51 protein-coding genes and 1 pseudogene (1 of these 52 only partly in view) are annotated in these 57,671 nt (G+C 41.6%); 21 read left to right on the forward strand and 31 right to left on the reverse strand.

Translation table 11 applies throughout. The features are described from left to right. Nucleotides 1-86 carry the 3' portion of a pleiotropic regulatory protein RsmS gene (rsmS, locus tag J8Z24_RS11835; RefSeq protein WP_128730799.1) on the forward strand. 76 nt of this gene lie to the left of the window's left edge, so only the last 86 of its 162 coding nucleotides appear in the window; the start codon falls outside the window, past its left edge; its stop codon occupies nucleotides 84-86. Nucleotides 87-186: 100 nt separating this feature from the next. Further along, the gene (locus tag J8Z24_RS11840; RefSeq protein WP_147389979.1) at nucleotides 187-981 is read left to right on the forward strand and encodes an NPP1 family protein; all 795 of its coding nucleotides are present in this window, start codon (nucleotides 187-189) and stop codon (nucleotides 979-981) included. 66 nt (nucleotides 982-1,047) lie between these two features. Here J8Z24_RS11840 and J8Z24_RS11845 read toward each other — a convergent pair whose 3' ends face one another. Further along, on the reverse strand, nucleotides 1,048-1,512 hold the full coding sequence (locus tag J8Z24_RS11845; RefSeq protein WP_128730797.1) for a hypothetical protein: 465 nt from the start codon (nucleotides 1,510-1,512) through the stop codon (nucleotides 1,048-1,050). A 291-nt stretch (nucleotides 1,513-1,803) separates the two neighbouring features. On the opposite strand from J8Z24_RS11845, the gene J8Z24_RS11850 reads away from it, so the two are divergent. The 4 genes from J8Z24_RS11850 (at nucleotide 1,804) to J8Z24_RS11865 (ending at nucleotide 7,711) form a co-directional block, all read left to right on the forward strand. Continuing rightward, nucleotides 1,804-4,899 (forward strand): efflux RND transporter permease subunit, encoded by a 3,096-nt coding sequence (locus J8Z24_RS11850; RefSeq protein ID WP_252094731.1) that lies wholly within the window; start codon nucleotides 1,804-1,806, stop codon nucleotides 4,897-4,899. A 28-nt stretch (nucleotides 4,900-4,927) separates the two neighbouring features. Beyond that, nucleotides 4,928-6,001, forward strand: a complete 1,074-nt coding sequence (locus J8Z24_RS11855) for an efflux RND transporter periplasmic adaptor subunit (RefSeq protein WP_252094732.1) — start codon at nucleotides 4,928-4,930, stop codon at nucleotides 5,999-6,001. A 127-nt stretch (nucleotides 6,002-6,128) separates the two neighbouring features. Continuing rightward, entirely contained in the window at nucleotides 6,129-6,884 is a 756-nt protein-coding gene (locus J8Z24_RS11860; RefSeq protein ID WP_252094733.1) for a Nif3-like dinuclear metal center hexameric protein, read from the forward strand. 20 nt (nucleotides 6,885-6,904) lie between these two features. Further along, the gene (locus tag J8Z24_RS11865; protein ID WP_176032865.1) at nucleotides 6,905-7,711 is read left to right on the forward strand and encodes a methyltransferase domain-containing protein; all 807 of its coding nucleotides are present in this window, start codon (nucleotides 6,905-6,907) and stop codon (nucleotides 7,709-7,711) included. Nucleotides 7,712-7,874: 163 nt separating this feature from the next. Here the strand turns inward: J8Z24_RS11865 and map are convergent, their stop codons facing one another. The 3 genes from map to J8Z24_RS11880 all read right to left on the reverse strand — a co-directional run bounded on the left by map (nucleotide 7,875) and on the right by J8Z24_RS11880 (nucleotide 9,377). After that, complete coding sequence (gene map, locus J8Z24_RS11870) at nucleotides 7,875-8,645, reverse strand: type I methionyl aminopeptidase (protein WP_176032864.1); 771 nt, start codon at nucleotides 8,643-8,645, stop codon at nucleotides 7,875-7,877. Between the two features lies 1 nt (nucleotide 8,646). After that, nucleotides 8,647-8,847: a ParD-like family protein gene (locus tag J8Z24_RS11875; RefSeq protein WP_128732699.1), complete on the reverse strand. Its 201-nt coding sequence runs from the start codon at nucleotides 8,845-8,847 to the stop codon at nucleotides 8,647-8,649. Between the two features lie 155 nt (nucleotides 8,848-9,002). Further along, on the reverse strand, nucleotides 9,003-9,377 hold the full coding sequence (locus J8Z24_RS11880) for a rhodanese-like domain-containing protein (protein WP_128732700.1): 375 nt from the start codon (nucleotides 9,375-9,377) through the stop codon (nucleotides 9,003-9,005). A 617-nt stretch (nucleotides 9,378-9,994) separates the two neighbouring features. Here J8Z24_RS11880 and J8Z24_RS11885 point away from each other — a divergent pair. Then, a complete protein-coding gene (locus J8Z24_RS11885; protein WP_176032863.1) occupies nucleotides 9,995-11,623 on the forward strand; it encodes a methyl-accepting chemotaxis protein in 1,629 nt (542 codons plus the stop codon). A 38-nt stretch (nucleotides 11,624-11,661) separates the two neighbouring features. Here the strand turns inward: J8Z24_RS11885 and J8Z24_RS11890 are convergent, their stop codons facing one another. Further along, nucleotides 11,662-13,104 (reverse strand): serine hydrolase, encoded by a 1,443-nt coding sequence (locus J8Z24_RS11890; RefSeq protein ID WP_176032862.1) that lies wholly within the window; start codon nucleotides 13,102-13,104, stop codon nucleotides 11,662-11,664. A gap of 138 nt (nucleotides 13,105-13,242) precedes the next feature. Here J8Z24_RS11890 and J8Z24_RS11895 point away from each other — a divergent pair, with 138 nt between their 5' ends. Next, entirely contained in the window at nucleotides 13,243-14,760 is a 1,518-nt protein-coding gene (locus J8Z24_RS11895) for a winged helix-turn-helix domain-containing protein (protein WP_252094734.1), read from the forward strand. Nucleotides 14,761-15,137: 377 nt separating this feature from the next. On the opposite strand, the gene J8Z24_RS11900 is transcribed toward J8Z24_RS11895, so the two are convergent. The 13 genes from J8Z24_RS11900 to J8Z24_RS11960 form a co-directional block, all read right to left on the reverse strand. Then, nucleotides 15,138-15,620, reverse strand: a complete 483-nt coding sequence (locus tag J8Z24_RS11900; RefSeq protein ID WP_252094735.1) for a hypothetical protein — start codon at nucleotides 15,618-15,620, stop codon at nucleotides 15,138-15,140. A 163-nt stretch (nucleotides 15,621-15,783) separates the two neighbouring features. After that, nucleotides 15,784-16,281 (reverse strand): hypothetical protein, encoded by a 498-nt coding sequence (locus J8Z24_RS11905; protein ID WP_252094736.1) that lies wholly within the window; start codon nucleotides 16,279-16,281, stop codon nucleotides 15,784-15,786. Between the two features lie 543 nt (nucleotides 16,282-16,824). Then, the gene (locus tag J8Z24_RS11910) at nucleotides 16,825-17,211 is read right to left on the reverse strand and encodes an energy transducer TonB family protein (protein ID WP_252094737.1); all 387 of its coding nucleotides are present in this window, start codon (nucleotides 17,209-17,211) and stop codon (nucleotides 16,825-16,827) included. A gap of 130 nt (nucleotides 17,212-17,341) precedes the next feature. Continuing rightward, a complete protein-coding gene (locus J8Z24_RS11915; RefSeq protein ID WP_252094738.1) occupies nucleotides 17,342-18,016 on the reverse strand; it encodes a hypothetical protein in 675 nt (224 codons plus the stop codon). Between the two features lie 127 nt (nucleotides 18,017-18,143). After that, nucleotides 18,144-18,809 carry a hypothetical protein gene (locus J8Z24_RS11920; RefSeq protein ID WP_252094739.1) on the reverse strand — a complete coding sequence of 222 codons (666 nt, stop codon included), beginning with the start codon at nucleotides 18,807-18,809 and terminating at the stop codon, nucleotides 18,144-18,146. 121 nt (nucleotides 18,810-18,930) lie between these two features. After that, on the reverse strand, nucleotides 18,931-19,254 hold the full coding sequence (locus J8Z24_RS11925; RefSeq protein ID WP_252094740.1) for a low molecular weight protein tyrosine phosphatase family protein: 324 nt from the start codon (nucleotides 19,252-19,254) through the stop codon (nucleotides 18,931-18,933). A 109-nt stretch (nucleotides 19,255-19,363) separates the two neighbouring features. After that, the gene (locus J8Z24_RS11930; protein WP_252094741.1) at nucleotides 19,364-20,062 is read right to left on the reverse strand and encodes a hypothetical protein; all 699 of its coding nucleotides are present in this window, start codon (nucleotides 20,060-20,062) and stop codon (nucleotides 19,364-19,366) included. Nucleotides 20,063-20,184: 122 nt separating this feature from the next. Then, on the reverse strand, nucleotides 20,185-20,457 hold the full coding sequence (locus tag J8Z24_RS11935) for a hypothetical protein (protein ID WP_252094742.1): 273 nt from the start codon (nucleotides 20,455-20,457) through the stop codon (nucleotides 20,185-20,187). Between the two features lie 111 nt (nucleotides 20,458-20,568). Continuing rightward, entirely contained in the window at nucleotides 20,569-20,859 is a 291-nt protein-coding gene (locus J8Z24_RS11940) for a hypothetical protein (protein ID WP_252094743.1), read from the reverse strand. Nucleotides 20,860-20,958: 99 nt separating this feature from the next. Beyond that, nucleotides 20,959-21,828, reverse strand: coding sequence for a hypothetical protein (locus J8Z24_RS11945; protein WP_252094744.1), 870 nt, complete (start codon nucleotides 21,826-21,828; stop codon nucleotides 20,959-20,961). A gap of 122 nt (nucleotides 21,829-21,950) precedes the next feature. After that, on the reverse strand, nucleotides 21,951-22,337 hold the full coding sequence (locus tag J8Z24_RS11950) for a hypothetical protein (RefSeq protein WP_252094745.1): 387 nt from the start codon (nucleotides 22,335-22,337) through the stop codon (nucleotides 21,951-21,953). 34 nt (nucleotides 22,338-22,371) lie between these two features. After that, on the reverse strand, nucleotides 22,372-22,983 hold the full coding sequence (locus tag J8Z24_RS11955; protein WP_252094746.1) for a hypothetical protein: 612 nt from the start codon (nucleotides 22,981-22,983) through the stop codon (nucleotides 22,372-22,374). Nucleotides 22,984-23,095: 112 nt separating this feature from the next. Continuing rightward, a complete protein-coding gene (locus tag J8Z24_RS11960; RefSeq protein ID WP_252094747.1) occupies nucleotides 23,096-23,944 on the reverse strand; it encodes a hypothetical protein in 849 nt (282 codons plus the stop codon). A 243-nt stretch (nucleotides 23,945-24,187) separates the two neighbouring features. On the opposite strand from J8Z24_RS11960, the pseudogene J8Z24_RS21850 reads away from it, so the two are divergent. After that, nucleotides 24,188-25,159, forward strand: a pseudogene (locus J8Z24_RS21850) (integron integrase). A gap of 455 nt (nucleotides 25,160-25,614) precedes the next feature. Here J8Z24_RS21850 and J8Z24_RS11975 read toward each other — a convergent pair. Further along, nucleotides 25,615-26,163 carry a hypothetical protein gene (locus J8Z24_RS11975; protein WP_147391344.1) on the reverse strand — a complete coding sequence of 183 codons (549 nt, stop codon included), beginning with the start codon at nucleotides 26,161-26,163 and terminating at the stop codon, nucleotides 25,615-25,617. Between the two features lie 388 nt (nucleotides 26,164-26,551). On the opposite strand from J8Z24_RS11975, the gene J8Z24_RS11980 reads away from it, so the two are divergent. The 5 genes from J8Z24_RS11980 (at nucleotide 26,552) to J8Z24_RS12000 (ending at nucleotide 31,226) form a co-directional block, all read left to right on the forward strand. Continuing rightward, entirely contained in the window at nucleotides 26,552-27,301 is a 750-nt protein-coding gene (locus J8Z24_RS11980) for an SDR family oxidoreductase (protein ID WP_252094749.1), read from the forward strand. A 168-nt stretch (nucleotides 27,302-27,469) separates the two neighbouring features. After that, nucleotides 27,470-27,817, forward strand: a complete 348-nt coding sequence (locus tag J8Z24_RS11985; RefSeq protein WP_125253982.1) for a phasin family protein — start codon at nucleotides 27,470-27,472, stop codon at nucleotides 27,815-27,817. Nucleotides 27,818-27,877: 60 nt separating this feature from the next. After that, entirely contained in the window at nucleotides 27,878-29,644 is a 1,767-nt protein-coding gene (phaC, locus tag J8Z24_RS11990) for a class I poly(R)-hydroxyalkanoic acid synthase (protein ID WP_176032858.1), read from the forward strand. A gap of 289 nt (nucleotides 29,645-29,933) precedes the next feature. After that, nucleotides 29,934-30,620: a glycine-rich domain-containing protein gene (locus J8Z24_RS11995; protein WP_176032857.1), complete on the forward strand. Its 687-nt coding sequence runs from the start codon at nucleotides 29,934-29,936 to the stop codon at nucleotides 30,618-30,620. 117 nt (nucleotides 30,621-30,737) lie between these two features. Beyond that, nucleotides 30,738-31,226 carry a hypothetical protein gene (locus J8Z24_RS12000; protein ID WP_176032856.1) on the forward strand — a complete coding sequence of 163 codons (489 nt, stop codon included), beginning with the start codon at nucleotides 30,738-30,740 and terminating at the stop codon, nucleotides 31,224-31,226. A 7-nt stretch (nucleotides 31,227-31,233) separates the two neighbouring features. Here J8Z24_RS12000 and J8Z24_RS12005 read toward each other — a convergent pair whose 3' ends face one another. Further along, entirely contained in the window at nucleotides 31,234-31,707 is a 474-nt protein-coding gene (locus J8Z24_RS12005) for a DUF4920 domain-containing protein (RefSeq protein WP_176032855.1), read from the reverse strand. A 139-nt stretch (nucleotides 31,708-31,846) separates the two neighbouring features. Here J8Z24_RS12005 and J8Z24_RS12010 point away from each other — a divergent pair, with 139 nt between their 5' ends. After that, entirely contained in the window at nucleotides 31,847-34,075 is a 2,229-nt protein-coding gene (locus J8Z24_RS12010) for a TonB-dependent receptor domain-containing protein (protein WP_176032854.1), read from the forward strand. Nucleotides 34,076-34,300: 225 nt separating this feature from the next. On the opposite strand, the gene J8Z24_RS12015 is transcribed toward J8Z24_RS12010, so the two are convergent. The 4 genes from J8Z24_RS12015 to J8Z24_RS12030 all read right to left on the reverse strand — a co-directional run bounded on the left by J8Z24_RS12015 (nucleotide 34,301) and on the right by J8Z24_RS12030 (nucleotide 40,466). Next, on the reverse strand, nucleotides 34,301-36,028 hold the full coding sequence (locus tag J8Z24_RS12015; RefSeq protein ID WP_176032853.1) for a hypothetical protein: 1,728 nt from the start codon (nucleotides 36,026-36,028) through the stop codon (nucleotides 34,301-34,303). Nucleotides 36,029-36,320: 292 nt separating this feature from the next. After that, nucleotides 36,321-38,285, reverse strand: a complete 1,965-nt coding sequence (locus tag J8Z24_RS12020; protein WP_252094750.1) for a pre-peptidase C-terminal domain-containing protein — start codon at nucleotides 38,283-38,285, stop codon at nucleotides 36,321-36,323. A 10-nt stretch (nucleotides 38,286-38,295) separates the two neighbouring features. Beyond that, nucleotides 38,296-38,967 (reverse strand): Lcl C-terminal domain-containing protein, encoded by a 672-nt coding sequence (locus J8Z24_RS12025; RefSeq protein ID WP_125253990.1) that lies wholly within the window; start codon nucleotides 38,965-38,967, stop codon nucleotides 38,296-38,298. Continuing rightward, nucleotides 38,964-40,466 (reverse strand): ethylbenzene dehydrogenase-related protein, encoded by a 1,503-nt coding sequence (locus J8Z24_RS12030; RefSeq protein ID WP_128731602.1) that lies wholly within the window; start codon nucleotides 40,464-40,466, stop codon nucleotides 38,964-38,966. The genes J8Z24_RS12025 and J8Z24_RS12030 overlap by 4 nt, the downstream gene beginning before the upstream one ends. A gap of 425 nt (nucleotides 40,467-40,891) precedes the next feature. On the opposite strand from J8Z24_RS12030, the gene J8Z24_RS12035 reads away from it, so the two are divergent. Next, nucleotides 40,892-42,730: a di-heme-cytochrome C peroxidase gene (locus J8Z24_RS12035; RefSeq protein ID WP_252094751.1), complete on the forward strand. Its 1,839-nt coding sequence runs from the start codon at nucleotides 40,892-40,894 to the stop codon at nucleotides 42,728-42,730. Between the two features lie 140 nt (nucleotides 42,731-42,870). On the opposite strand, the gene J8Z24_RS12040 is transcribed toward J8Z24_RS12035, so the two are convergent. Next, nucleotides 42,871-43,980 (reverse strand): GNAT family N-acetyltransferase/peptidase C39 family protein, encoded by a 1,110-nt coding sequence (locus J8Z24_RS12040; protein ID WP_252094752.1) that lies wholly within the window; start codon nucleotides 43,978-43,980, stop codon nucleotides 42,871-42,873. Beyond that, nucleotides 43,980-44,978, reverse strand: a complete 999-nt coding sequence (locus tag J8Z24_RS12045; RefSeq protein WP_176032849.1) for a RimK-like ATPgrasp N-terminal domain-containing protein — start codon at nucleotides 44,976-44,978, stop codon at nucleotides 43,980-43,982. The genes J8Z24_RS12040 and J8Z24_RS12045 overlap by 1 nt, the downstream gene beginning before the upstream one ends. 629 nt (nucleotides 44,979-45,607) lie before the next feature. Here J8Z24_RS12045 and J8Z24_RS12050 point away from each other — a divergent pair. Beyond that, nucleotides 45,608-46,750 carry a serine hydrolase domain-containing protein gene (locus J8Z24_RS12050; RefSeq protein ID WP_176032848.1) on the forward strand — a complete coding sequence of 381 codons (1,143 nt, stop codon included), beginning with the start codon at nucleotides 45,608-45,610 and terminating at the stop codon, nucleotides 46,748-46,750. A gap of 129 nt (nucleotides 46,751-46,879) precedes the next feature. On the opposite strand, the gene J8Z24_RS12055 is transcribed toward J8Z24_RS12050, so the two are convergent. Further along, complete coding sequence (locus tag J8Z24_RS12055) at nucleotides 46,880-47,848, reverse strand: AraC family transcriptional regulator (protein ID WP_176032847.1); 969 nt, start codon at nucleotides 47,846-47,848, stop codon at nucleotides 46,880-46,882. A gap of 119 nt (nucleotides 47,849-47,967) precedes the next feature. Here J8Z24_RS12055 and J8Z24_RS12060 point away from each other — a divergent pair, with 119 nt between their 5' ends. Further along, complete coding sequence (locus J8Z24_RS12060; RefSeq protein ID WP_252094753.1) at nucleotides 47,968-48,816, forward strand: sterol desaturase family protein; 849 nt, start codon at nucleotides 47,968-47,970, stop codon at nucleotides 48,814-48,816. A gap of 4 nt (nucleotides 48,817-48,820) precedes the next feature. On the opposite strand, the gene J8Z24_RS12065 is transcribed toward J8Z24_RS12060, so the two are convergent. After that, complete coding sequence (locus J8Z24_RS12065; protein WP_252094754.1) at nucleotides 48,821-49,732, reverse strand: LysR family transcriptional regulator; 912 nt, start codon at nucleotides 49,730-49,732, stop codon at nucleotides 48,821-48,823. Nucleotides 49,733-49,828: 96 nt separating this feature from the next. Here J8Z24_RS12065 and nfsB point away from each other — a divergent pair, with 96 nt between their 5' ends. The 3 genes from nfsB to J8Z24_RS12080 all read left to right on the forward strand — a co-directional run bounded on the left by nfsB (nucleotide 49,829) and on the right by J8Z24_RS12080 (nucleotide 53,695). Beyond that, nucleotides 49,829-50,488: an oxygen-insensitive NAD(P)H nitroreductase gene (nfsB, locus tag J8Z24_RS12070; RefSeq protein WP_176032844.1), complete on the forward strand. Its 660-nt coding sequence runs from the start codon at nucleotides 49,829-49,831 to the stop codon at nucleotides 50,486-50,488. 516 nt (nucleotides 50,489-51,004) lie between these two features. Beyond that, nucleotides 51,005-52,114 (forward strand): M35 family metalloendopeptidase, encoded by a 1,110-nt coding sequence (locus tag J8Z24_RS12075; protein WP_147390452.1) that lies wholly within the window; start codon nucleotides 51,005-51,007, stop codon nucleotides 52,112-52,114. Between the two features lie 519 nt (nucleotides 52,115-52,633). Continuing rightward, a complete protein-coding gene (locus J8Z24_RS12080) occupies nucleotides 52,634-53,695 on the forward strand; it encodes an endonuclease/exonuclease/phosphatase family protein (protein ID WP_252094755.1) in 1,062 nt (353 codons plus the stop codon). A 78-nt stretch (nucleotides 53,696-53,773) separates the two neighbouring features. Here J8Z24_RS12080 and J8Z24_RS12085 read toward each other — a convergent pair whose 3' ends face one another. The 3 genes from J8Z24_RS12085 to J8Z24_RS12095 form a co-directional block, all read right to left on the reverse strand. Beyond that, nucleotides 53,774-55,645, reverse strand: a complete 1,872-nt coding sequence (locus tag J8Z24_RS12085; protein WP_252094756.1) for a DUF885 domain-containing protein — start codon at nucleotides 55,643-55,645, stop codon at nucleotides 53,774-53,776. Between the two features lie 461 nt (nucleotides 55,646-56,106). Next, a complete protein-coding gene (locus J8Z24_RS12090) occupies nucleotides 56,107-56,796 on the reverse strand; it encodes a transposase (protein WP_252094757.1) in 690 nt (229 codons plus the stop codon). A gap of 599 nt (nucleotides 56,797-57,395) precedes the next feature. After that, nucleotides 57,396-57,569 (reverse strand): hypothetical protein, encoded by a 174-nt coding sequence (locus J8Z24_RS12095; protein WP_167508252.1) that lies wholly within the window; start codon nucleotides 57,567-57,569, stop codon nucleotides 57,396-57,398. Between the last annotated feature and the right edge of the window lie 102 nt (nucleotides 57,570-57,671).

Below are 57,671 nucleotides of genomic sequence, written 5' to 3' on the forward strand. Positions count from 1 at the left end.
AGATCCCTGCTGAAGAAGTGCTCGCTGCACTTGAGATTGTTCAGTCTGATTTCAAAAATAAATTAAATCCAGAACAAAAAACTTAACACATTATATACAATCAAGTCATACTTCCGCGATAATCTTGGATCCTAATCTCGGCGTTAGCGGCTGCTAACGCCAATTATACCCATTAAGGAAAGCGATATGACAACACCATATAAACCTCTTTTATCTCTTGCGATTGTGCTTGCTGGCGTGCAAATAGCGCAGGCTCATGATTTCATAGCCTTAGATGAAGCACTCCCCGCCCCTTACATCATTAACGGTACAGAGCCGGTATTTGATTTTGATGGTGACGGTTGCCTCCCAAGTGCTGGGATAAGCCGAACCGGCGAACAAAACTCGGGGTTAAAAACTTCTGGACGTATCACTGGCGATTGCCGCGACAATCAATTTTTAAATACCTCAAATACTGTACATCGCTACGCCTGCAAAACGACCGAAAGCGGTGATTATTGTGGCCACTTTTATGCACTTTATTTTAAGAAAGATCAGGTATTTGACTATTTTGGCGGAGGCCACCGGCACGACTGGGAATATGCAGCGGTGTGGACGCTTGATGGGTTAGTCACACACGGAAGCTATAGCGCTCATGGCGATCTATTTACGAAACCGGCTCAAGAGCTGCCATTTGAAAATGGTCATTTAAAGATTGTCTATCATAAGGATGGCATATTGACGCATGCACTTCGTTTTGCCAAGCATAATGAGATTGCTGAAAATGGTTATCACCGCTTTGTAACCCCTCCGATAATAAGTTGGTATCACATGACTGGCGACAACATCTCAAATATAGACTTACGTGATAAGCTGAATCAATATGACTACGGCTCTGCGACTTTACCGGTAAAAGATAGTCGCTTTCTTAATAATTTAAATCGTTTTAAACCTGAGGGTTACCCTACCTATACACAAAGCGATATTAATGCCTCTAGATAGATTACACTGAACTATCTCACAGGCTATGTGCTTCAAAAGCACTTAGCCTGAGACTTCTCATACCAGTTACGACATCGTTTCCGAAGGTGTATTCTGACGAGCTTGTGTCAATTTATACTGCGCAAAAAAGATACTGTCTACCTCACTGCTATTAGGATCAGTGAAATACGCAATATCACTTCGATGTGGCTGTGGTGAGAGATGATTGCCGTCTTCCCAGTATAGTACCGCGTGTTTTATCAGTTCACCTAAATAGGTATGATCCCACGCATAATGACAAAAACCATGATGATCGCTCAAATTTGGCGAATATGCTTTACTCATCGGCTTAGCCAGCTGAGCATTTTTATAGTCAGCAAAATGCTTCGCATCTTGTTCTGCGCAAAGTGGATCAGTGAAATAAGCGACATCACGTCTAGGTGGTAATGCCTGTGGCAGGCCAAACTTATCCGTTATCCCACCACATTCCACTACTATCCACTGAACAAAATGTGCACCAATAATATGATCCCATTTTAACGCTACAAACATAAACTCTCCTTTTATACTTCATTAACTAATCAACACTATTGCAAAGAGCTGATCGCGCGGGCCCTAGTTTAACGACTTAATAGCTCTGTGCTAGTCAAAGTTCTATCGGGTTTATTCCAGATCAAAAAGTTTTTCAATCTATAAAAAAGCGTTACAAGGTATTACGAGAATGCACTTTATCGCTTATTTTCGCCGATTGGACGCTAACTTCGAAAAACGTAAGATTTACTTTACTGGCACTTTTTTTACATCACACTACAATGCAAAAAAAGCAAGATTGGAAGTATAGCAATGAACATAACACGTAGTTCGCTTAAGAATCCAGCGAGTGTAATTGTCATTCTGGTACTCATAATGCTGTTTGGAATGTTAAGTATTTTTAAACTCCCCATACAGTTAACACCAGATATAGAGCAACCTCAAATCACTATTTTTTCTGGATGGCGCCAAGCTGCTCCAGAAGAAATTGAGTCAGTGATAATTGAGCCGCTAGAAAATGCAGTTAAAAATACCCCAGGCGCACTTGAGATAAACACCAATATTAATAGGGGTAATGGTTCTATCACGCTCACTTTCGCTGTCGGTGCGAATATGCAGCAAGCCATGTTGGACGTATTAACTAGCTTGAATCAAGCTCCGCCATTACCTTTAGATGCGATTGACCCTGTAGTTTTTGCTGGCGGCAACAATGGCGAAGCCGCGGCCACTTTACTCGTCACGCCCAAAGACTATCACTCAGATAGTCTCGACTTCGATATGGCGCAATTTCAAAAACAAATAGATGAATTTATCGAGCCGAGACTTGCCCGTATTCCCGGGGTTGCCAGAGTCGACCTTGCCAGCGAGCGCCCCAAAGAGTTACGCATTACTTTTGACCCTCACAAGGCCGCAGCATTGGGCATTAGCCTAAACCAAATTAGTAATGTTTTAGCCAGTTCTAGGGATACCTCAGGCGGTCTTGCCAATGTGGGAAGACGCCAATATACAGTCAGATTTACAGGCCAATACGACCTTTCAAGTATGGCACAAATGCGCGTTGGTTACTCCGGTGATAGACCCATATATTTGGGGGATATTGCCAGTGTCGAGCGCACCTTTTCAGACCGTCTAGGTATGAGTGGGCGCAACGGTAAACCCGCCTACTACATCCGAATTTCAAGAGCAAATGAAGCCAATACAGTGGCATTGTTAGATGAGATAAACCAAGCCATTAATGAGTTAAATCAAGGTCCTTTAGCAGAAAATGGTCTGTCTATCGAACTGAGCTTTGACGCCTCAGTGCATATCCGAAACGCGCTGTCACTAGTGAAAGGAAATTTAGGCCTTGGCGTGCTGCTTTCTTGTTTAATTCTGTGGCTATTTTTCAGAGGGATTAAAGCGACTGTTGTTATAGCGGTAACTATTCCTGTTTCCCTGATGGTGGCATTTCTCACACTTAATATTTTTGACCGTAGCCTTAATGTGATCTCTCTTGCGGGACTTGCATTTGCTGTGGGGTTGGTTTTAGATGCTGCCATCATAGTGCAGGAAAATATAGCACGGCTTCGCACCGAGGGGTTTGATAGTAAAAAGGCCGCACTAAAGGGCGCGGCGCAAGTGACTGGCGCGCTCTTTGCTTCAACGACTACAAGTGTAGCCATCTTTTTACCTATTCTCTTTATGGCCGGTATTGAAGGCCAGCTGTTTTCGGATTTAGCACTGACACTCTCTATTGCGGTTATTGCGTCCATGCTCTGCGCCATCACACTCATTCCGCTTGCCAACCATCTTTGGCCTGACAGTGAAATAAAAACAGACCCTTACCACCAATACTGGCAAAAACTCACGAACTTCATCATGAAATTGACCAATAGCCGAACTAAGCAACTCACTTGGATTGGGGTGTTACTTGGTGGCTCGGTGGTTGCAACAATGACCATGCTACCAAAAACTGACTTTATGCCCCGAGCACCAACAGATGGCTTCTTCTTCAGTTTAGTAACGCCTCCTGGTGGTAATGTCCAATTTATGGAAGAAGAGTTATTACTGAGAGTAAAAAAGCGTTTGATGCCATATTACGAAGGCGCAAAGGAGCCCGGAATAAAAGATTTTAACTTTTATGCTTTTGGCTCCAATGCCGGGGGGTTTATTTATTCTGCCGATCCGCAGCGTGTCGAAGAATTGATGAAAGTAGCGCGAGAGGAAATTTTTGTTGACCTGCCCGATACGCAAGTCTTTTTCTTTCGAGGCTCAATGATCCAGGTAGCCAATGGTGGTGACGGCCGCGACATTAATATTGATATCACCGGCCCAAATATGGATGACTTAATTACAGGCGCTGAAGTTGCGTTAGGAGCCGTAAAAGAGGCATTGCCACAAGCAACAGCTAGGCCTCAGCCGCGCTTAGACATGGCTGAGCCAGAGCTAAGGCTTACACCAAACGATCGCCGTATCACGCAAGCGGGGTTAACACGTCGCGATGTATCGCAGGCCGTTCAAGCTTACACTGGAGGTTTATTTATCAATGAGTACTTTGATGGTAACGAACGTATGAATGTCATCTTACGCGGTATTCCATGGAAGAACCCAGAAGAGCTGAAGGCATTACCCATAGTAACTCCACATTCTGGTATTCAAACGCTTGGTGAACTTGCCAACATTGAGCGTACTGTTGGTCCAACTCAGTTACGGCGAGTAAATGGTCGCCGAACAGTAAGCATCGTTGTCACTCCACCAGCTGACATGAGCTTGCAACAAGTTCAGACTATTTTGACTGAGCAAGTTATGCCTAAAGTCAGAGCAAGCATACCTGATAGCGCCGGTGTGATTTTGGCCGGAAACGCCCAGAAGATGAACTCTGCAATGGCCGAAATGGCGCTCAACTTTGTGTTGGCACTGTTTATTTTATTCCTATTAATGACAGCTCTATTTAAATCTGCAAAAGATAGCGTACTGGTGTTACTAGTTATGCCCCTAGCGATTGCCGGTGGTGTACTGGCACTATATATATTGAACCTATTTACCTTCCAATCGTTAGACTTACTGACCATGATTGGCTTTATTATTCTCCTTGGGCTGGTTGTTAATAATGCCATTCTATTGGTCGACCAAACTCGGGTTGCCATGGCTTCAGGCATGAGTCGAGAAACCGCAGTAAGGCAAGCGGTACTGCTAAGAGCGCGGCCAGTATATTTAAGTACGCTAACGAGTTTGTTCGGTATGCTGCCACTAATGCTTATGCCTGGTGTAGGCTCAGAAATTTACCGTGGTCTTGCCACTGTTATCGTAGGTGGGATGGCAATCAGCGCGCTATTTACTTTAGTGCTCATGCCAAGCTTGTTACAGCTTGGGCGAAAAACTCCGCCTTGCCAAGGCAACCAGCAAGTAACCAAAGCCCCCTTAGCTTAGTCGCGGCTCAGTAAATAGTGAGAATAACATGAAGAAACTAATAAAACAGACCGTTAAAACATTGGCACTTTGTACTTGTATTATTGCGCCACAAATTTATGCGGTTGTCCCCGTAAGCACCAAAGCAGTGACCGAAGCGCCACTAACCCATGAAATTGAAGTAAGTGGTACGCTATATGGCAAAAACGATGTGACCCTCACTTCAGGCGTCAGCGGAAGATTACTCTATGTGGTCGAGCCAGGCACAACCGTAACCAAAGACGAAGTACTGGTCAGAATGGATACTTTACCGCTAGAGCTTGACAAGGCAAGGCAGACCGAGCTACTCAAGCGTGCAAAAATTAATTTACGCTTATATCAACAAGAACTCTCACGGTTAAAAAAGCTAGCTAAAACCAGTAGCGCCGCAGAAAGCCAGGTTGATGAAGTACAGAATAAACATGATTTGGCCCTGTCTGACATTGCACTGGCAGAAGTTGAACTTCGCGTCATAGAAGACAAGCTTTCAAGAGCCACTATTCGCGCCCCATTCAATGGGGTGATCAGTGAGCGTTTCAAACGTGCTGGTAGAGAAATTAATCGTGCAGACGAGCTGGTAACAATTTTAGATATTCACCACCTTGAAGCTCGCCTTTATGTTCCGGTAAAGTACCTTAAGTTTTTACACCAAGGCATCGAATTGCCCATTCAGGCTGGCGACTTATCACACCCTGAACATACTACTGCCACCATTACTGCGGTGATCCCATCAACCGATCCACGCTCACAAACTGTTGAGGTACGCGCGTCCATTACAGCTGAGCAAAGTCATAGCTGGGCAATCGGTCAACTTGTTGATGTTACTGTGCCGCTCAGCAGTAAACAGCCGACGCTCTTGGTAGATCGCGATGCCCTCATACTGCGAAAACAAGGCTCTCATGTGGTTAAAATCGATGCTCAAAATAAAGCCGAGCAAATTCCCGTTACCATTGGCAATGGAAAAGGCCAATGGGTCGAAGTTATTCCTCGTCAAGCACAAAGCCTACGCGCTGGCGATAAGGTTGCTATTCGTGGTGCTGAGCGACTTCAAACAGGTCAAGATGTTGAAGTTACCAACCCGTAACTAAGCCGGTTTACTAGCCCAATGAGCCCACTCAAGGATGAGCAGCTCATTTTTCTTTTACTCCCCCTCAATTTTGATCTCATCACAAAACAGGTAAACTAGCACCATCTAACCGTTAGGGGGTGTTATGAAACGAACCAAATTAGTGAACCAATTAACAGAACTGCTAAAACCTTTTCAAATAAATGACTATTGTCCAAATGGGCTACAAGTAGAAGGGAAAGCGGAAATCCAAAAAATAGTTACAGGTGTAACCGCAAGCCAAGCCTTAATTGACGCAGCAGTGGCACGCGGCGCTGATGCTATTTTGGTTCACCATGGTTATTTCTGGAAAGGCGAAGACCAATGTGTAACAGGCATGAAAAAGCGTAGGCTACAAACGTTGCTTGCCAACGATATTAACCTGCTTGCATACCACCTTCCTTTGGATGTTCATCCGGAACTTGGCAATAATGCTCAGCTTGGTAAATTGTTAGGGCTTGAAATTGAAAGGCCGCTTGAGCCATGGAATAAAAATAGCGTCGCTGTTAAAGGCAAACTAACAACACCAATGACTGCAACGGATTTTGCAGCACTTGTTGAAGAAAGACTTGGCCGTAAACCACTGTTAAACATCGCTGGCGAGCATCTTATTCACACCATTGCTTGGTGTACTGGTGGTGGACAAAGCTTTATTGACCTTGCAGCAAGTCAAGGTATAGATGCCTACCTCACGGGCGAGGCGTCAGAGCAAACGATCCATTCTTCGAACGAGCAGCAGATACACTTTATCGCCGCCGGACATCATGCCACCGAACGCTACGGTGCCAAAGCGCTCGGCGAATACTTAGCAGCGCAATACGACCTCGATGTTGAGTTCATCGATATCGACAATCCGGTTTAAGTACAAGTAAATATTGCAATATGGCGAAAAGAAAACATCAAGGTAAGCCTGCCCCATCAGATAGAAATTTTGGTGAACTTACACATAAGTTTAAAAATAACATCTATGGAACCAACAAAGGGAAGATCAGAGAGGCGGTGTTACAGCGAGACCTCCATGCGCAACTTGACTGGCTTGGCCACGCGACTGATAAACGGGTGCTCGATGTGGGAGGAGGTCAAGGACAGTTAGCACTTTACTTAGCCGCGCTTGGGCACCATGTTACCGTTATCGATATCTCTGACGAGATGCTTGAACTTGCCAGAATTCGGGCAAATGAAGCGGGACTGTGTGAGCGTATGCGTTTTATCCGTGCGCCATTACAAGAAATAGCACAACTGAGCTTAGGGCAATTCGACTTGGTCATGTGTCACGCAGTACTAGAATGGCTGGTTGACCAACGAAGTGCTATTGATTTACTCAAAGCGCAAGTGTCACCAAGTGGCGCCCTTTCTTTGATGTATTTCAATCACGAGGCACATTTAATGGCAAACATGGTCTACGGTAACTTTGATTATGTGCAAAAGGGGCTCAAGGTTAAACAAAAGGTAGGGCTCAGCCCAAATAACCCAATCAAACAAGCTGACATGGCGGCTTGGCTAGAAGCAGCTAAGCTAACTATCGCGCAAAAAACCGGTGTACGCTGTTTTCATGACTACTTAAGAGAGCTTAACAAGGCTGATGATGATTTTGATGCTTTGCTTGAGTTAGAGCTTAAATACAATCGCCAAGAGCCATACGCCTCTATTGGCCGGTATACTCACCTGATGTTAATACCAATTAAGTAATCTATTTTGAGGCGAGAAAACCTTGTCGATAACACCGCTGCCGCACCCTACTATCGCCAAGGTATCTACGCGATAGGCATGACAAAATGTTAGCGTCAGGTTTGTTCTTTCAAATTGAGCAAGTATTAAGATTAATTGATACAAGTGTAAGCACGCCCGTGGCTTACACTTCCTCTGCTCTAAGTGTCAATACTTCATAGCCTTGCTCGGTTACCAGTACGGTATGCTCCCATTGTGCTGAGAGTTTTTTATCTCGTGTCACTACCGTCCAACCGTCTTTCTTGGTTTTAATTTTAGCATTGCCTTGGTTGATCATCGGCTCTATGGTAAAGGTCATCCCCGGTTTTAGCGCCATGCCTGTATTTGGCTTACCGTAGTGTAAAACATTGGGGCCTTCGTGCATTTCTTTACCAATGCCGTGGCCGCAGTATTCTCGCACCACACTATACCCTGCTTGCTCTGCAACGCGCTGGATCGCCGCACCAATATCGCCAAGCTTAGCGCCAGGTTTTACTATGCGGATCCCAGCCCACATGGCTTGGTAGGTTGTTTCAACGAGTCTTCTAGCCGGTAACAGCGCTTCAGGCATCACATACATTTTGCTAGAGTCACTGATAAAGCCATTTTTCTCTAAAGTAATATCGATGTTCACGATATCTGATGATTTCAGCAATTGCGATTTACTTGGTACGCCATGGCACACGACCTCGTTCACTGAACTATTGAGCACAAATTGATAACCATATTGACCTAAACTTGCCGGACGTGCATTTAGCTTGTCCACAATAAAGTTGTGAACTCTGTCATTAATCTCCAGCGTAGAAACACCGGGCTCAATCCAGCTATCGATATAGTCAAACACTCGCGTAAGTAAACTGCTACTTTCACGCATCAGCTCAATTTCATCGGCTGTTTTGATTGTTACCTGCTGCATACTACTTCCCTTGGTATTCTCGCGCCTTAACGCGTTGCCTTTCTGCTGCAATGATTTCAATAAATGTCATGGTGGGGTTTTCCTCAGCCAGACGCCCAACTTTTATCCAAAACTCTGCTTGTGCATTGATTGAACGAGACATAACCGTGCTTGCCTCACGTACTTCATCATGTAATTCATCTGAGATTTTGACTATACCCACAATATAAACCAACTATGAATCATATATAAATCGTATGGTACTTTAAACTAACAGCTGTACCAAACGCAACCTTGTTTTATGGCTACCACAGGTAGCCATAAGGATTGGCCTTCATATTTATTGCAGTTGAGATGAGCCCTAGCGCTGAAAAGGTGTTAGTTCACAATCGGCATAGACGATGCCTGCCATTTTTGCATATCTCCCTCTAAATGCTTCAATTTATACCCTTTTGGCAGCAGCTCCTCAATAAAAATACCAGCACGGCGTCCTGAGCGACAATACACCACCAAAGTGTCACCACGCAGCTTTGAGAGTGTCTCTTGGTGTTGGTTAATTTCATCAAACGGTATATTAATCGCACCTTTGATATGTCCGTCGCTAAACTCGGCTGCGCTTCTCACATCAATAATGGTAAATGGTGAAATAGACATCTGATTCACTAACAGCTGATACTGTGTGATTTTGTCTGTTGACTGAGCCAAACAGGCACTACTTACAAAAATGAGTAGGCCAATAATCAATTTTTTCATCGCAATCCTCTTTATCGCTATCATTTCTACCATGACATACCGTAACAAAATGTAATGTCACACAATTTACTAATGTTTATAAAGATTTTCAGGTAATGCTGTGAAACACATTATCAATACTTGAGAATTTTAGCTCAAGATCAGTCGTTAACTCACTGAAATACCAAAGATCAAAAATGTGATTTAAGATAAATAAAAAAATCAATGCGTTAACTTGCCTACTCACTAACATCCAGATGACTTAAATCAGCGGTCAGCTCAGAATCCAACTAAGTTGACACTTTTTTGTTTACCAATTTAGCCTTTACATATGTTTTTTAACATTTATCACCTCATGAATTTTCATTCAATTTTTCACTTAAAAGATTGCTTAGCATTAAAGTAAAACAATAAAAAATGTAGAAAAACCCCAAAATAAAAGCAGTTTACTTTTTATTACTCGAAGAATTAGTTCAAAACTGCGCATAAAAACCCACGCTTAATTTAGGCTTTTATCAACAAAAGGAACAAACTTAAAACATTCGCAAAAAAGATTTAATTTCATATTTTTATAAAGATTAAAATATAATCCAAAATCAAACTTCAACATAAGCAAATGGGTTTATTGAGCTGTACTAATGAATGTAAAAAAACTCTCTATCGCAAATCAAATAGTTTTAAGTTTCACCTCTGTCTTTATCATTTTCGTTACCGTGGGCCTTTTGAGCTACAAGGGCATGAATGAAATAAACGCTAACCTGAACTACATTGTCAGAACGAGTATTCCTTCTGTAGAGACAGTCAAGAATATAAAGATTGATTTGTCTACAATAAGAAAGGATGAGTTTAGTACGGCTTTAAACCCAGAAAATGAATTGGTTAGTGAATGGCTAGAGATCCTAAGAGACCTTAAAAGGTCATTAAATGATAAAATTAATTTATATAAATCATTGCCTGTTAGTGCGGAAGAAAAAGCACTCTTTAATGAGTTTATCTATGCTTGGCAACGATATGCTGACGCTACATATCATTATGAAAGTTTAATTTTAAGTGGGAACGCTACCGAAGCAAACCGTATAATTTTAGATAGCTACCCACTTTTTGCTAAAGCCATGTCAGAGCTAACCGAGCTTGAAGCACTGAATAATAAGAGCGTAGAGCAGTCTGAGCGCAAGGCTATTGCCGCTGTAAAAAGTTCTTTATTTACACTCGCTATCTCAGGCCTATTAATCGCAATAACTATTGTTCTGATTTGTTTAGCGCTGAGTAAGGCTATTAAAACACCGTTAGCGGTATCAGTTTCACTTGCAAGTAAGATTGCTCGAGGCGAGCTAAACCACGCGATTGTACTTGAAGACCTCGGTAACAACGAACTGGGCTTGCTGACTCAGTCTTTAGAAAAAATGCGTGCGCAACTACATGCCTTAATCACCATGATTAATGACTCTGCAATTCAACTAACCGCTGCGGTCGAAGAAGTAAATGCTATTTCCTATCAAAACGCACAAGGCATGAATACGCAGCAAAATGAATTACAATCGGTCGCCTCAGCAATGACTCAAATGCAAGCTGCGATCAGTGAAGTGGCTAAAAGTACAGAAATGGGGGCTGAGTCAGCAACTCAAGCGAGTGATAAAGCCAAAGAGGGTAGCAGTGCCCTTAAATCCAATATTAGTCATATTTCAGACGTTGCAGAAACCGTTTCCTCAGCTGGTGAGCTTGCCAATAACCTTGAAAAGAACTCTCACAATATCAATGTAGTCGTTGATGTGATCCGAGAAATTGCAGAGCAAACCAATTTATTGGCTTTAAATGCTGCAATTGAGGCCGCCCGTGCTGGGGCGCAAGGTCGAGGTTTTGCCGTTGTCGCCGATGAGGTGCGTTCGCTTGCACAAAGAACACAGGATTCCACCACACAAATTGTAGAGATTGTTAATGATCTACAAACCAAGTCAAAAGAAACGGGTATCGCGACCAAAAGCTGTGAACAAGGAATAGCACTTTGTGTAGAGCAGTCAGAAGTCGCAGGTAACATGATCCAACAAATTGAAAGCCAAATAGACAGTATTGCTGCCATGAGCACACAAATCGCTTCTGCCTGCCATCAACAATCCGTCGTTTCAGAAGAGCTGAACAAAAATATTGAGACAATCAACTATTCAGCGGTTGAAATGACCGAAGGTGCAAACCAAACGGCCACTGCATGTAATGAAATGAGTAAACTGGCTCATGACCTTAAAGCACAAGTAGATAGATTCACGCTCTAAGGCCGCAGATCTTCGTAAACTCTCGTCGCGCTTATTAGCTAAGGTAATTGCTGAGCGCGACGATTGGATTCCACAAATGCCCTCGCCGTTTCATGTTGACTGTCTAATTGCAATAATTGTTGATAAATAGCATGTGCATTTTTCTTATCACCCTGCTTGAGATACGCTTCTGCAAGGCTGTCATAGGTGTTCACACTTTTTGGATGTGCAGCGACATTTAACTTAAAAAACTCGATAGCCGCATGGTAAGCACCAACTTCAAGTAATTGATAGCCGAAACGATTTAGTCGGCGCTCGCTAAACCCCAGCCCTTCATGCACTTGTTGCTGATAACTTTTTATTGCTGCAGCAACGTCTTGTGCAGTAATGGTTGCAAACAGCGTTCGCTCTGCACTTAACCTTGGAACTTGCACTGCTTTACCCGCGAGTATATCAAGTAAGCCATTAACCATATCTGTAAGCGGTGCACCACCTGTATTGTCAAACAAAATGATCACGGTTTGGTCTTCCAGCACTCTTGTGATCTTTGCGCCAAACCCGGGAATTCCGCCACTGTGATGAACCAGTGTTCTCGTTTGGCTAGCTACCTCTTGTTCGTTTATTTCCCAACCAAAGCCATAATTTCTATGCTTGGAGGGGATAAACAGCAATGATTTTAGCTCTGGAGTTAATAACTTGTCGTGATAAAGCGCACGGTCCCATTTATACATATCTTGCACTGTTGAGTACATTGCACCTGCTGAAAAAGGCACGCTCATATCTATAAAGTCCGCGTGTTTTACGCCCGCTAGCGTCGTATCGTAACCACTAGCTAGGCCTTTAATCAATTTCTCATGGTCGGCAAATCCTGTATCTTTCATATCAAGTGGCAACAATATGTGCGTTTCAAGTAGTTGCCAGTAACTTTTTCCTGTCACACGTTCAAGGATCCGCCCAAGTATGGTGTAACCGGCATTGCTGTAACGAAATGCCGAGCCTGGCTTAAACCGTAAATCACCCGAACAGAATATCTTGATAAATTCATCTCTGTGGTAAGGGTTATGGCTTTGTACACGACGAAATTCTGGATGTCTAAATACATCAGGAAGACCCGACGTATGATTAAGTAATTGCCGTATGGTAATTTGCCTTCCAGTATCTTTTCGATACTCCGGCAGATAGCTAACAATATTAGCATCGAGGTTGATACGACCTCGTTCCACCTGTTGTAAAACCAAAACAGCCGTAAACTGTTTTGTCACCGATGCAAGCTTAAATTTAGTACTGGGCTGGTTTGCTATTTGCCACTCAATATTGGCAAATCCATAACCCTGCTGTAATAAAATGTCTGACCCTTGCGCAATCAAAACCGCACCATCGAACTCTTTAATCTGATGATACTGCGCGATATAACTATCTAGCTTCTGTTGTAACGGCTCTGCTGCATCAGCAGACAGGGAAAATAAATACAAAAACAACAGTAAATTAACGAGTACTTTCATGTAAATCCTTGTTTATTATGATGACACACCTTACTCTACGGATCTGTTGTTGGCTTGCTAGTGTGCTTGAGTGACTTTAAGTGACATAAAAATTAAAAGCTTTTAAATCAATAAAATAATAAAAATAGGATTTATAGATTGCAGTATCAATTGAATCAAAAATGGCATTTTGATGTCAGTTCACGCACCATCAGCCATAATGAAACCTGTCACACACTGACACCTCTGAGCCATAGATTATTGCTCACCCTAATTGAACATGCACCCGACCTTGTGACTTATCAGCAACTAGAACAGCAGGTATGGCTTGGGCGAATAGTGACCCATGATGCAATAAAAAAACAAATAGCGAGATTAAGAAAACAGCTTAACGATGATGCCATCCAGCCAGAGTATATTGTGTCTGAACGCAGCTTTGGATACCGCCTTAGTGCAACTGTAGAGAAAGTGAATCACCAGCCACTGGTGCCGACCACAAAACGGTTTTCGATTATCACGGTGTCAGCAATTAGTTTTGTTCTACTCTTCGTGTTAGGAATTTATCAATACTTCCTCACAACATTAAAGCATGCAGAAAACACTGTTACGGTGCTGAGTGTGGCGCAGCAACATGTTGCGCAGGAAACCGCAGAAGATAATTTACGTGCCATCACGCTGTATCAGCAAAGCATTAATACCTCGCCAGCTGTAAATGAAAGTTATAAAGGCTTAAGCCAAGCATTACTAGATGAACATAAATTATATAATCAAACTGAAGATGCCCTCGAACAAAGTTTAATAAATGCAAAAAAAGCGCTTGATTTAACCCCTACCAGCCCATCAGCGCAGCGACTTCAAGCTCAAGCCCATGCGCTACAAGGTCGCTATAGTCTGGCACAACAGCAACTCACAGAAATGGTCGCTGATACGCCTGACTGGCCTTTACTTAAAGCAAACTTAGCCGAGTCCTACTTGTCACAAGGCAATACCATTAATGCCTACTCGTTAGCACGCCAAGCCTACGAAAGCTCCTCTAGCGAACCAAAGATCGTTGCTACCTATCTTAACTGCCTACGCAAAATGTATATGACTCAGTGGTTTGAAAACGTTTATAACAATGCAAGTCCCACAGTAAAAGCATCTCCTTGGGTGCAACTGGAATACATAAAGCTGTTGCAGCAACAAGGAAAACATAAAACAGCGACTCAACAACTTAATGTATTAGCCAGCACCGCTTCACATTCTCAAGCGCTAAATTGGTTCACCGCCCTTTCTTATCTTAGTGAATACCATCATAAACAAGCCGTTGACACTTTATCGCTGACTGTTGAAAAACAAGGGAAATATGCTTTATTTAGCCGATTATATTTATCATTACTCACCGCTCAGCCTAAATTGATAAACAGATACCAAAATGACATCCTCACTCTCATTGAAGCTGGTAACCAAGATCCTGAGTTAGTATTTAGCCTTGGTCTTATTAGCCTTTACCATCAACACAATGTTAAGGCCAAGAACTATTTCAAACAGGCTATATTACTGGGGTTTAGTGATGAATTTAGGTTTAAAGCATTACCCTTCAACCTCACAGCAGAGCAAGCTCACTTTATAGATATCATTATCCAGCAACTCAATGTCTCAAACTTAAAGAGAAGGGTTAAGCGCACGCCAAAGTAGCCACGATACATGATCTAACGATAAGTGGGGACGAATTATAAAGATAACCCTGCTTAAGGCTGGCAAAAAACGAACGAGTTTATACCAATCGTATTAATACTTACTCAATTTTAAGGAGTATATCTGACTGTCGCATCGTGCCAAACTCAGCCGCTCAACAGCAAGTTAATATCTGAAATCTAATTGCGATATTAGACACTCACTCAACTCGTATTTGGACAAAAACGAGCTAGGTCGTCAGCTGTATTAGATGAATTTCGTATAACAGTTTCTATGGGCTAGTGCCCCAATAAGGAACTGATAAAAGTTTGGCTAAAAAAGCGAGGTACGAGCGCAGCCAAGCTTGTTAAGTCCATTCGTTGATTTTCTTGTTATATTTATTTTTCACTTTTCTTATTGGGTAAATAAACCCAGCCTTTACTTTTTACACAATCCAACGTTCTACTTGTTAAAGCTTGAATACCATTAAGTATTGGCTTGAATGATTGGTCGTCGAATATTGGTTTAATAGACACGTCTCTTCTACCATTTTTAAGCACGATAAAAGCAAGACGATGCATTAAATAGTCGCTAGAATATTGCTTTAATCTTTCAGGGTCTGACACTTCCAATTCACCAAACATAAAAGACTCACCCGAAAACGATTGTTTTAGACATTCATTATATTCTGTTTTATAAGGCTCTTCAGTTACAGCGATTTTTCCATATTGACTATGTTCCACGTGCCCGCTCTGAGGTTTTAACACTTGTTTTTCAAAATAATTATTAATATCTGACTGGGAGGCTTTTACAACATGCGGGGTTGATTCACATGCATTCAACAAAAAAACACTACTCAAGAATAACAATTTACTTTTCATTTTAAACGATACTCAATATATAAATATAACGCTGCATTAAGTGGTGAACAACACAACCACCCAAGCTTAAACCTTGCCACATTTAGCACTAAAGCCGACCTAAGCTGAAATTGCCAAGCGTTGAGAATCCGTCTTAAATGCTTTGTTATGTGTAAAACCATGCTTATCTGTATAAAGAAAGATATGTATCCAAAGGCTCTTCAACTACCCAACACTTAAGAGTACCTTCAATTGATAAACCTAATGGGTTAAGAGGAGTACATATTCTGTCAAGAGGCACTAGAGAATTTTCGATCTGATATTCAAAAGTGTAATCGTCTGTTTGATATATAAATTTATTCCCTCGCAAGCTACCTAACTCGTCATCGTGCGGCATAAAATAACGCGTGACTATATGAACTTCGTCGCCGCTTTCTTCAACTGACTGCGAAACAACATGGGCATGCCCTTCATAACATTCAAATATTAGCTCTGTAAATTCATATTCTTTGATAACATCAGTCACATTGATGGGGCGAAAATAAATGTACGGATGACAAAGTACATTTTCATTAGTTCTAAAAACAACACTTAGTTCGTCATGAGACACTTTCTCGTATAAACTTTTCTTGAAGACTAAATGTTGGTCAAAGTATATAACTTTGCACAAAACATCACTCATTAATGCAACCTTTATTTAACTTATTGATAAATTCAAACTAGATTTTACACATAGACATAATGACTCCCACACGGTGCTAGCCTCCGCATTTTCGTGGGTTAGCTTAAAGCCAGAGCCATAATTAGTTTGTCAAATAACTAAATAGCAGAGGCTAGCATGACTAAACATAACATACTTTTCATTGGCTTAGATACTCATCAAGAGTTCATTGATGTGAAAATAAGTGACACCCATTACTATTAATACCCAAGCTGAGGACGTCAAGTAAAAACGAATGAAGGCACTTGCATCACTTTGGTCAACAACGTGCATCGATAGGTTATTTTTTAGCACTCGAGCGTATTTCTACACTAAAGCCGGGTTATCGCGCATAACAAAGCGATGTAAATATAACAGTTATAGATTATCGAGTTGGGAGGTTCGCCTTGCTAAGCCAACAAACGCTCGCAGTTTGTTAGGTTTATCCGCCGTCGCTTTTTCAATGTTTCACAGTAAAAATTAGTAATGGGTGTCTGGTTTAAATCTCTCTGTTTAATTAACTTGTTATGTTCTCTTTTTAAACTGTATGTATTTAACGTGCACTTTATTACCGACAGTACCAAATGCATTGGGTAAGACTTTTGCTTTTTTAAGCCCTCTTAATATTGCACGTGAGTGTATTCTAATTGGATTGAGACTCAATATTTTAAGGTTGATTACTTTACCTTCATTTGATACATCAAATTCTACGATACCTTCTGTATTTGTTAGGGCACAGGCAGAAGGCAAAGAAGAACTAAACCGTATTGTACTGGGCTCAAAAATACTGGATTTACCTTCAGTTGATGTAGCAATGCTAATAGGTTCATCTAGAAACTCAATGTCAGGGTCATTGCATGCTTTAGTAACACCAAACTGGACACCAGCTACAAGTAATAATGTGCTAATCACGATGTCTCCTGAGAACGCCGCAAATAAACGGCTAATTTTACTGGGTTGATTTTTGCCCGTGAAGCGAATTAGCAAAAAGCGGTACCGTAAAATTTGTCCGCTATAATTGCTTTGTTCTATTGCTTTAAAATCAAAGGTAAATAATTTCTATCTTATCACCGCAGAAAAATGCAGAATCATCTTTTTTTGCAAACTCGATGCCTTTTTCTGTGGTAACGATTAATTTCTGCGAATCTTGCCACTCTGCGCTGACTTGTGTACCTTCTTTACTGAAGTAGAAAATTGAACCGCCACCAGAACCCCACATCATTAGTGCAGACGTATGAATATATTTACCATCGCTAAACTCTTCGGTAACCGTAAAGACTTTCTGATTGTCAGGAGCAACTAGCTCAACTAATTTATTAGTTCGAAAATCATGTTTTGGCTTTTTACGCCTTTTCTTCGTTTTCCTTTCAGATGATATTTCTTCGAGAAACAAATCTAGTGCGATTTTACGATTTTTTATGCCTTCTTTGGAAGCTCCTAGCTCCTCCCAAAGCTTTAAATCACTTCCACTAGATATGATAGAACGAACTTTTTCATATACGCTCTGTTCTAGACTCTTTGTCTCCCATTGAGCAAAAGCCAGAGCAAACCAAGAGTTATTTGAATCTTCATAATCTTCAAAGTATTCAGAAAACGATTCCTTAACTTCTGAGCTAGCGTACTCTGGACCCGCGCCATGGTTATAGATATCAAAGAAACTATCATAAACATCAGCAAACGAATCGCTATCTTCAACATTAACACCCCAAACACTCACTACGATTCATCTCCAAGGTTCGCTAGGAATAGAACGCCGCAAATAAACGGCAAAAATTAGTTGGCTAAAATTTGTGAGATACGAACAAAGCCCACTGACTTTTGTCCGCACTTTTTAATTTGCTTTGTTATGTTGCATTAACACAAGGGTAACCAATTTCTGAAATATCTTTTTTTAGCTGTTTTATTGATACTTCAGGGTTTACTTCTTTAACCAATTCTTCGGTTAAAGGTAAATGGTTATAAATCTTTGCAATAGTTGTAACATCCAGATCTAATTCATAATACTCTTGAGCAAATACCCTATATGTTTCAGGGTTACAGTCAAAGATTTCTAAAAGATATTCTGAACCATCAGGATCTTCGTCATCTGCAAATTCGAAGTCACCTTTACCCCAATAGTCTGCCGAATGAAGTTTCCAAATACAAAATGAAATATTATCCATAGAGAAAGCAGGTTCTTTAGAGGCAGTAACGAATTCAGAAGGCAATCCTTTTAATAAACCTGGCCATGGAACTTGCCCATCAGTACTCCAAGATGACATTGAAGATTCATGGTCAAAACCTTTAATAAAGCAGCCCTCTTGATTGAATAGTACATAGAAGTCATCACCACAACCATTCCTCATCGAACCCATTTGCTCATTAACGTCCCAATTTGAATTGAATGAATAAAAACGTTCATCCCATTCAGGGGACATAATTGCATCTAGCATTGCGAGTGATTGAAGTAGCTTTTTTAACTGCAATACTTCTGGCATTGAGTTTAAATTTTTAGTTGATATAGCATCCAATGCTGGAGACTCCTTTTGCAACATAACGCCCGCATAAAATGCGGATAATGCTTGGCTAAAATTAGCGAAGAATGATCGCCAGCCAAGCGTTTGACGTCATTTTTGATGCGTTGTTATGTGTTTACTTAATATATGTCGGAACTTTTGATTTCAGTATATCGATTAATGCCTGATCCATAAATTCGTAATCATCTGGAATCCCCAAAGATATTACCGGCTGCCCATTGATGGCATTGCCAAATTTCTTGGATAGCTTCTTCTTATGGGTATTTTCCATTACAAAAATATAATCAGCCCACTCAATGTCTTCTAGGGCCACATGTACTTCAGCATCGTTGCTGATTCCAGCCGAATATACATCCCAACCCTCAACTTCGCAAAAGATAGCCTCTGCCGTCGGGCTTCGAAGCTTATTCTTGCTACATAGGAATAAAATCTTTGGCACAAGCTCTCCAGCTAGTTAGACACATAACGCCTTAATAAACGGCGAAAAATAGCAGGCTAAACTAAGCGAAGAATGAGCGCAAGCCTGCTGTTTTGCGTCCATTGTTTAATTAACTTGTTAGCTTTCGATCATCACAGTATGCAATAGAAAGATTTTTTAGTTTGTCTATGACCGAAAAGTCGTTAAGTTTTTTAGCGTTTTCAATATTTAATTTTTCTAAGTTCGGAGCGATACGCTCTAAGTTAGATATAGACTCTAAATTCCTACACATGTGCAGCTCTAGAGTTTTTAAATTTGGTAAAGATGGTAACCCATCCAGACTTGTTACATTAGTCCAATTGATATACAACTCTTCGATTGTTTCAGGAAACTCAACTGAATTGAAACTTTTATTTTTTGGATTTACATACCAAAAGTGAAGAAGTTTTAAATTTATCAAGCTTGAGAGGTTTTTATCTTTACGTCTGTAGTCGCAATTTAGAGAAACTAACGAGTTTAAGCGACTAAAATCAATGCTAGGGTACTTGCCAAGAAACGACAGTTTTTGGAGTTTGCTCAAACCGTAGATTCCATCTATTGATTTAAGTTCTACCTCATAAAATGTTGCAGAGTTCGAGTTTTTAAATGAGCTTAAAAAATCCAAATTACTTTCGTTAAAACCTGATGTTGGTCGACAGAAAAAGCCGTCATATCCTTTTTCAAACTCCATGGCAACTTCATGCAAGAACTGGCTATTAATGCCAATTAAAACTTTATTGCTTTTGGGGTCTTCAAAAATATCAAAATTACCTTTTCTAACAATACTCACAAGGTTTACCTAGAAAGCTAACGCCTTAATAAACGGCGGAAAATAGCAGGCTAAAATAAGCGAAGAATGAGCGCAAGCCTGCTGTTTTGCGTCCATTGTTTAATTAATTTGTTATGTGTAAATTACTCGAACTCACCATATTCCCAATCTGCATTGGCGTGTATTTTTTGTGCGAATGAACCGGGTTTTAAGCAGGTTAGTTCGTTAATAGTTGGATCAGCTTTCGTCAAATGGCCAACACAAATAAGATGTGGCTCTGAGTTCTCAGGACAACCCTCATCATCACAGAAAAACTGCCAATCACCTTCGGGATCTCGAATACCTACTAATGCGGGTGACTCTTTATTAAAGACATGAGGGCAAACATATACCCCGTAATTATCATTAAACTCCACACTTCCCTTTACACATAACGCCTCGCTTAACCGGCGCAAAATAGCAGGCTAAAATTAGCGACGAAGGAGCACAAGCCTGCTGTTTTGCGTCCTTTGTGGTTAAAGCGTTTGCTAGGTATACGGTGCCACTTTATATTCTTTGTTATTAATTTTGTGGTATTGGTTAATTTCATTTACTGCTTTATCTACAGCATCAAAAGCTGCGTTCTCAGCGAAGTATAAAATGTAATTTCCCGTATCATCCTCGTTTGAAGAAAATGCATATTCCAAATCGAAGTGCTCGCATAATACATCCTCAATATAATCTTTATGCTCATAGTCAATCAATTCAATGTAGGCTCCCCATTCTGGGTGCTGTTTAACATTGATTGGTGACAATAAGTATCGAAATTCTTCGAGCATGATTGTATACCTAACGCCGCATTAAGGTGTGAGCAGCGCTTGGCTATACTTGAGCGAAGCGAAACTGCCAAGCGTTGCGAATCACTCTTAAATGCTTTGTTAGCCTAATTTGCATAAACAGTCAGAGTTTGTAGTGAATTCACCTACTACATCATTGTGATACGCGGCTAACCATTCATACTTGCTATAGACCTTGGAATCACCTTTTACTTTTTCCGCTGCTTTTTTTATTTCGCTAGAGTGTCCAATTAGCCAGTTTTCAATCATAGACTCGTAACCTTTATTTCTGATGATATTTTTTTGTTCATAGGACGCATTTTGATATTGCTCTCGCTCTTCTTTTGTTCTAGGGCTCCAATCCATGTTGTTAAGGCACAAATAAATATAATCAAGATAGTAGAAACTCGTATTACTATCTTCATAATGCCTGAACATTGCTTTTATAGGGTCAATTGCTTCTGAATATGTGGAACGGTCAGAATGTCCATAAAAATGTTCATAGAGATCTTCACATAGAGCAATAACAGGGACATTAGCTGTAGCTTCTCTTTTTGCTGATGTAACCAGAGCGCTACTAATCAATGTATCCCCTTTGTTGTACCACCACCCAATATCAATGCCACCTCGAACAAAAAGCCCATTATGCACACAAATACCTTGCGAAAATGCCATACTTAGTAGATCCATCATAAACGGGTCAAATGTTCCACTATATTTCGTAGATTCAGATTCCAAAGGAATATTAAAAACGACACAATCTGAAAATGCGAGTACTGACTTCCCAGCAAGTTCGTGCACCTCTTGTGTCATTTCGTCATTGTTAGAAAACTCAAAGTTTTCTTGCACCAAAGTTATGAGCCTATGTAACTCTTTTATATCTTCCAAATTATCAGCAGAAAGAACTTTAGCGCTGAAACCTAAAATATCTATAAAACCAGTAACACCAACAGATATATCTTTTAGTTCCATCATTTCTCCATATATTGATAATTAGGCTAACGCCCGCATAAGGGGCTGATAATAGCTTGCTAAAATGTGCAGCGAAGCGGAACCGAGCAAGCTGTTAGCAGTCCCACCACTTTATGCGCTTGTTATGAGTACAGCGCAAAAACCATACTACTGGTTACAGTGAACACTATGCCAAAACATAAACCAAACACTGTATACCAACGTGGTATTTGTATATCCAATGTCTCAAGTGGCGTTGCGTTTTTAGGTATGGGATAAAACACAAAAGAGTATACCCAACCAATCACGTTGTGTGCTGCAAACAACACAGGAACGAGTATTTCAATATTAGAGAAATTAACCGAGAACAACATGTAAAAAGTTAGCAACACCCATAGAAATTCAACGCTACTGGTTAATACAATAATTTTGTTTCTTATAACTTGGCCTTTGGCTTTGTATAGCATGTAGCCGTCATACGTTGATACTAGGCCAATTAAGATAGATACAAAAAGATAAAACTCTTTCATTACTACGACAACACTTCTATGTACTCATAACGCCTCAATCAGCCGACGCTTTAGCGGTCGGCTGCATTGACTTGTTAGGCTCTTTTGTATCGATCAACTCATTAAGCCTAGGCAATTCAACAGCTTTTGTGATTGCTTCACCAGCATAGTTTATTTGTTGATAGCATTTACTCACCAAACTCGCCTCGGAGTTTTCTTGATACCATTTTAAATCTTTCGCTGACACCCAAGCCTCCAAGAAAGCCCTTCTTGGCTCTGCTTCTAGGTACAATGAGTTATTTCCCCACCACTCATCACACTCTCGTATTATCCCTGGTAGATGTTCAGTACCTAAAGCACCATTTATCTTTCGCCACAAGCAAAAGGCCTCTTGGTGCGCTTGAAGCCTTTTCTCCACCGCTGCCAATCTCAATTGGTGCTGAGCCTTAAACGTTTCCATTATTTGGCTGTAAGTAGACTTTACTTCCTCAATCTCTTTTGTGATTTCTGATATATCTTCTTTAGTAGCGAGATTCTTACCTTTCTGAGACAAGTACCCTGGCAAAAAATACTTTACCAAAAGAAAGACAACCAGTCCGGCAATCACTCCTTCGAAGCCATACCTAAGGAGAAAGTTTAAAACACTTTGTATTTCCTCTGGACTCATAACTTCCTCTTGGAGCCTAACGCCCGCATAAGGGGCTGATTAATAGTTTGCTAAAATGTGAAGCGAAGCGGAACCGAGCAAACTGTTAGCAGTCCCATGCTTAATGCGCTTGTTAGGCACTTTTGGCAAACCTTGATTCTTCTATGAATACTTCATCTAAATATTCTTTACCGTTCAACTCTGTCAGTTTTTCACGTATGTAAAAATCAAACCATAACCAAAGCCCAGGAACACCTTCATCATCTAAACCTTTATTTATGATTCCAGTGCTAGATTGCAAGTTCTCAAATATTGATGGGTCAATATTTGTATTAGCATTTCCCTCGGTCATTAAATCCAAAATAAAATTGGAATTTTCCCCATGTATTTCATTAAATTCTTGGATACGCATATCAAGTTCTGCATTCCAATGTTGTTTAATAAAGTCCTTTATTGCTGGATTGATAGTTACAACATAACTTTGATATTGAACTTGAAGGACTGTATTAATAAAGTTATTTTTAATCAGCGCTTCATTCTCTGAATCTCTGGTATTTATTGTTTTATCTTGAAGCGTCAGTTCTCTAAGTAGTTTTTTCTGCTCTGAAGTGAAGTGCTGAAACATTGACTTTATTTGTTCTAATAAAGCTTCACCTTTTTCTCTCTTTACCTTTTCTTTTTCTATCTTGTCTTCCGCTTCCTGCTTCTCTTCTTTCGCTTTATTTCGCTTTTCTTTATGTTTATTCCAATAGAAAGCTGAGATTTCTGATAGGAAGTGACCAACTAAAGAACCACTTCCCAGTCCAATTAATAATAATATTAGAGACTTTTGCTCAGAAGTTATTTCTAAATCAGCTAAGTTAGGCGCCAAATGTAACCAAGATAAATACAATGAAATCGCAACCATTAAGTACTTAACGCAAGCTTTAGGGGATGTTAAAGCTGCTAGTAATTTGATCACTGTGCCTGCCGTTTCGCTCATACTTCTCCTTAGTGCCTAACAATTTAATATCGACCCAACGGGTCGTTTTTCTACCATTGGCTGGGTCGTTTATCTGATTGAACCAGTTTTATCATACATTTCAACCTATTGCTAAATAATTATATTTAGCAATAATACCTTTTAACAAAAAGGAGAAAACGTCCCATTTGCTCGCTTTCTTGACTATGGAGGCAATGTAGCCAAACTGTATATATACACAGCTAACAATTCAAAGATATGATGATGAAAACACGCTCTCCATTTTTAAACTCAATTGTCGATTACATGCTAACCAAACAATACTCTTTGCGGTCTGTTGACACCTACTTAAAATGGATTGCTGGGTTTATTAATTATCACGACAAGCGACACCCTTCATCTATGGGGGATAACGAGGTTGAGAAATATTTAGACTATTTAGTTTTGAAGAAAAATGTATCTCCTAAAACCCAAGCTACGGCTTTAAATGCGTTGGTATTTTTATATAAACACATCATCAAACAAGAGCTATCGCCCGATCTAGTATTTGTACGTAGTAAAAAACAGCAAAAACTTCCCATAGTGATGACACCCAATGAAGTAAAATTATTGATGTCATTTTTAGATAAACGCTATTACTTAATCGCAGGATTAATGTAGGGTAGCGGTTTACGCGTGATGGAAGCTGTGCAGCTACGAGTTCAAGACATTGATTTCGATTATAAAAGCATTCGTATATGGAACGGCGAGGGTAATAAACACCGTATAGTGACGTTAGCTAACGAGTTAGTTCCTTTATTGCGAAGTCAAATAATTCAGGTCAACGATTACTTGCAGTTTGACATAAGGAACGAACAATACGCGGGGGTTTGGATGCCCAATGCCCTTGCTCGCAAATATCCATCAGCTAATAAGTCTCTGGCGTGGCAGTATTTATTTCCATCTTATAAGTTAAGTGCAGATCCAGAAACAGGCGAAATTAGAAGACACCACTTTTATCCGACGGGAGTACGCAAAGCGATTAAAAAGGCAGCTTTAAAAGCGCAAATAACAAAGCCCATTACACCTCACACGCTAAGACATTCATTTGCAACTCATCTACTACAATCTGGGGCCGATATTCGTACCGTGCAAAGCCAACTTGGACACTCAGACGTTAAAACAACACAGATATATACCCATGTTTTACAACAAGGGGCTAACAGCGTGGTGAGTCCATTGAGCAAGCTACTCTAATGAAGCGATTATCAGATCGCAGTTTGTGCTCATTAATGGATAAGTAATAGGCCTGAATTTATGACTTTGTTTAGTGTTAGTGAACGTCTGCTATTGGGAAATGGTGCTATAGAAAAATACTAATCGCAAGTGTCCGTAGAATGCGCAATTAAGACCTGAGCTCTAACTCACTTTGGGGCAAAAATGAGTTGGCTAAACGGCCACTTTGTTGAGTTGCGGTAGCATTCACAACCATCACCTATGCGCTTAAAGCGGCCTGTCAGGCGAGTCTAATAAACCCACTCATTTAAACGGTAAGATTTGGGGGTAAGCTACTATACATTAGCTTATTTCTTTCTCACTTTAGGGCATTTTGAGGATAGTCCTGCTCTTATATGCCCAAGTTCTTGTCTCTAGTTGGCAAGGCTGATTCACTTTCAATAATTCACTAGTAGCAGGGAGCTTTTCGCTGTACTTTACAGTTTGCCCTTACTTTTGAGCTCTTCTAACCGCTCTCGCTCTGCCAAAATCGCCTTTAACATCTGAGTACGCAGCTGCGCTTCTTGCCCTTTTAACTCTGATAGTTGCTTCTCAAGTTCTTTTACTTCATCGGTCACCGTATTATCACGATACTTTTTGCTTCCGACATGCTCTGCAATAACGGCTCCGTCATCGGGCGTAATATCTTGTTGGTGGTTTATTTTCATAAAACGCTGTTCTCGGGATTGCATCAGCTTATCAATACGCTCTTGCAATGTATGAATTTGCGCTTGAATAAGATCCATCGCTTTTTCTAAGTTTTCGTAGTCTTCTTTAAAGACTGGATTATCTTCCTTATAACCCGTTGCCTCTTCATCAAGCTCCTTTGAGAGCACCACACGCTGATCTTGCTCATTCTCATTTTCAACTTCACTTTGAGGTAATGACTGAGCGTTTTGTGACACAGGTTGAGATGCAGCTGATGATTTAGACATAACGTCAGGTACTCTTGGTGATAAGCTTCCCTGATGTATTCGAATATCCATTTTCACTCCTTGGGATCAATACGATTAATTTGATGCTGACGGCAGGGGTAAGTAATTAATGTTAGATCTCCTTGTGCCCCGTTTATTCGCAGCTCCGTTTTACTTTATCGGTCAATCAAAAATAAACTTAAGACTATTTACCCTGAACTAGGGGTAGTAACTTGTTCTCTAGCAGCTATTACGCCTTTTGCGCTTAGGTGTTTTAGCTGACTAACTCACTTTTACCCCACGTTCGGGTTATTTAAGTTTTCGTTCCTAATTTAGTTTCCACTGTCTTCAAACTGACACAAACTCGCGACTAATTTGTCATAAAAGCGCGTAAAAATGATAGTTAAGCTAACTCGGCTAGGAAGTATGTTGGTATAGCCTCTTTTTTCGCGGGAGCGTTATGGAAAACAAGCATATTGCAGTAGTTACCGGTGCCTTTGGTGGTATTGGTTCTGCTATTACAAAAACACTCATTGAAAAAGATTTCTTTGTTATCGCCGTTGCGAGCGAAAGACGCAATGAGGCTGACTTTGATAATTGGCTAAATATGTTGCAAATCAACCCAGTAAACGTAAAGCCGTTATTTTTAGACGTCACCAATGCCGAACATTGCCACACTGCGATGACGCAAGTGTTACAAGAGTTTGGCAACATAGACTTACTGGTCAATAACGCGGGTATTACCAGAGATTCTGCATTTAAGAAGATGACACATACGCAGTGGAGCGAAGTCATAAACACTAACCTAAACTCTTTGTTTAATATGACAAACCCTGTTTTTTCTGCAATGTGTGCCAACCGCCAAGGTCGTATCATAAACATCTCTAGCGTAAATGGACTAAAAGGCCAGTTTGGTCAAACAAACTATTCTGCCGCTAAAGCTGGCATGATTGGCTTTACTAAAGCCCTAGCCTACGAAGGTGCTAGAAGTGGCGTTACCGTCAATGCTGTTGCACCCGGCTATACAGAAACGCCTATGGTAAGCGCTATGCGTGAAGATGTATTGAACAGCATAAAAGCACAAGTGCCCATGCAAAGGCTGGCGACTCCTGACGAAGTTGCCGCTGCGGTAGCCTACTTGGCATCAAAACAGGCGAGTTATATCACAGGAGAGACACTCTCTCTTAATGGCGGATTATACATGCAGTAATATCGCAACCACCAAAGGAATGAGCTGTACCTGATGTTTGGTGGCATTGTGGTTTATATAAAACCAATTTATTACTCTGAGATTTTGAGAAAAAATGTACTGGCTTTTTTAAAGCCCAGATTTCACAAGATTTATTGCGTTAACTCAATCCAAAACAAGGAAACGATCATGTACAGCGATTTATTTAAAACATTCAACGAGCAAACCGAGCAATTTTTCGCGCCAGCAATACAGTTCAATCAAATTGTTGCAAAAAATATCGAAGCGCTCTCTAAAATCCAGCTTCATAGTGCAGAGCAACTCACTAAAACCTCAATTGAGCAATTAAAGCAAGCGACTGAAATCAAAGATGCAAAGTCGATGATGGACTTTAATGCAAGTCAGTTAACTGCCCTAAACGTACTCAGCCAGCAAATGATCCAAGACGGTCAAAAGCTTTCGCAATTAGGTCAAGAGTTTAAAGACAGCCTAGAGTCTCTAAGCAAAGAAACACTAAAAACAGCAAAAGCGCAATAACCTCTAACACTGGGCGATCTCGATCGCCTTACCCGTTCAAAAAATAAAGGATTTTCCGGTATGGGCACTCAAGCAAATATTGAGCAAGGGTTGACCGCATGGTGGCAATATAATCAAGAATTGTGGCAACTGGCCGCCACCAACCTAGGTAAAGCGCATCCATTGCAACAGGCATTGAATGAACAAAACCAAGCTGATTTTCAGAGCTGGCTCAGTGCCATCAACCAACAGCCTGATTCTTTCTTAAAACAACAAAGTGAATGGTGGCAAACTCAATTTGCTATTTTCCAAAATAGTTTTATGCCACACACAACAGGAGAAAAAGCGCAGGTTGTTAGTCCAGAGCGTGGAGATAAACGTTTTGTTGACGCAGATTGGCAGGAAAACCCGTGGTTTAACTACCTAAAACAGAGCTACCTTTGGTTTGGGCAATCACTGCAAAATACCATTGAAAATACCCCGGGCCTTGATCCTAAACTCAAAGAGCGATTGGCGTTTTTTGCCAGACAGTCAGTAAATTCGATGTCACCAAGCAATTTTGTATCAACCAACCCTGAATTGCTTAGGCTAACGCTTGAGAGTAACGGCCAAAACTTGTTTGACGGTCTAGCACTACTGAAAAAAGATTTGGCCAAAAGTTCAGAAATGCTGCGTATAAGCATGACCAATGAGAATGCTTATACCCTTGGCGAGGATCTCGCTTGTACCCCAGGTAGAGTGGTATTTCAAAATCATTTATTTGAGCTGATCCAATATCACCCTTGTACTGAAGAAGTACACAAAACACCGCTATTGATCGTGCCTCCTTTTGTTAATAAGTACTATATACTTGACTTACGAACTGACAATTCCCTGGTCAAATGGGCACTCAAACAGGGTTATTCGGTTTTGATGATCTCTTGGAAAAACCCAGATCCAAGTATGGCTAACATTGCTTTTGATGACTACGTTGTTGACGGCGTGTTATGCGCTTTAGAGCAAACAGAAAAACAAACCGGCGAAACCCAAGTCCATGCTATGGGTTACTGTATTGGCGGTACTTTACTGACGACTTGTATGGCTTATATTGCAGCAAAGCGCATGAAGCAAAGAGTGAAAAGTGCCACCCTGCTGACGACTATATTAGATTTCTCGCAACCTGGAGAGATAGGCGCTTTTATCAATGAGCCAACCATTAGTGCACTTGAGCAGTACAACAATCAGCATGGTGTAATGTCAGGCCACTTGCTTGGCACTTCTTTTAGTATGCTGCGAGAAAACAGCCTGTACTGGAATTACTTCGTCAACAACTATCTGAAAGGCAAAACACCTGCGGATTTGGACCTGCTCTATTGGAATAGTGATAGTACAAACCTAACCGCAGCATGCCACAACTTTATCTTACGTGAGCTATATCTCAATAACGGTCTTATCGAAGACAAAGCAGTGAATATCCGAGGCACTAAAATTGACCTTGGCAAAGTAAAGCAACCGGTCTACTTTCTCTCTACGCGTGACGATCATATTGCGCTTTGGCAAGGGACATACGAAGGGGCTAAAAGGCTCAGTAGTTCAGTGACCTTTGTGCTTGGCGAATCGGGTCATATTGCAGGAGTGATCAATCCGCCAGATGCAAATAAGTACGGTTTTTGGTTTGACGGGCAAGATAACGACGACCCAACTCAGTGGTTTGAATCAGCACAGCACCAAACTGGTTCTTGGTGGCCTCACTGGACACAGTGGTTACACCAATTAGCACCAGAACTTGTACCAGCAAGGGCTGCGCAAAGCGATGAACAGCCTGGTATTTATGATGCACCAGGCGAATATGTCAAACGCGTTATTTAGTCTCAACGATAAATAACCTGAGCATGAGTAATTCATGCGTGCCTAGCAATTTGGATTTACAAAAGGTGCTCAGGTTATTTAGTTGTTCTAAATAAGAAGTTTTAACGCAGTTAGCGTCAGATTTACTCCGTCAAATTGAGTAAGTATTAACGCTAATTGGTATTACAGCATCCAATCTCTACTGCTATAAACTCAGCCTCTCAAGTTTTATCCCTCAACCAAATGCTTTCATTATTGACACCCTTAGTGAGTTTCGTCATGCTAACTCTCAAAAATATAGGGAAAGTACATGCTAGGTTTTATCTACGCTTTAATTGGAGTGGCTGTTTTAATTGCCTTATTGCATTATAAAAAGGTAAAAACTGACACACGTCGTCGAACGTACATTCAAAATTACAATCTAACCTTCCTTAGACCTAAATTACGTAAGTATCACCCCACACTATCAGATACAGATCTGGCGCAAGTAGAATCCGGCTTGAAGCAATTTTTTCTTGCTAATTTATTGCTCAAAGGCCAATCTCTCGCTATGCCCTCAAAAGTAGTAGATACACTCTGGCATGAGTTTATTTTGCATACCAAAACGTACCATGAGTTCTGCCAACAAGCTTTTGGCAGGTTTCTACATCATTGCCCATCAGAAGCAATGCAAGGCAGTAATAAAGCACAGCTCAGTATTCGTAAAACTTGGCGAGCCTGTTGCAGTATTGCCAGCATTTCGCCACGAAAACCACATCAACTGCCCATCCTATTTGCATTAGATGCACAGCTACACATACCCGACGGGTATTACTATACAACAGCTGAATTTCAATCAGATCAAACTGAACCGAAACATGACGATACGCTCGCCATTTATGCCGGAAACATCGGCTGTACGACACTAAAAAGTGGTGATGGTAACGCTGATGGCGCTGATAGTTCAGCATCCAGTTGTAGTAGTGGTTCCAGCTGTGGTAGTGGTTGTAGCAGCTAGCTTGATCCCTCCACTAAAATAGAGGCTCTTTACATTCGTTAACGTTGCACACTTATATTAACAGCAAAGATTAGCTACTATTTGTACCGGTTTAACTTATTGTAATTTGGTGATCCGGTGTCCATTATAAATAAACATTACAGCCTCGCCTTGTCTGCACTGCTGCTCTTTGGATGCAATCAACTGAGCGAAACGCAGCCAATATGGAAAATTGCGGCTGAAGGTATTATTTTTAATGGCCAACTGCAAACCCATCTATCGGCAACCTCGATACAATGTGAACAGTGTGAAGTCGTCAACCAAACCGATATGCGCCCCTCAGGTCCTGCCAACTACACTTTGGTATCTGAGAGTAGCAAGCTAAAAGCTATTTGGGGCAAAAGCGGTAATGCGGCTTTGTACATACCTAATAATGTCGGTAGAACGTTAATAAACTTAGCCCCAGATACAGAAACTGGTGTGTGGTTGATGGACTTAGACAGTACGCCAAAGCCACTCAAAGTAGGCAAAGTAAATTACGTTATGTTAGGGGCACAAACCTATCAGGTTGTCATCAGCCCCACGTCTAAGCGCACCGACTTCGAGTACGCTGTTTTGGTGAAGTGATGTCAGCCTACTCACTCTCTTGAATAATTGTTACTGCATCCGGTTTTAGCCTGATAAGCTCCATTCCCTCTATGACTTTAGTTTCATCGAACTGTTCGCCGTTTTCATGCGCTTTATGCGCAAGATAGCGCTTAGTTTTTGCAATATCCAGCTTAAAATGTTCAACTCTACCGGTCGCAAAAGCACGCTTACCGATTGCTGACATCGGAAATACCATATCACCATCTCGGACTTTAACATTCAAACTTTCACCGTTATCGACTTGCAGTGTCATCCAACAACCACGCTTCTTACAGACTTTAGTTACCTTGCCTGATACTGTGATCTCACGTTCTTTAAACTCATTCACGTTTTCAAGTACCTCTGTAGCCGCAACAAGCTTATTCAAATCAGCGCCACCACCAAACTCAATGTTTTTAGCTTCGCTTGCCAGACTAAGTACCAGTACTGATAGCGCACATAGTGTACGTATTTTATTCATATTTTCTCCTTAAAAATAAATTCTGTTTACCTTATAAATCATATAACTATAAGTAATTAATTATTGCAATTAGATCTTATAACATCTAACATCCACGCCGCAACTGCAAATAGTAATTGTTTTTATTAAGGATTAATAAATGAAATACTCTACTCTCTCCTTCTGCATTTTTGCAGCGCTTTATGGTGCCTCCGCTGATGCAGCAGCGTCTGACACCTCATCAACTACTATCGAAAAAATTGAGGTATTTGGTCATAAGTTAACTACCCAAAATCATGATGTTGCCGCATCAGTCTCGGCACTAACCAAAGAACAAATCGCAAGGCAGCAAGCCGCAGATCTAAATCAAATACTTAAAACGCTACCCAATGTCGAGTTTTCAGGCAGTGTGACGCCGCTATCAGGACAGCCTGCAATTAGAGGATTGTACGGTGAGCGGGTTCATATCTCCGTCGATAATGTAAAACGTAAGATTGATTCTGATGGTAGCCAAAATATTGCACAAATTAACTCCCTTGGCATTAATCCTGATCAGCTTAAACAAATACAAGTGTTAAGAGGTGCTGACTCGCTAACTGTTGGCTCAGGTGCCATTGGCGGCAGCATACGCTTAGTCACTAAAAGTGCAGCTGATTACCTGCAAGATAATCAAGGGCTTGGAGCTAGTGTGTCTGTAACACACTTATCTGTTGCTGACGCAAATGATGTCAATGTCAGTATATTCCACTTAAATGATCACAGCGATACCGTATTGTCTTTCGGACAAGTAAAGTATAGTGACATTGATGTTGTCGCTGACGAACATACTGATGAAGAAGATGATATTCAACGTATCAGTAAAATCAAAAACGAATCCAAACGACAAAACGTTGCGCTAAAAAATACTTGGTACATTAACGATCACCACAGCCTCACAAGTAAAGTCGACTACAGTAAAACCGAGTCAATCGATCAACCATATGCGCAGCGTATGGACTTGGCAATTGCCTACCCCACCCTCGCTGAAGACTACAAAAATGATTATCTTGAAGGAATGGTTAACTATACCTATCAGGCCGACAATGACTTAATCGACCTAGATGTCCAAGCGTTTTTCTCTCGTAAGACCTATGACGAAATCACCAAAGGATTTATCGAGCGTGGCAGCAATAAAATCAATTACGACAGTGCTAAAACGGGTGAGAGTAAACGCCATGGCTTGCGCGTGGCGAACTTATCAACCTTTACCGGCAAGGTAAAACACAAGCTCGCAATTGAGGCCCAATATGAAGCGGAGAGCTTTGACCAGCAACAATGGGATGATAACCCTGCCAACCTTTCAACCTACTACGGTGATAGCGACGCATCCAATTGGTCAATTTCTATAATCGATCAAAGCCAGTGGTGGCAAGACAAATTGCTACTTACAGGGGGCGTAAGATTCGATCATTACAGCCGCTCTAGTGATCATTTTACCGGCTATCAAGATAATGATGACTCCGCACTTTCAGGTGAACTTGGTGTCACAATTAAAGCTGCTGAGCACCTTAATTTGTACGCAAAAACAGCGCAGGCCTTTCGAGCCCCCTCACTGCAAGAGCTGTACAAAAAAGATGAATGGCGTTGCCACATTGGTGGAAAGATATGTTTCAGTGAACCGCAACCAGATTTACAAGCGGAAGAATCACAAAACTACGAGATAGGCTTTGGACTAAATTGGCAAAATTTACACTATGCTGAAAACCTAAGTATCAAGGTTATGTATTTTGATACCGAAGTAGATAACTACATCGATAATGTTCCATTTATGTATTACATAGATGCCAATGGTACCAAACAACTTGGGTCGCCAGGTCCAGAGCCCAGCAACGGTATTCCCGTCGCAACACACCGTGATTATAGTGCCAAAAATATCGGTAAATTATTTAGTCATGGTGTTGAGATTGAGGCGCACTACTCCTTTGCTGCACTTGATATGTACTTGGGGTACGCGTCTATGAATATGGATGTAGAAGGGGTACCTAACTTTTATCTCGGCACAATAGATTATCAGTCGCAACCCTACTCAGAAGCGCCAGCTGACAAGCTCACTTGGAACAGCAACTATCAATTAAATGAGAACATTAACGTAGGTCTGCAACTATTACACTACCGAGCACAGCAACGCCTTGATGATGCGATGTTAGAGCGAGGGTTTGGTACAAAAACCTATACTGTTTACAATCTCAATGCCAAGTATCAAGGAACAGGAGGCTTATCAAATTTCTCCGCTCGCTTAGGGGTAGACAACCTCACTGATAAGCGCTATTTGCGTGCACCTGCAAGTGAAGCCAATGATCCTGCGGAGCTTGGTCGTAATATTAAAATGACAGTGCGATACCAATTTTAATATCAATTTTCTTAATTAAGCGGTCTATTTTGAGGCGAGAAAATCTTGTCGATTACCAAGTAACAATTTTGCTATTTAGTTGTTCTGGAAAGGAAGTTTTTAACGCTGTTAGCGTCAAATTTACGCCTTCAAATTGAGCAAGCATTAAGTCAAATTGGTATAACCTCAGACACAAAAATGCCGACAGTAAGTCGGCATTTTTTACGTGTTATTTGTACTTAATCTTTATAGCTTTTTTAGCTTCATATCAGTACCGAATACGAGGCCATGTTCAGCCACATCCATACTAAACTCAAACACCATATTTTGCTCCAGGAGCGCATCGAGACTTTCAGGAACAGGTTGTCCTGCTGACTTCAATGCAGTTAGCATTGGTGTCAAAAAGGCCTGCATATCCATGCTAAAGTGTGTCATGCCATTACTCTCAAGTGCTTGGTCTGCCATTTTCTGTGCAACAACAGTAGACTTTTCACCAGTAAATAATACTAAGTGATCTCCTTTTAGCGCCAGTTTAATATCTATTCCTAGCGGCTGCGGAGAAGGGATATATTGATTAATTGAGATGGGGCTACCATCTTCAGGTATTTCAATTTGTGCAAGCATAGGAGCAAGACCTTTAACAGTATTCACCAATACTAATGGGTCTTCTGCTGAGAGCGTAATAAGTGCATCAACCGCTTTTGGCTCAGGCATCCCTTGAGCATTCTGATCTATTGATAAATCAAACACTGATGCGCTTACACCTTTTACAGAGTTAACCATACCAGTCATCATCGCCACTGCCATTGGACTATTTTGCTTAGCTTGTTGCTGCGCTGCGACAAGCTCTGCACAAGAAAACTCCGCTTTAGTAAAGCGACTCCATAAGGTGTTAGCAAGCGGTGCAATCTTAGCAACATCCACGCCGTATCCAAACCCCAGCACTTTGTCTTCATCATTAGTGACATGCGCAGGAATAAAGCCACGAATAGAACCAAGCGCTTTCATTAATTCTGTGTCTTTACCAACAACCACAGTGTCAATTTCAAAGTCGATTTCAGAATTAGTAAATTGAACCTTCTTAGTACCCATTACCGTTGCAGGCCACTGATTCGCAATTGCGCTGTAGTCAGCTTGGCATTCTGGCGTTCTGATGTTTGCAAGCTCTTCTGCGCCACCACCTAACTGCAATATGTTGTTCAGCATACGTGCCAAATCAGACTGCTTATTTGCTGTGATCCCATCAACTAACGCCACGTGATTTAAAAACGCAATTGACGCACCATCAAAACCAAATTGCTCGTTGTACTGTTCAAGTTTGCCTGATTGTGCAAGTGATTGAGCAGGCTTGGCAATACCTAGTGCAATTTTTAGATCGGCTTCAGTGTTAATCGGTGTATTGAAAGTAGTGGTGATCCACTGTCCCTGAATAGAGGTGATCAGCTCAATATTGGCATCTGGGGCAACCTCAAGTTTGTAACGCGTCAGCGCCACGCCATCTAGCGTGTCTTCCTCGAATGTTATACCAGCGTCTTTAGCTGCCATTTTGATGGTACGGTTTAACGCTTCAGGGTCTGCAAGTTCGTAGCGAATTGAAGGTAACAAACCTACGGTATAGAACACACTTCTCACGGTGTCACCCATACCAAGGATAGCTTTCATTTGCTCAGGCGAAGTCATCGCTTGATTATACTGCTCTAATAATGTCGCCAAGAAGTTAAGATGCTTATTATTTTCCTGTCTGATTATTGCAGTTACTTCTTCAATATCTTGGATCTGCCTTAGTTCCTGTGGCATGAAAGAGAGGTATTTTTGCTGCTCAAAAGGCTGCAACTGCCCCCAAAAAACTGCAGTGTCAGCAGGCACATACTCTAGCTGTTCCATGGCTATGCTAGGTGAAGAAGGTTGAGTAGAAACATAAGCACCAACGGCAATAGCCACAGCACCTAAGCCAACGAGAAGTTTTGTATTCATAATATGATCCTTGTTATCACCACGAGACTAAATCCAGCTCGTGATCAATTATTCTTCCCTACGAACCGCAACGATTGCGAGCCTCAGAGGTCGTTGCCAGAACGCATGAATGCGTCCAAAAAAGCAGCGTAATTGTACCCTGATTATTGTCGCAATTCCATCAATTCACTCTATTTTGCAACAAGCCTATCTTCTGTGATCACACGCCAAAATAATTACTTAACCCGGCCTAACGTATAACCTGAGCCAAAAACAAGTGTTTGTTCCAAGCTCAAGCATATTATTACCATGACTACTGAGCATTAGCCTCCACTGTTACGCCAGAATAGGCGGCGTAGCCGTAAAGTCCAATGTGCCATTGCCCTGCGGCCGGCGCTGTAATAGTACACAGCTCATTATTGCCGTTTTCATAGGGGCGACACTCATACAATTCGCTTGTTGGTTTTTGACCAAAACGGACATATAAATCGGCATCCCCTGTCCCTCCTGCTGCACTGATCTGTAAGCTTTGCGTTCCTTGTGCAACATCAAATGTATAATACTGCCATTGTCCTTTGCTTCCACCTTGATCTGGCCATTGTTTTTGCTTGCCTTGATCCGGCGGTGTGTCTGTCGAATAGGTCGCTGTCAAAGACAAACCAGAATAATCACGGTAGCCATTAAGCATCACATAATAATTGCCTGACTGTACCGGTGTGATGGTACACACTTCATTATTGCCAGACTTATAGGGGCGACACTCAAAGTTGTTTGTGGTGGGTGGTGCATTAAAGAGTACGTACAAATCTACGTCACCTTGACCGCCGCGCGTCTCTACCGTCAATTGTGTCGCCGTCGGAGGCACTGCAATATAGAAGAGTGACTGTGATGCTTGTGCGCCTGTTAAATTGGTTTCAGCTTGACCACTGATCAACTCTGTCGGCAAAGGAGGCTCTATCACCGGTGTATCTATTACCGAAAGGTTATTTGCAGCTTTAAGTAAGTTTAGCTCCTCACCAATTTCTGTGGCATACCACCATGTCATATTCATAGGCAGCGCCAGCGGATCGGCGTCACGCTCAGCTTTAGTCAACGCCGTCGCATTACTAGAAAACTCTGCGGTACGTACTGTCAGCTTGTCATTGGTCACACTCAATACTTTAAACTGCTGAATACTAGCCAAGTCAATCGTCCAATTTTTTGGATCATTTGCACTTCTTGCAGGTGCTCCCCAGCTACCTTCACCCACATAAACCGTACCACCTTGTGTAGTTGCACTGAATCCATTACTGGTGGGGCTAAGTGCATAAGTGAGCTTATTGATATGGGTGTCAGACTCAACGACGAGGTTCATCGCATGATCATAAAAAGTCTGCGCCCACCACGTATGTAATATGGTATTGTCAGACTTACCTGAGTAGTGTGGATACATAGGTTTGTGGTACTGTGCAACACGCCATTTGGCGCCAGCTCCTTGCGACTGTAAATCACTTTTTAACCAGTTATTCATGGCTGTTGCATAATTCGACCACCCACTGTTTTTAAATTGACTATTTAGCGTATAAACCCGCAACAGGCCAGCGACATTCAACGCACCATAGGTGTCCTTTGCGGTGCACGTCCCATCTTGATCATAATCCACGCCAAACACTTGGCAGAGCGTTTTATAATTATCATCTTCATGATTTCCATGCGTCGCGACAAACGGATAAATACGTTTATAAGCCAGCCCATTTATTAAGTCATCTGAAAATGTTAATTGCCAATCTTTTAGATACTCACGCATTTCAGAAGCTGAATTTGCATTGGTATAATCTCCACCGTGCATAATAAATAACGGCCTAATTTTGGCTATCAACGCATTACCCTTGCGTCGCGTTGTCCATCCGGTGCGCGTATCACCACCAGCCACAGCGGTGATACCCGATGCAGTTTGTGGTGCCGTTCTAAACCAAAGTCGCTGACCACACCCTTCAGAATCACACACGCGATAATACACGGCACTATTGGGTGTTAAGCCCGTTAACTTTACAAATGAACTTGAAAGGCCATTATCAAAAGTATGAGTCGCACTAACTGCGCCACTGCGCCAAGTTTGTTCATCGGTCGTATTGCCATATTTCACGATATGACCGGTTCCCGATGTGGCAGTAAAACCGATTGTGGCTGAGGTGCTAGGCTCTGCATCCCAAACAAGCCGATGATAATCACTGGCAGCCATGCTGCCAAAAGAGAGGCTCGTGGTAAGTAATAATGTTGCTGTATACGTGTATTTCATTTCCTTGGTCCTAGTTAAGCGTAATAGGCTCATTACCACTTAGAGCCGTAGAGAGTTGTATTGGTGGCGTTGCCACCAGCATCACAAAAGCAGCATTGTCATAAGGCAATGAAAGCGACTCTTTTGTATGAAAGTTCACCGCAACAGCCCCTCGTTTTTTACCTCTAAATGCACGAGGTAATTGGGCATCAGCTGCATTGCTCCAGTAATCACCATTTTTAATATGGGGGAAAAAATCACTCGCAATATGCGGACTACCTGGACTATTAGGTGTTTGAATTAATGAGCGCAGCTCTGCGGGGGTAGGCAAGCGCCACATAGTACTACCGCACAGTGCAGCACGGTTGGTGTTACGAATAAGGTCTTGGCTATCACAACGAGATGCTTCAAAGTAACAATCCCCTTGATCAGCAATACCTGTATTACCATCGTACCAAGAGTAGCTCCAGTAACCGTCATGAATAGATTCATCGTCACGTTTGACTTCCCAAATGAGATTTAACTTTTTGTCGTATACACAATGCCACGGTCCTTGCCATGCTGATAACGGCTGCATATCACTCGTTACTTTGATAAAGCGACTATGCGCTGGCGCTTTGCGCTTTGGAGGCTCTCCCCACAAACAAGCGAAGGTCATCCCCACGATTATCAGCGTTAAAATAAAGCGTGAAGTGATATTCATAGCATATACCGCAACTGGATGGCTCTGTGATGTCGAGTGTGTGCAATTTGTGCATGATCAAAGGCCGATACCCACATACACACACCTGACTGTAAATCTACATCAAGGGCTGAGTTAGTTTGGTGTTTCCTGACCAGTTCCAGTGTCCAATAACCATCTTGCCAACGCCCACGCGCTCTTACGTCCGCTCTATCCCCCTCAAAACGATTTGAGCGATACAACACCGATGGAAGTTGCTCACCTATTTTCGCGCTATCAGATTGTGGTGTGTAGACTGTACTAGAAAACCAATCAAGTACCTTATTTGGTGTTTCTTCAGCGGTAGGAATTGGCAGCCGTTTTGGGGTCACTGTGTCGGGTGAATACCAACGCCAATTCATTACATAAGCCCCACTTTCTTTACCATCAGCTTGGTAACCTGCGGTATAGCGCCGCTCTCCTAGCGCCACCTTTTTTGCCGCTCCAACAAAGTTGTCATCTGCCAAGTACATATCGTTGGTTCTTAGGGCCTTCCAATGCCACAGATCTCGTACACGACCGTCTGTACTGGCATGATATCCTTTGCCGTGCCAATTTTGCGGTTTATCATTTAACGGGGTATCACCATAATGGACAGTTCCATCTCCTCCCAGCTCACAGGTTGTCGACAGCATGATGGCAAATTTGTCTTCATAGTAAGTACGCTCATCAAAACGGTAAAAACCATCTTCTTGAACTTGCCACCCTGCTGCGGTTTTTTCCAATGGTAAGTGAGAGAGACTTTGGGTGGGATCTTGCCAACGGATCAGGAAAAAAGTTTCGCTGTGATTGCTCAGCGCCTTAATCTCCACCTCACTACTGCCATCGGTAAAGTTTGCCCCACCAAACGTAGTTAATGTCACGGGTTTTGCTCGAGACCATTCAGGCTCGTCACCAAGACCATCGATTTCAAGAAAACTGTGTTCAGACAGGGGCGCTATCTCTAATCGTAAATGCTGCGTCAACATAAAATATTGCACACCTAACCCTGAGCAATACACAAGCGCCATGCAACAGCTTAGCAGTACTAAGGCGTTTCTCGGTATCAACACACTCAGAACTCGTTTACCTTTATAGACAATATGCTTTACCCCATGTAGCAATAAATAAACCATAATGGCTGCGGCGCAAATGCCATGAACAATGAGACCTAGAGATTGTGGGCTTAACCATAATAACCAGCCCGTAATAATGGCAAGGATGATGCTGATATAACCAAACCAGTTAATGAGTTTGTCAAATTTGCTGGGCGTACCATAAAAGGGGCTGCGAAGACTCACAAATGCAAATGCAATCGCAATCAAGGTCAGCACACAACCAGACAGTACATGCGTTGAGAGTATTGCACCTTGGGGCAATAACGGCGATAAAAATGCAAGAAAGTCATGGTTAATAATAGCCAAACGAGGGCCTGTGATCAGCCCAAACAAAATAACTACCACTGCCATCAAATGGAAAATAGCGAAACTACTTCGACGCACAAATGCTCCCCAACAAACAAAGTAAATACAGTGTAAACAAATAAATTTACATAAATATTTCATCTTTGAAAAGTAAAGTCTGATAAATAATCAGCGCCTTGAATAACTCAAGCAGCTTGAGCAGTCATGTTTTAGCAATAACAGGGGGCGCTTAGCCTGTGCTTTGTTAAATAAAATTTATGATAAATATCAAATAGATAAAAAATAAAATAGAAAAAAGCTGCGAGCTCTCCGTTACTAAAAAACACTAATATGGTAAAAAGGCATCTCTAGGAAAGCTTTAAAAACAATAGCTTGACCAACTCTCTATTTCAGCGTCAAGGTCACTTATAAACCTGCTTGATTGGTGTAATGTGATGTAACTTGATTGTTAAAAGCCATGTACTAAGGTTGTCTGTACTTTTACCGTCAAAGCAAAGAAAATTATGGATAAGCCACCAGTATTACAATATATAAACACTGCAATTATCTTTACCTTGCTCCTTGCAAGTTGCACGTCGCCCACTAACAAACCTGAAATATCAAAAGAAGTTGTTGAGCAAGTAACACATTCAGGTCAAGTTCCTAAGCGGGTTTGGCTAAACCAAGGGTGGTCGGATAAGTTACGACAGGACTTTTGGTTTACAGGTCAAGGCTCTCAGATAATCCCCTATTCATGGTTTACGTGGTTAGAACAGCCCGGCAGTACCGCACTTTTTCGTGATAGTGAACACATGGAAATGCTGCGTTATTTGCCAAGTAAAACATCTGCAAATAACCCATCGGGATTACCTATTGGGTTTGCACTTCATCACAACCAACAGACCGGACAAGCTTGGGTTGGTATGACTTGTGCGGCATGTCACACCAATCAACTTGATTTTAATGACACTAAAATCCTGATCGAAGGTGCACCGACACTGGCCAATTTTGTGCTCTTTTTTAGCCGCTTAAATGCCGCACTTGAAGCCACGCTCAATGATAATCAGAAATTCAATCGGTTTGCCAAACGTGTATTAAAAGGAAGCACATCTGCTGAGTTAATTGACGATTTGCGCGAAGATCTTAAACATGTTGCCCTTGCCACCGCTGAACGACAAACGGTTAATGCTTTGCCAGCACACTACCCTGAGGACTTTACCAGCTACGCCCGCTTAGACGCCTTTGGTAATATTCAAAATGCTGGTACTGCTTTCGCGCTGGATGATCTCAATAATAAAAATGCACCTACGGCACCTGTCTCTTATCCCTTTTTGTGGGGGACACATCAATCTAATGTCGTACAGTGGAACGCGTCTGCACCAAACGTTCCTGTGATTGGTCCTTTGGTCAGAAACATCGGAGAAGTCGTCGGTGTGTTCGGTTCACTAGCTATTGAGGAAGCACCTGTTTGGCAACGAGTTTGGGGGAAACATGCTCGTTACAGCTCAACTGTCGATATTCAAGGTCTTGGGCAACTAGAGGCGTGGGTTAAAACTTTATTACCACCAGCTTGGCCTGAGCAATACTTACCTGGTATTGATACCAATAAAGCCGCGCAGGGTAAATTGTTATATCAGAATAATTGTGCCAATTGTCACCAACTGATTGACCGAAAAAACGTGCTTAAAGATTATCAGGCAGTAACCGTACCTGTTAGAACAATTGGCACTGATCCGACGATGTCCAATAATGCCAGTTGTCATCAAGCTAAGACCTTATTCTTGGCTGGTACGAAAACAGATATTTTGATAGGAAATAAGTTTGATGCCATTGATAGAGCGATTGATATACCGGTAAATGGGGTGGTCGGCTTAGTGTTAAAACATCCCATCAAAGCCATTGAAGCTGGGCTTGTAGCTGAACGTGCAGGCCCAAATGGTAAGAAAACCACGGCCAAAAAGTCCATAGAAGAACGCCTCAAAGTATATCTGAAAAACAGGCATGATCTAAGCCCTGATACGGATGTAGATTGCCAAGATGGCTTTTATGATGCTGGTGTTTACAAAGCTCGGCCACTCAATGGCATTTGGGCAACGGCTCCGTATCTTCACAACGGCTCAGTTCCCAACTTATGGTCATTACTACAACCACCTGAATTACGTCCGGATACTTTTTGGGTTGGTAGTCGCCAGTTCGATCCTGTACATGTGGGTTATATCACCCATAAAGGCATGAATGAATTTAATGTAAAGCAGGGAAATGGTGATGTGATGCCTGGAAATAGTAATCATGGGCACCTCCATGGCACAACGTTAAGCAACGACGAAAAATGGCAACTTGTCGAGTTTTTAAAGACATTATAAGGACAAAATAAGGGCTATAACTGATGCTCTTACTTTATCAACACTACTTTTTGAGTGAAGTACCTGTTTGCTGATAGTTAGGGTAAAGGGTGAGCAAGCTCCCCCTTTACTTTTAACTCAGGCGGTGTAGTACTGTTTGCTCAAAATGACTCATGCAACACAACTAAGGCACTTAGCTTACTTGCGCCAAAGGTGATCATTTTTTCAAAATCTGCCCTTGCAATTGGAACTTGTTGGCAATCAATTGGATTTTGATTATCCTCTACATCAGGATCATTAAGATATAAACATAATTCATCTATACCCGTAATTAGTACCCAATGTGGTGCCTTTTTACCGTTTAACCGATACGTGCTTATTAACGCCAGCACTGCACTGCCTTGTGATAGCCATTTTTCCACCTGCGCTAATTGCACATCGGTCTGATGAATCGGAATATCTCGATACTCACATTCTTGCTGAAATTGCTCATGTACTAACGTCATGATTTGTTTTTTCTGCACGCTTCTTACACCGTCCAAAAATAGCAGCCCAGATGTATTAACTGCCACCTCTGCTGCAAAACCCCGGCGTTCAGCTGCCAATGCCAAACCAAACGGGTGACACCCACCGTGTCCGGCGGTCATAAATATAGTCGTCGCTTCACGCCAAATCTGAAGCTCCAATATTTGATCGCCCATGCACCCAGAATCAATACTCGCCATCGCCATCATCAGTGACGCAGGGCCGCAAGTGAACTCAGTAGTTTGCTGATACCAAGGTGCGGGAAGTAATACGGCCTGTTTTGATAGCTTGCGTACACACTTCTGCATTCTTAACGCATCATCTTGGTCTGCATAGTAGTTTTGATACTCACCAAACACCCGATAACCCTTACGCTTATACAAACCAATGGCAGAGGTATTGCGCTTAGCAACCTCTAGACGCACGTATAGCCAACCAAACTCACCCACTTTGGTTTCTAACTCTGACATGAGTTGGCGTGCTATGCCTTGCCCTTGATGCTGTGGCGACACCGCCAGCGAATAAAGTCTGGCTAGCCGTGTTCCTTGATGTAACCAAAGGAGACCATATCCCACAAGCTCTCCAGCAAGTTTAGCGGTTAGCAATAGGCTATGTTCAAAATTAATGTAATGCTTGAGTTGGCGACGGCTGAGCTTGTCTGCACTAAAGCATTGTTGCTCTAGCGCGCTAAGATCATTCAAATCTTGTGGAACAGCCTTCTCAAGCACTAACACCGGTTGTAACATTACTTTTTACCTCTCGCTTCTAGGCGCCTTAATAATTCAGACATTACCTGCATGTACAGCTCGTCACCGAGGTACTTGTCTTCAACCCCTTGGTCAATATTTGGGTTGTCATTTACTTCAAGCACGTAGGCCTTACCATTGTGCTCTTTAATATCAATTCCATACAAACCATTGCCGACGACTGCTGCCGCTTTTAATGCCGCCCGCAATACCGCTTTTGGTACTTCAAACGTTGGCAAAGTGTCAAAGCCACCAGAAAAGTTACGCTTTGAGCCGTGGTTATAAATTTGCCAATGGTTACGTGCCATATGATAACCACAGCCGTATACCGCACGGCCATTTAATACACCAATTCTCCAATCGTACTCGGTATACAAGTATGCTTGCGCTAGTACAATCGCAGAGACCTTCATTAGTGCCTCTAGGCGCTCTGTCAACTCTTCTTTGGTTTTCACTTTAAAAACACCTTTTGAGAACGAGCTCTCAGGCATTTTAAGCACCAGAGGTAACGACAAGTCGTCAATGAGCTTATCAATTACTTGTTCATTGCACTGGCTAACAAATCGCGTCTCTAAACTTGGCACCTTCTTGTAATTAAAGGCATCATGTAAAAACACCTTATTACAACAGCGCAAAATAGAGCTTGGGTCATCAATTACCACTAAATCTTTTTGCTCTGCTTCTTGCGCAAAGCGATAAGTGTGATGATCAATTGCCGTTGTTTCACGGATAAATAAGCCATCATATTGACCTAAGCTATACAGCTCAGACGCTTCCAACGGATGCACCTTCATTCCTAGCTTTTCACCCGCCTCAGCTAGTAAAGAGCAGTAGTAACCTTGGCTTAAATAGCGGTCACAGTCACATAAATTAATCACTCGAAGTTTTGATTCGCCAAGCTTTGGGTATTCCTGTAAATAGGTTTCAAAGGTGACAACGTTGTTTGCCAGCGGCAGCACATCGGTGCTTTGATCAACAACGAATAAAGTAGATAGCATCTAAAGAGTCCTTGAGTGGTGATGCTTAACATCAATATTTGATGGTTTTAGCACCCCACGAGTTAACATAGGGTAAGTGGGAAATTGAGAGCACCCACATAAAGTGAAGTAGTTGTAATCTTAAATATAGCTCTTAGCAATTGAGTAATTTTGATGCTCAAGATAAATCTTTCTTGCGGTCGAGAGTAAAAATAAAAATCTTTAATTTCAAAAGGTTGAAAACCATAAAAACATTCACAATCAGATTTGATTAAAACAATTAAGATTTCTCGTGTTTAAAAAGAAAATGAAGAATGAAATAGCAAACGATAGGCACACTTCAAAACGCCAAGAGCAATGAGCGCTTTGGTTGTAGTTGTTTATATTTGTAACTAGCCTTGACTCTGACATCAAGGCTCCTCTTTAGTCCTTTACTGGCGTAGCTAATTTAGCAGACATGTCATATTTTTTCCGATACAAACATAGAGTATATTTTTCAACCTAAAACGATTAATATTTTGGAGTTACAAAATGTTATATAACGAGTTTCAGTACTTGACAATGCTAGTGCGAATGTAAAATCACCTAACGTTTTAGTTTACATGGAAGGCAAATGTTTCTAAGCATAAATAATAAAATAGGAAAAACTCATGCACAGATTAATTCAGGCGTTCACCTTTAGCTTATTACTCAGTTCAGGTCAAACTGTTGCACAGAATAAGCAGCTAATGCTTTTAGAAAAAAGAATGGATGCAATTGCAGATAAAAGCATTAGCCCAGATGGACCGGGCTGCTCTATAGGTATTATCCAAAACAAAAAGTTTATTTTCAAAAAAAGCTATGGCCTGGCTAATTTAGAACACCAAATCCCCCTCAATAATCAATCGGTATTCAGAATGGCGTCGGTATCAAAGCAATTTACAGCGTTTGCTGTTTTGTTATTAGCAGATGATGGAGCCATCAAGCTGGAAGACGATATACGCAAGCACCTACCTGATTTAAAAGATTATGGAAGAAAAATTACCATTAATTCAATGCTAGGTCATTTCTCTGGTTTAGGAAACTTCGACGATCACCTAGACACGCTACGTGAATCTCCTTTAAGCCGATTTATGATAGGTAGTGAAAAATTCATACCAAATGCGGAATACTATTCTGTCATTAAAGATTTCCCGCTTGTACATGAGCCTGACACCACAATGAAATACAGTAATCACGGGTATATCATTCTGGCAAAATTGATTGAGCGGGTAAGCGGAATGACGATACGCGAATTCACCGACAAGCGTATATTTAAGCCGCTCGGTATGAAGCACACATTTTTTTCAGATAGCGCCGAAGAGGTTATTCCTCACCGCGCTTCAGGATATCGTTCACCCGAAGCAGGAAAACAGCTCAATCATTTAACCGCTTTACACACTATTGGTGATGGAGGCTTATTCACCACCATAGATGACATGCTTATTTGGGATACTCACTTCCAAACTCCTAAGCTAGGCAAAAATCCAGAAACGTTAATGGCGCTAATGAACAAGCCAAATATCAATATTCCAGAGAGTGACGAAGGAAAGTGGTATTACGCCAATGGGCAAAATACTGATGGACGTTATTATTTCCACAACGGGGGTTGGGTCGGCACAGACACCAGTTACATTCGAAGGCCAGACACCAAAACGTCTGTTGTGGGAATGTGTAATTCGGTGTCCTTGAATGTAAGTGACTTTACTTATGCAACCTTTGAAATATTGGCTGCTTTAAAATTATGGAACGGGGAAGACCCTTCGATTTATTGAATGAAAACGCGTAAGCGGTGAGGTAACGGTTGTTGGAAATCGATGATGCCAAGTATGTATTCTCAATACATATTTGCACCGATGCAGGGAGTTTGACTAACTAGCCCAAACTTACCCACCTTCGGCTCTTCATTTTAGCTTTGATGGTGATTTTCCGTACCATTTCATACAAACTTTATTGAGCGCACTTTGTTCTGTAAAACCGAGCGCATCGACAATATCGAGTAATCTCGTGTTGCCGATGAGCTGTTCAAATCGAAGCTTTCGCTCTTCATCGAGTAGGACTCTAAAGCTAGTGTGTTGTATTTGTAGCTTACGCTGCATCGAACGCACACTCATGTTTAATGCTTTAGCAATACTTGCTTGGTTGACTCCAGCAAGTGAGTGCTTTGCTGCCAGTAAATTAGCAACGCGGGTCTTTAAATCATCATTATCACAAAACGCTGAGACGCTTTTAGCAAGCACTTGCTCAATATGTTCGTGCATTAGGCTGTCGACGGTAGCGACTGGCATGGCAAGAAAATCTAACGGAAACCACAGTGCATTTTCAGGGCAGTTTTGTAAAACGGAGCAGCCAAACCAAGTTTGTAAACGCTGTAATTCTCGGTCACACACGCTAAAGCTAAGATGGAGTTGATTAGGCGATAAAGTTGAACGCAAAAGCTGCCGTGCAGCGCTCACCCAAGCGGTCATATTACGCAAAATGGTTTGCTTACCCAGCGGGGTTTTTGGTTGCCAAGTTAACTTGGCATTGTCGCTATCACTTGTGAATACAGCGAGGCCAATATCGGCAACAATGGCATCGTAATGCAATAAAGAGGTAATCGCTTGCTGTAAGTCTTTACTGGTTTCGACCAAGTAACCTAGCGCTCCATAGTCATGCAACTGAATGGCTTTACCCAGTTCAAAACCAATCAAGGGATCGCCGCTCAGCTCCAGCCCTACCTCAAGCAGTCGCTCATATTCAACAAGTGGTACACGTTCAGGCCGTGACGCTACTAGCTCTGCAAGCTCACCTAGCAGTCTCTTATTATCAGTAAAATGGTCATGAATATGTACCCACGCACTATAAAAATATACAAACGAAGTTGAGTGCATTGCAGTTCCTTTTGTCGTATTTGGACAAATTTTTGGCGCAGTTTGGCAGGATTGTCAATGACTATCCCGTTACGCTAGTGCATAAAGTACCAAAGCTTTGGCTAAAGAAGGAGCTGTATATGATTGATGTATCGCTAATTTTACTGGCACTCAGTCCCGCCTTTTTACTTTGTGTTGCTTGGGAGTACATCAAGCACCACGAATATTATGATTGGCGAGATTCAATGCTCAATGCCCTACTTGCCTTGCTCCATCAAGGCAGCGACGCGCTAGCTTTGCTTGTATTGATGCCACTCTTTTACTGGCTCCATCAATTTGCTTTATTCACAATCGAACTCAATCTCTTCACTTTGCTTTTTGGTTTTATCTTGCAAGATTTTTTGTATTACTGGTTTCACCGGGCATCACACTGTATTCATTGGCTTTGGAGCGCACACGTAGTGCATCATAGCTCTAATAAAATGAACTTTACCACCGCATTTCGCCAAAGCTTGCTTTACCCAATTGTCGGTATGTGGCTATTCTGGCTGCCTATGATACTCCTTGGATTTACCCCAACCTTGGTATTTGCCATCGTCGCAATTAACTTAGCTTTTCAATTTTTTGTTCATACACAAACAGTTAATCGATTAGGGATGGTAGAGCGGATTTTTAATACGCCTTCCCACCACAGAGTTCATCATGCCAGTAATCCCGATTATATAGATAAAAACTTTGCCGGGGTGCTCATCATTTGGGATAAGCTTTTTGGCACCTTTGTTGAGGAGCGTAAAGACATAACAATTTGCTATGGAATAAGAGGTGCGGCACCAAAGCAAAACCCTGTAGACGTAAGCTTTGCTCAGTGGCGTCATATGTTCCACCGCTTTTCACAAGCAAACACCTTAAAGGGCAAATGGTTGGCGTTATTTGGTTATCCAACCCATTTACCCGACAAACCTAAGAGTACACCTTCAGTCAAGCCCTAGCGCATTACTTATATCGCTCGGCCTTTTCTACAAGCGCTTGGCAGTACACCCTTAGTTTATCGCGCAGCACTCTCACGCTTGGGTTGATCATTTGCTTTGACGGGCAGATCAACCACAGCGGCTTACATTCAACGCGGTAGTCATTTAATATACTTTGCACCACACCTTGTTCTAGTTGGTCTGCTACATCTATCGCGGAGCGCAATGAAATACCCGCTCCTTGCGCACACCAGCGCTTTACCACATCCGCATCATTACTGGTTCTACGCCCTTTAAGTACCACTTTGTAAGTTTGTTCATTTTTCGTCAGTTTCCACGTATCAAACTTACTACCTCTGATCAAAAAGAATAGCCCTTGATGCTCGCTTAAGTCTTCATGGCTCTTTGGTGTGCCTTGTTTTTCTAAGTATTCCGTAGAGGCACAAAGCAGCAATGGCACATCGCAAATTTTAAAGCCGTAGAAGCTACTGTCTTCAGGCGCGCCATAGCGCAGCGCGATATCAACATCATCACGATAAAAGTCGAGATTGTGATCATTAAGAATAAGCTTCAGGGCAAGTTTGGGGTATTCGTCAAGTAATTCGTCTAGCCAAGGTAGGAGAATATTACGGCCAAAATCTGACGGTGCGGTTAACCTTAGCTCACCGTCAATTTCGTTGTCGTTATCAAGCACCTGTTTTTTGCCATTATCCAAAAGCGCAAGTGCCTGCTCGCAAATTGGCAAGTAAGTTTCACCTTGCTTTGATAGCCTTAAGCTACGCGTAGAACGCACAAAAAGTTGAAAGCCAACGTGCTTTTCCACTCGCTTTATCGCGGCGCTCGCTGTGGCAACCTGCATATCTAACTGCGCAGCCGCCGCACTAATATTGCCAAGCTGAGCCGTTTTCATCACGACGATTAAATCTTGTGTATTCATTTTCAAAAAATTTTTGAAACTATTTAACTCATTATCATCTTTTTATTGATTATGTAAATCCATATTATGTCTTTAAAGCAATTTTAGGAGTCTGATATGTACACGTTACGCGATGCAATTAACAATCGTTATTCCACAAAAGCCTTTGATCCTAATAAAAAAATTAGTGATTCAGATATTGACCTACTCAAGCAGGCGCTAAGACTAAGCCCGTCTAGTACCAACGTTCAGCCATGGCATTTCGTCATCGCAAGTACTGAGGCTGGCAAAACCCAAGTGGCTAAAAGCACACAAGATAGTTATAAGTTTAATGAAGCAAAAGTACTTAACGCATCACATGTTGTTGTATTTGCTGCAAAACAAAATATAGATGATACGCATTTAGATAAAGTGCTTGCCAAAGAAAGTGCCGATGGTCGATTTGAAAAAGGCTCTGAAATCGAGGCACAAATGAATGATGGCCGCCGTTATTTTGTCGGCTTAAACCAAACCAGCAATGAAGCAATCAAAGCTTGGACGGGTAAACAAGTTTACTTAAATCTTGGACAGTTCTTGCTCGGTGCGGCGTCACTTGGCATTGACTCGGTTCCCATTGAAGGTTTTGATGTTGAAATCTTAGGTAAAGAGTTAGGATTAACTGAACAAGGTTTTGATCCCCTTGCCATTGTCGCACTGGGCTACCGTGACGAAACTGATTTTAATGCTAAATTACCTAAATCACGCCTCGCAATCGAAGACATCATTACCGAAATCTAGGCGACTGAGAGTTAAGCTTTTTTAAATATAAATGTTTGTACTCACTGTTTAAATTCAACTTGCCTACTGGCCAGTAGGCAAGTTGCTCAATCTCAAAATAGAGTATAAATCTGAGTTTATTAAGTGAGGATTTGCTAGGCTGCTTACTAAGCTAAACTCAATAACTTTCAAAAGTCTCGTTCATTGCGCAATCAGTGTTTGTAACACTTCGCTCCAATCATTGTAAACCAACGTAAATAAAACAATAAATTTACAAAAAAGTCTTCTCTTTATTCGATTAAAATTTATCCATACTTTTCAATAACATTACATACTCATGAAATTATTAGTAATTTATCTCTTCTCTCAAATATAAAAATAAGTTTCCAAGTGACACTTGAAACTTTGAATATATTATTGTTAATTAAAAGTGAAGATAAATTTAAAGTTCTTCAAACAATAATGACAACAAGTAAACTCAGTCCTTAATTGCTTATGAGGATCAAGGCTCTGAGAAAACCTCAACAGGAAGAAATAATGAAACTACTATCACGCACAGTATCGGCTGGGTTACTCGCCACAGCTATCAGCGCATCACTACATGCTAATGCAATGAACGAAAACCTCTTAGTCAGTGTCGATGTTGATACAAAGAAAAATGGCGACGTTATCGCCACGCTAAACATCACCAACCAAGGCAAAGATAATCAAAAAATCCTAAGCTGGTATACTGATCTCGACGAAGAACATATATTTAAAATTACCAGAGATGGAAAAGAAGTAGATTTCTTCGGCCCTCACTATAAACGCCATGCGCCCACAGAAGAAGACTTCATCAAATTAAAATCAGGTGAAACGCTATCAAAATCATTTGAATTGTCAGGACTTTATGACCTCAGTAAGCCTGGAAATTATGAGATCAGCTATGATGTTGAGTCTTTCGATCTGTTTGGCAGAAATGACAAGCTGCGTATGGAAAGCCGTATGATGCAGCATCAATCTAGCGTTACTAGCTCAGTAGCAGAGCTAAGCTCCAATGCGGTTAACTTATGGCTTGAAGGTGTTCCGTTAAGCAAAGGCAATATTCAGGCTGCTGCAAAGCCGGGCGCTGCAGCAGACTGTACTGATGGTACGTGTTTCACGGGCCGTTGTAGCAATAGCGAAAAAAACAGCATTTTATCGGCATTGGACGCGGCGGATCAAATCACAAATAACTCTGTCGCTTATTTAAATAGTCACTCAGCAAACAATCCATCGACTCGTTACAATACTTGGTTTGGATCAGCAACCAGTAGCCGTTATGCGACGGTAAAAGCAAACTTTAACGCCATTAACGATGCAATTGATAACCAAGACCTTACGTTTGACTGTAGCTGTAATCAATCGTACTTTGCTTACGTATATCCAAATCAACCGTACAAGATATATCTATGTCGTGCATTTTGGAATGCAAATGAGCTTGGTACAGATTCGCGCGCAGGAACAATTGTGCATGAGCTAAGCCACTTTAATGTGGTCGCCGGTACTGACGATATTGTGTATGGACAGTCTGGAGCGAAAAGCCTTGCGATTTCTAACCCAAGCCAAGCTATCCAAAATGCTGATAGCCACGAATACTTCGCGGAAAATACGCCATATCAAAACTAATATTTTTATATAACATAAGGTTAAGTAAATTTTTTTGAAGTGGAGAAAGTGCTTTGGCCATACCAACTGAGCAGTGTTACCAAGCTTACAGGGTAGTTCTCCCTTCAAATTGTTGTCTATTTAACCTGCACCCGGGGTAAGAAGTGAGTTAATCAACTAAATTATACCAATTTGCTTAATTAAGTGGTCTATTTTGAGGCGAGAAAATCTTGTCGATAACTCCGCTACCGCGTCCTGCTATCGCTAAGGTACCTACATCCATATAGGCAAGGCAAAAATTTTGCTATTTAGTTGTTCTAAATGAGAAATTTTTAACGCTGTTAGCGTCAGATTTACTCCTTCAAATTGAGCAAGTATTAAGTCAAATTGGTATTACCTAAGCTCAAAAGTATAACCAACGGTGTTCCCCACCAACCGAGTATCGACAATGAGTGCCCACTCAACGTCGATACTATTCACAGTTATTTCAGCCAACATAAAGTATACTGAGCAAATTCCTCCATTATGTTAGGGTATTACATGACTTGGATTATCGTTTCACTGAGTGTTGTTATCTTGGTAGCTACGTTATTACCTTTGGCCAAGCACCCGCATTGGAGTGTCAGAGCAATGGAGTTTCCTAGACTCCAGCTCGTCACAATGACTGCCGTAGCACTGATGTTGTGCATTGTCTTTTTCAAGTTAAGTCTGCTTAGCGTGATCACTATGTTTGTGCTCACCGCGTGCTTATGCTTTCAACTTTGGTGGATCTTGCCTTATACGCCCCTTTGGCCAGTAGAGGTAAAACATGCAACATCAAATACCCAAACAATGAGTATACTCACCGCCAACGTGCTACAAACCAACCGCCAATTTAGCCTGTTGCTCAGCCAAGTTCGAGCACATCAGCCTGATATACTCATAACACTAGAAAGTGACGAGATATGGCAACAACACCTCGACTCACTGTTAGATATACTGCCCTACTCTGTAAAGTGCCCGCAGTCTAATTTATATGGTATGCATGTATATTCACGCCACCCGCTTGAGGACGCTACCTGTGAGTATATTGTTGAAGAAGGTGTACCCTCGATACATGCAAAAATCAAGCTCCCATCCAATACCATCATACAAGCTCACTTTTTACATCCAGCTCCTCCTAGCCCAACAGAGAATAAAACCGCCATAGAACGTGATGCTGAGTTAGTCATTGTGGCTAAACGCATAGCGAAACACGCTTTACCGACCATAGTAACCGGAGACTTGAACGATGTTGCATGGTCTCCAACCACTAGGCTTTTTCGTAAAATTAGTGGACTATTAGACCCTAGGGTTGGTCGTGGTATGTTTAACACCTTTCACGCAGATTACCCGTTTGCTAGATGGCCATTAGATCATCTGTTTTCAAGTCATCACTTCACTGTTGTTGATATAAAGCGGCTGGCAAATATCGGCTCTGATCACTTTGCACTGTATGCTGAACTTGCCTATCAGCCTGTAGAAAATGAAAATACCACGGGCCTCGATCTACAACGCAAAGATATAAATCGCAGCGAAGAAATCCTTGCTAGGGCAAAAGCAAAACCAAATATCAAGTATTAACCCAGAGACCATAAAGACAGGCAAAGAGAAAGGCAAATCAGCTTGGTAGTTTAATCACCACCAAGCTGAGAGTAAAAATTAGGCTGCTGTTAGCGACTCAACCCACGCGTTAACATCCTCTTCAACCAAGCGCAGCGGCCTTGCACCTTTTAGTAAGATCACATCATGAAATGCTTTAATATCAAACTTCTCTCCCAGTTGCTGCTTAGCATGCTCTCTCAGTTCAACCAGTTTGAGCATACCTAGCTTATAACCAAGCGCTTGCCCGGGCCACGCAATATAACGATCGATAGCCGATACCACATCACTCATTGCCGTACCTGTTGCATCAGCAAAATAGGTGATCGCTTGGTCGCGTGTCCACTTTTTGTAATGCAACCCAGTATCAACAACAAGTCGAGCTGCACGGTAGGCCTCAGCTTGCAGACGACCTAAGTCACCAAATGGATCGTCTTTATACATGCCCATCTCATAAGCCAGCAACTCAGAATATAATGCCCATCCTTCGATATAGCCGTTAAATGACGCATTTTGACGCATCAAACCAATTTCGGTTTGCAACATATTAAGGGCAATTTGAAAATGATGACCAGGAACTGCTTCATGATACGTCAAGGTTTTCATGCCAAAGCTTGGTACTGCCTTCATATCTTTTAGGTTGATTGAAAATACCCCTGGGCGACTTCCATCAAGCGATGGTCCATTGTAGTAACCACCGGGCGCACCTGCTTCCACAGCCTGTGGTATGCGTTTGACTTCAACTGGTTGCGGTGGAATAGTAGAAAAATAATCTGGTGCTTTTTGTAAAATAGTCGCTATTTCACCACGCAAGAACGATAATAACGCTTCACGACCCTCGTCAGAATCCGCATATAAAAATCTCGATTCTTCATTGAGCTGCTTCATGCGTTCGCCAACAGATCCCTGTGAATAGCCATTTTGCTTAAGGATTTCGTCCATACGCTTTGAAATACGCTCCACCTCAGCAAGACCAATTTGGTGGATCTCTTCGGCGCTCATATCAGAATCCGCTAAGTAGGTGATCTCATGCTGATAGAAAGCTTCGCCATTTGGCTGAGCCCAAATACCAACCTTTTCAGGCGCTTTACTCTCTAGAGCGTGCATAATAGCAGACACATTTTTAAACTCGGGATAAAGCTTTTGCTCAACAATTTGTATCGCCTGCGCAACATATTCAGCGGCGGCTTTATCTGTAATATCATTGATATTTGCAAGTTTTTCTTTAAACGATGTAACCAAAGGATGCGCTGCACCATGTGGCGCCGTGAAGTTGTCTAAATAACCTAGCGTGTTTGGAAACAATACTTTTGGTAAAATTACGCCTTTATTGGCGTCCGCTGTTACCTTACTTGCCACTTGCTTCGTCACTTCAACAAAGGCATTCAGGCGAGCAAGATAGTCTTTGGCATCTTGCTCACTCTCTATTCCATGTTGGTCTTTTAGCACATTTGGAATATCGAGTAAGGGGCCTGACAACTGGTTCACAATATATGGCAGGTGCCCACCCCACGTATCAATATAACCGGCTGAGAACCCCTTATCTCCGGCGTAATAACGCGCAATCACTTCATTGACTTTCACATGTAATAAGTCATCTGAGTTACTGATTGCCGATTGTATTGCCGCTAGACGCTGCGCCGCTGCATTCATGTCGACTTGCAGTGCCTGCATACCCACGACAGAGTAGTCAGGTAGCTTTGTTTGATAGTCACCGTATTCACTGTTCGGTAGTTTTAATGATGTTGCCAATGCCGGCTGGTGGTTAATAAATTGTCTCGTATATTGTTCAACAACTTTATCTATCTCTGTTCTGGACATACTAGATTGGCTGACTCCAACCTCAGAATGCTTTTGTGTAACCGGCTTATCTTGAGCGCATCCACTTAGCCCAAGCACCACAGCAAAGGCCACCAAGCTCATTTTCTTCATTATTACGCCGCTCCGTTAATTTTGTTGTTTGAGCAAAAACATTACCAGCCTCTAAGACACTGGTATGAAAGCAAAACGGCGTGAAGTTAACCCAACAAAACAGTTCATTATGTTGGTTCAACCATCACCCGCGCAGATATTTATATTTAATACCAATTAACCTGAGCTTTGGCTAAAGAATAAATAGGCCTGTTGTGTTCAACAACTACACACTCCCTAATACAAAGCATATTTGCATACTAACAGCCTGTGTTATCCTAAGCTCAAGTTACCTCGATACAATTAACATATTTGCACTTCGGTTACAGCTATATAGGCTCAATTAAACAAAATAATACCAATTATCTTAATTTAAGTGGTCTATTTTGAAGCGAGAAAATCTTGTCGATAACATCGCTCTCATCCCTTGTTACAGCTAAGGCACCTACATCAAGGTGAACAAATGCTACTCTTGAAATGACTTATACTTCAAGCAATCCCACTTTTGACGTTACGCCTGCTTTTTCACAATTTACATCTGTTATAACGCCTAGCACTCTTTTCGAAGATTTATCGAAGATAAAGCATGGATGCTCGTTCTTCTCTAACCGTAAGCTAATGGTTATACTCAAACTTTTAGGTAACGCCTGAGCTATTGCATCCTTTGAGGCCTCAGTAAAGAGCACATTTTCCGACGTAAATTGATAAAACTGTAGAAATGACAATGCACAGTGCTCACCTTGCTTGAGATCTTGCCGGTATTCGTATTGATAAAGCTTACTGCCGCAACCTGGACCAAAATAGTTGGTCGTCAACGCAGAAAAGTTGTAATCCCTCAGTGGTGGGTTAAAACCTCGTGCTTTCCCTCGCTTGAGGGTCGGGTGCCAGATCTGAGCATAGACACCAAAAAATGGCTGCTGCTGTTCATAAAGTACATATAAATCATCGTTATCTAACAGCCCTCTTGGGTGGTGCGTGTACTTATTACCACCTGCAACTTGCGCCGCTAAAAACTGTTTATTTTGTGAGAGCCTGTAAAGCATTTCTGCCAGCAACCTTAGCGTGCCTTCATCTATACAATCAGGCCCCGTATACAAACTAGAGACACAATTAATAAAATCAGCAAAGCTAATTGCCCCATGACTATAAAAGTTATCAAATTGGCGTGCCATATATCTTCCTTGTTATTGCTGTTTTAGTCAGACAAGCACAAAGCAAGTCAGCTAAAATTCGTGTTCTTAGAGCAGCAACCTGCAAGTATCCAATCGCAAGCTGCGCCGTTTCCTTATACCAATTTGCTAAATTAACCTGAGCTGCGGATAATTAAATAGCCTATTTTGAGGCAAGCACATTTTATCGGTAACTCCGCCTCCTACTATCGTCACGGTACCTATATCCATGAAGGTAGTATAGGAGCTTTTAATACCATTAGCGTCATATTTGCCACTTCAGATTAAGCCAATATTTAAACAAATTGATATGAGTCCTCAATTAAAGCTAATGCAGACTGAGTATAACGCAATAAATTAATTACAATTTTGACCGCAGGCGAATAAAGACTATTAATGAGATGAATAAAACGGGGGGATTTAGAGTATACACGTTATACACAACGCAAGTCGGTCATGAGTATATGTCATAAATACGTTAGATAAATTTATGCTTTCATAACAACCCAGAAAAGGAACTAGTCCATTACTATACTAACTCTACCTTTTTCATTGTTTTAAGTTTTACTAATCAATAAAACAAAATAAATCAAGGCGCAAGTTTATTGAGATTTAGATTCTGAAATAACCTTATCTTGCGCAAAGATCTCAACCTCAGTTTCGTGGGAAGAGATACTATGCGCATCCGTTGTTAACGTCAGAATAATAAATAGCACGGTCATCACAGCAAACGCAGTATTGACTGTTTTACCAAAAAAGCGTGTTTTGAGCATCACGATTTCTCCTAAAATTATCATTATTAAGCTTAGTCGAAATCGTGAGTAAAAAGGTTTAATTCAAACAAAAATAATGTACGAAAGAATTACCAAGGTGTATGA

Source organism: Pseudoalteromonas sp. SCSIO 43201 (assembly GCF_023716725.1).
In the GTDB taxonomy this organism is placed as follows: domain Bacteria; phylum Pseudomonadota; class Gammaproteobacteria; order Enterobacterales; family Alteromonadaceae; genus Pseudoalteromonas; species Pseudoalteromonas peptidolytica.

Excerpts from the sequence above, each read along its gene's own strand:
- J8Z24_RS12025 (WP_125253990.1), bottom strand. The coding sequence starts at position 38,967 with ATGAATATCACTTCACGCTTTATTTTAACGCTGATAATCGTGGGGATG.
- J8Z24_RS11955 (WP_252094746.1), bottom strand. The coding sequence starts at position 22,983 with ATGAGTCCAGAGGAAATACAAAGTGTTTTAAACTTTCTCCTTAGGTAT.
- J8Z24_RS12040 (WP_252094752.1), bottom strand. The coding sequence starts at position 43,980 with ATGTTACAACCGGTGTTAGTGCTTGAGAAGGCTGTTCCACAAGATTTG.
- J8Z24_RS12045 (WP_176032849.1), bottom strand. The coding sequence starts at position 44,978 with ATGCTATCTACTTTATTCGTTGTTGATCAAAGCACCGATGTGCTGCCG.
- J8Z24_RS12035 (WP_252094751.1), top strand. The coding sequence starts at position 40,892 with ATGGATAAGCCACCAGTATTACAATATATAAACACTGCAATTATCTTT.
- J8Z24_RS12060 (WP_252094753.1), top strand. The coding sequence starts at position 47,968 with ATGATTGATGTATCGCTAATTTTACTGGCACTCAGTCCCGCCTTTTTA.
- J8Z24_RS11975 (WP_147391344.1), bottom strand. The coding sequence starts at position 26,163 with ATGGATATTCGAATACATCAGGGAAGCTTATCACCAAGAGTACCTGAC.
- J8Z24_RS11860 (WP_252094733.1), top strand. The coding sequence starts at position 6,129 with ATGAAACGAACCAAATTAGTGAACCAATTAACAGAACTGCTAAAACCT.
- J8Z24_RS12020 (WP_252094750.1), bottom strand. The coding sequence starts at position 38,285 with ATGAAATACACGTATACAGCAACATTATTACTTACCACGAGCCTCTCT.
- J8Z24_RS11980 (WP_252094749.1), top strand. The coding sequence starts at position 26,552 with ATGGAAAACAAGCATATTGCAGTAGTTACCGGTGCCTTTGGTGGTATT.
- J8Z24_RS12050 (WP_176032848.1), top strand. The coding sequence starts at position 45,608 with ATGCACAGATTAATTCAGGCGTTCACCTTTAGCTTATTACTCAGTTCA.
- J8Z24_RS11885 (WP_176032863.1), top strand. The coding sequence starts at position 9,995 with ATGAATGTAAAAAAACTCTCTATCGCAAATCAAATAGTTTTAAGTTTC.
- J8Z24_RS12015 (WP_176032853.1), bottom strand. The coding sequence starts at position 36,028 with ATGAATACAAAACTTCTCGTTGGCTTAGGTGCTGTGGCTATTGCCGTT.
- nfsB (WP_176032844.1), top strand. The coding sequence starts at position 49,829 with ATGTACACGTTACGCGATGCAATTAACAATCGTTATTCCACAAAAGCC.
- J8Z24_RS11880 (WP_128732700.1), bottom strand. The coding sequence starts at position 9,377 with ATGAAAAAATTGATTATTGGCCTACTCATTTTTGTAAGTAGTGCCTGT.
- J8Z24_RS12065 (WP_252094754.1), bottom strand. The coding sequence starts at position 49,732 with ATGAATACACAAGATTTAATCGTCGTGATGAAAACGGCTCAGCTTGGC.
- J8Z24_RS11900 (WP_252094735.1), bottom strand. The coding sequence starts at position 15,620 with ATGAAAAGTAAATTGTTATTCTTGAGTAGTGTTTTTTTGTTGAATGCA.
- J8Z24_RS11840 (WP_147389979.1), top strand. The coding sequence starts at position 187 with ATGACAACACCATATAAACCTCTTTTATCTCTTGCGATTGTGCTTGCT.
- J8Z24_RS11845 (WP_128730797.1), bottom strand. The coding sequence starts at position 1,512 with ATGTTTGTAGCGTTAAAATGGGATCATATTATTGGTGCACATTTTGTT.
- J8Z24_RS12010 (WP_176032854.1), top strand. The coding sequence starts at position 31,847 with ATGAAATACTCTACTCTCTCCTTCTGCATTTTTGCAGCGCTTTATGGT.
- J8Z24_RS12080 (WP_252094755.1), top strand. The coding sequence starts at position 52,634 with ATGACTTGGATTATCGTTTCACTGAGTGTTGTTATCTTGGTAGCTACG.
- J8Z24_RS12005 (WP_176032855.1), bottom strand. The coding sequence starts at position 31,707 with ATGAATAAAATACGTACACTATGTGCGCTATCAGTACTGGTACTTAGT.
- J8Z24_RS11945 (WP_252094744.1), bottom strand. The coding sequence starts at position 21,828 with ATGGAACTAAAAGATATATCTGTTGGTGTTACTGGTTTTATAGATATT.
- J8Z24_RS11985 (WP_125253982.1), top strand. The coding sequence starts at position 27,470 with ATGTACAGCGATTTATTTAAAACATTCAACGAGCAAACCGAGCAATTT.
- J8Z24_RS11865 (WP_176032865.1), top strand. The coding sequence starts at position 6,905 with ATGGCGAAAAGAAAACATCAAGGTAAGCCTGCCCCATCAGATAGAAAT.
- J8Z24_RS12055 (WP_176032847.1), bottom strand. The coding sequence starts at position 47,848 with ATGCACTCAACTTCGTTTGTATATTTTTATAGTGCGTGGGTACATATT.
- J8Z24_RS11950 (WP_252094745.1), bottom strand. The coding sequence starts at position 22,337 with ATGAAAGAGTTTTATCTTTTTGTATCTATCTTAATTGGCCTAGTATCA.
- map (WP_176032864.1), bottom strand. The coding sequence starts at position 8,645 with ATGCAGCAGGTAACAATCAAAACAGCCGATGAAATTGAGCTGATGCGT.
- J8Z24_RS11855 (WP_252094732.1), top strand. The coding sequence starts at position 4,928 with ATGAAGAAACTAATAAAACAGACCGTTAAAACATTGGCACTTTGTACT.
- phaC (WP_176032858.1), top strand. The coding sequence starts at position 27,878 with ATGGGCACTCAAGCAAATATTGAGCAAGGGTTGACCGCATGGTGGCAA.
- J8Z24_RS11905 (WP_252094736.1), bottom strand. The coding sequence starts at position 16,281 with ATGAGTGATGTTTTGTGCAAAGTTATATACTTTGACCAACATTTAGTC.
- J8Z24_RS12075 (WP_147390452.1), top strand. The coding sequence starts at position 51,005 with ATGAAACTACTATCACGCACAGTATCGGCTGGGTTACTCGCCACAGCT.
- J8Z24_RS12085 (WP_252094756.1), bottom strand. The coding sequence starts at position 55,645 with ATGAAGAAAATGAGCTTGGTGGCCTTTGCTGTGGTGCTTGGGCTAAGT.
- J8Z24_RS11960 (WP_252094747.1), bottom strand. The coding sequence starts at position 23,944 with ATGAGCGAAACGGCAGGCACAGTGATCAAATTACTAGCAGCTTTAACA.
- J8Z24_RS11850 (WP_252094731.1), top strand. The coding sequence starts at position 1,804 with ATGAACATAACACGTAGTTCGCTTAAGAATCCAGCGAGTGTAATTGTC.
- J8Z24_RS11995 (WP_176032857.1), top strand. The coding sequence starts at position 29,934 with ATGCTAGGTTTTATCTACGCTTTAATTGGAGTGGCTGTTTTAATTGCC.
- J8Z24_RS11890 (WP_176032862.1), bottom strand. The coding sequence starts at position 13,104 with ATGAAAGTACTCGTTAATTTACTGTTGTTTTTGTATTTATTTTCCCTG.
- J8Z24_RS11940 (WP_252094743.1), bottom strand. The coding sequence starts at position 20,859 with ATGCTCGAAGAATTTCGATACTTATTGTCACCAATCAATGTTAAACAG.
- J8Z24_RS12090 (WP_252094757.1), bottom strand. The coding sequence starts at position 56,796 with ATGGCACGCCAATTTGATAACTTTTATAGTCATGGGGCAATTAGCTTT.